At 60.8% G+C, this 57,671-nt stretch carries 56 protein-coding genes (2 of these 56 only partly in view); 4 read left to right on the top strand and 52 right to left on the bottom strand.

The window, feature by feature from the left end; translation table 11 throughout:
- Positions 1–123, bottom strand: the 5' end (the start) of a protein-coding gene (locus QNJ86_RS00770; protein ID WP_283830655.1) for a hypothetical protein. 183 nt of this gene lie to the left of the window's left edge; 123 of the gene's 306 nt are visible here — the first part of the coding sequence; it begins with the start codon at positions 121–123; the stop codon falls past the left edge of the window.
- Positions 124–236: 113 nt separating this feature from the next.
- On the opposite strand from QNJ86_RS00770, the gene lexA reads away from it, so the two are divergent.
- Positions 237–875 (top strand): transcriptional repressor LexA, encoded by a 639-nt coding sequence (gene lexA / locus QNJ86_RS00765; RefSeq protein WP_283830654.1) that lies wholly within the window; start codon positions 237–239, stop codon positions 873–875.
- Positions 876–949: 74 nt separating this feature from the next.
- Here lexA and hflX read toward each other — a convergent pair whose 3' ends face one another.
- From hflX to QNJ86_RS00660, 21 genes are all read right to left on the bottom strand, one after another.
- Positions 950–2,263, bottom strand: coding sequence for a GTPase HflX (hflX, locus tag QNJ86_RS00760; RefSeq protein ID WP_283830653.1), 1,314 nt, complete (start codon positions 2,261–2,263; stop codon positions 950–952).
- Positions 2,264–2,433: 170 nt separating this feature from the next.
- A complete protein-coding gene (miaA, locus tag QNJ86_RS00755; RefSeq protein ID WP_283830652.1) occupies positions 2,434–3,396 on the bottom strand; it encodes a tRNA (adenosine(37)-N6)-dimethylallyltransferase MiaA in 963 nt (320 codons plus the stop codon).
- Positions 3,386–4,750, bottom strand: a complete 1,365-nt coding sequence (gene miaB / locus QNJ86_RS00750; protein ID WP_283830651.1) for a tRNA (N6-isopentenyl adenosine(37)-C2)-methylthiotransferase MiaB — start codon at positions 4,748–4,750, stop codon at positions 3,386–3,388. Before miaB ends, miaA begins: the two co-directional genes overlap by 11 nt.
- An 8-nt stretch (positions 4,751–4,758) precedes the next feature.
- The gene (locus QNJ86_RS00745) at positions 4,759–5,115 is read right to left on the bottom strand and encodes a stage V sporulation protein S (RefSeq protein ID WP_283830650.1); all 357 of its coding nucleotides are present in this window, start codon (positions 5,113–5,115) and stop codon (positions 4,759–4,761) included.
- A 172-nt stretch (positions 5,116–5,287) separates the two neighbouring features.
- Entirely contained in the window at positions 5,288–6,376 is a 1,089-nt protein-coding gene (locus QNJ86_RS00740) for an ATP-binding protein (protein WP_283830649.1), read from the bottom strand.
- 3 nt (positions 6,377–6,379) lie between these two features.
- Positions 6,380–7,912, bottom strand: coding sequence for a ribonuclease Y (rny, locus tag QNJ86_RS00735; protein ID WP_283830648.1), 1,533 nt, complete (start codon positions 7,910–7,912; stop codon positions 6,380–6,382).
- Between the two features lie 256 nt (positions 7,913–8,168).
- The gene (locus tag QNJ86_RS00730; RefSeq protein WP_283830647.1) at positions 8,169–9,086 is read right to left on the bottom strand and encodes a hypothetical protein; all 918 of its coding nucleotides are present in this window, start codon (positions 9,084–9,086) and stop codon (positions 8,169–8,171) included.
- Positions 9,087–9,287: 201 nt separating this feature from the next.
- The gene (locus QNJ86_RS00725) at positions 9,288–10,001 is read right to left on the bottom strand and encodes a regulatory protein RecX (RefSeq protein WP_283830646.1); all 714 of its coding nucleotides are present in this window, start codon (positions 9,999–10,001) and stop codon (positions 9,288–9,290) included.
- Position 10,002: 1 nt separating this feature from the next.
- Positions 10,003–11,061 carry a recombinase RecA gene (gene recA, locus QNJ86_RS00720; RefSeq protein WP_283830645.1) on the bottom strand — a complete coding sequence of 353 codons (1,059 nt, stop codon included), beginning with the start codon at positions 11,059–11,061 and terminating at the stop codon, positions 10,003–10,005.
- A gap of 294 nt (positions 11,062–11,355) precedes the next feature.
- Complete coding sequence (pgsA, locus tag QNJ86_RS00715) at positions 11,356–12,582, bottom strand: CDP-diacylglycerol--glycerol-3-phosphate 3-phosphatidyltransferase (protein ID WP_283830644.1); 1,227 nt, start codon at positions 12,580–12,582, stop codon at positions 11,356–11,358.
- A gap of 8 nt (positions 12,583–12,590) precedes the next feature.
- Entirely contained in the window at positions 12,591–13,916 is a 1,326-nt protein-coding gene (rimO, locus tag QNJ86_RS00710) for a 30S ribosomal protein S12 methylthiotransferase RimO (protein ID WP_283830643.1), read from the bottom strand.
- 11 nt (positions 13,917–13,927) lie between these two features.
- A complete protein-coding gene (locus tag QNJ86_RS00705) occupies positions 13,928–14,425 on the bottom strand; it encodes a YajQ family cyclic di-GMP-binding protein (protein WP_283830642.1) in 498 nt (165 codons plus the stop codon).
- 215 nt (positions 14,426–14,640) lie between these two features.
- Complete coding sequence (locus tag QNJ86_RS00700; RefSeq protein ID WP_283830641.1) at positions 14,641–15,822, bottom strand: helix-turn-helix domain-containing protein; 1,182 nt, start codon at positions 15,820–15,822, stop codon at positions 14,641–14,643.
- 4 nt (positions 15,823–15,826) lie between these two features.
- A complete protein-coding gene (locus QNJ86_RS00695) occupies positions 15,827–18,412 on the bottom strand; it encodes an FtsK/SpoIIIE family DNA translocase (RefSeq protein ID WP_283830640.1) in 2,586 nt (861 codons plus the stop codon).
- 139 nt (positions 18,413–18,551) lie between these two features.
- Complete coding sequence (locus tag QNJ86_RS00690) at positions 18,552–20,471, bottom strand: ribonuclease J (RefSeq protein ID WP_283830639.1); 1,920 nt, start codon at positions 20,469–20,471, stop codon at positions 18,552–18,554.
- Positions 20,472–20,773: 302 nt separating this feature from the next.
- Positions 20,774–21,670, bottom strand: a complete 897-nt coding sequence (gene dapA, locus QNJ86_RS00685) for a 4-hydroxy-tetrahydrodipicolinate synthase (protein WP_283830638.1) — start codon at positions 21,668–21,670, stop codon at positions 20,774–20,776.
- 112 nt (positions 21,671–21,782) lie between these two features.
- Positions 21,783–22,556: a 4-hydroxy-tetrahydrodipicolinate reductase gene (gene dapB / locus QNJ86_RS00680; protein WP_283830637.1), complete on the bottom strand. Its 774-nt coding sequence runs from the start codon at positions 22,554–22,556 to the stop codon at positions 21,783–21,785.
- 157 nt (positions 22,557–22,713) lie between these two features.
- Positions 22,714–24,957, bottom strand: coding sequence for a polyribonucleotide nucleotidyltransferase (locus QNJ86_RS00675; RefSeq protein WP_283830636.1), 2,244 nt, complete (start codon positions 24,955–24,957; stop codon positions 22,714–22,716).
- 195 nt (positions 24,958–25,152) lie between these two features.
- Positions 25,153–25,440: a 30S ribosomal protein S15 gene (gene rpsO / locus QNJ86_RS00670; protein WP_283830635.1), complete on the bottom strand. Its 288-nt coding sequence runs from the start codon at positions 25,438–25,440 to the stop codon at positions 25,153–25,155.
- A gap of 242 nt (positions 25,441–25,682) precedes the next feature.
- Positions 25,683–26,858 carry a sensor histidine kinase gene (locus QNJ86_RS00665; protein WP_283830634.1) on the bottom strand — a complete coding sequence of 392 codons (1,176 nt, stop codon included), beginning with the start codon at positions 26,856–26,858 and terminating at the stop codon, positions 25,683–25,685.
- A gap of 67 nt (positions 26,859–26,925) precedes the next feature.
- Complete coding sequence (locus tag QNJ86_RS00660) at positions 26,926–27,624, bottom strand: response regulator transcription factor (protein ID WP_283830633.1); 699 nt, start codon at positions 27,622–27,624, stop codon at positions 26,926–26,928.
- A gap of 195 nt (positions 27,625–27,819) precedes the next feature.
- Here QNJ86_RS00660 and QNJ86_RS00655 point away from each other — a divergent pair, with 195 nt between their 5' ends.
- Positions 27,820–28,611, top strand: coding sequence for a C39 family peptidase (locus QNJ86_RS00655; protein ID WP_283830632.1), 792 nt, complete (start codon positions 27,820–27,822; stop codon positions 28,609–28,611).
- Here QNJ86_RS00655 and QNJ86_RS00650 read toward each other — a convergent pair.
- The 17 genes from QNJ86_RS00650 to lepA all read right to left on the bottom strand — a co-directional run bounded on the left by QNJ86_RS00650 (position 28,596) and on the right by lepA (position 44,081).
- Positions 28,596–28,844 carry a TIGR03905 family TSCPD domain-containing protein gene (locus tag QNJ86_RS00650; RefSeq protein ID WP_283830631.1) on the bottom strand — a complete coding sequence of 83 codons (249 nt, stop codon included), beginning with the start codon at positions 28,842–28,844 and terminating at the stop codon, positions 28,596–28,598. The two genes, QNJ86_RS00655 and QNJ86_RS00650, sit on opposite strands and share 16 nt — an antisense overlap.
- A gap of 99 nt (positions 28,845–28,943) precedes the next feature.
- The gene (recO, locus tag QNJ86_RS00645) at positions 28,944–29,714 is read right to left on the bottom strand and encodes a DNA repair protein RecO (RefSeq protein WP_283830630.1); all 771 of its coding nucleotides are present in this window, start codon (positions 29,712–29,714) and stop codon (positions 28,944–28,946) included.
- Positions 29,715–29,719: 5 nt separating this feature from the next.
- Positions 29,720–31,225, bottom strand: coding sequence for a PASTA domain-containing protein (locus tag QNJ86_RS00640; protein WP_283830629.1), 1,506 nt, complete (start codon positions 31,223–31,225; stop codon positions 29,720–29,722).
- A 150-nt stretch (positions 31,226–31,375) separates the two neighbouring features.
- Positions 31,376–32,290 carry a GTPase Era gene (era, locus tag QNJ86_RS00635; RefSeq protein WP_283830628.1) on the bottom strand — a complete coding sequence of 305 codons (915 nt, stop codon included), beginning with the start codon at positions 32,288–32,290 and terminating at the stop codon, positions 31,376–31,378.
- 69 nt (positions 32,291–32,359) lie between these two features.
- Positions 32,360–32,842 carry a diacylglycerol kinase family protein gene (locus QNJ86_RS00630; RefSeq protein ID WP_283830627.1) on the bottom strand — a complete coding sequence of 161 codons (483 nt, stop codon included), beginning with the start codon at positions 32,840–32,842 and terminating at the stop codon, positions 32,360–32,362.
- Between the two features lie 17 nt (positions 32,843–32,859).
- Positions 32,860–33,321: an rRNA maturation RNase YbeY gene (gene ybeY / locus QNJ86_RS00625; RefSeq protein WP_283830626.1), complete on the bottom strand. Its 462-nt coding sequence runs from the start codon at positions 33,319–33,321 to the stop codon at positions 32,860–32,862.
- A gap of 3 nt (positions 33,322–33,324) precedes the next feature.
- Entirely contained in the window at positions 33,325–34,281 is a 957-nt protein-coding gene (locus tag QNJ86_RS00620; protein ID WP_283830625.1) for a PhoH family protein, read from the bottom strand.
- 145 nt (positions 34,282–34,426) lie between these two features.
- On the bottom strand, positions 34,427–35,722 hold the full coding sequence (locus QNJ86_RS00615; RefSeq protein ID WP_283830624.1) for a MiaB/RimO family radical SAM methylthiotransferase: 1,296 nt from the start codon (positions 35,720–35,722) through the stop codon (positions 34,427–34,429).
- Complete coding sequence (locus QNJ86_RS00610; RefSeq protein ID WP_283830623.1) at positions 35,719–36,534, bottom strand: RsmE family RNA methyltransferase; 816 nt, start codon at positions 36,532–36,534, stop codon at positions 35,719–35,721. The genes QNJ86_RS00615 and QNJ86_RS00610 overlap by 4 nt, the downstream gene beginning before the upstream one ends.
- Before the next feature lie 12 nt (positions 36,535–36,546).
- On the bottom strand, positions 36,547–37,686 hold the full coding sequence (dnaJ, locus tag QNJ86_RS00605; RefSeq protein WP_283830622.1) for a molecular chaperone DnaJ: 1,140 nt from the start codon (positions 37,684–37,686) through the stop codon (positions 36,547–36,549).
- Positions 37,687–37,742: 56 nt separating this feature from the next.
- Positions 37,743–38,756 (bottom strand): heat-inducible transcriptional repressor HrcA, encoded by a 1,014-nt coding sequence (gene hrcA, locus QNJ86_RS00600; RefSeq protein WP_283830621.1) that lies wholly within the window; start codon positions 38,754–38,756, stop codon positions 37,743–37,745.
- 185 nt (positions 38,757–38,941) lie between these two features.
- Positions 38,942–40,054, bottom strand: coding sequence for a radical SAM family heme chaperone HemW (gene hemW, locus QNJ86_RS00595; RefSeq protein ID WP_283830620.1), 1,113 nt, complete (start codon positions 40,052–40,054; stop codon positions 38,942–38,944).
- Positions 40,055–40,305: 251 nt separating this feature from the next.
- Positions 40,306–41,289 (bottom strand): tRNA dihydrouridine synthase DusB, encoded by a 984-nt coding sequence (gene dusB / locus QNJ86_RS00590; RefSeq protein WP_283830901.1) that lies wholly within the window; start codon positions 41,287–41,289, stop codon positions 40,306–40,308.
- An 8-nt stretch (positions 41,290–41,297) separates the two neighbouring features.
- Entirely contained in the window at positions 41,298–41,816 is a 519-nt protein-coding gene (locus tag QNJ86_RS00585) for a nitroreductase family protein (protein ID WP_283830619.1), read from the bottom strand.
- A 31-nt stretch (positions 41,817–41,847) separates the two neighbouring features.
- The gene (locus tag QNJ86_RS00580; protein WP_283830618.1) at positions 41,848–42,048 is read right to left on the bottom strand and encodes a hypothetical protein; all 201 of its coding nucleotides are present in this window, start codon (positions 42,046–42,048) and stop codon (positions 41,848–41,850) included.
- Between the two features lie 4 nt (positions 42,049–42,052).
- Positions 42,053–42,277, bottom strand: coding sequence for a hypothetical protein (locus QNJ86_RS00575; RefSeq protein ID WP_283830617.1), 225 nt, complete (start codon positions 42,275–42,277; stop codon positions 42,053–42,055).
- Position 42,278: 1 nt separating this feature from the next.
- Positions 42,279–44,081 carry a translation elongation factor 4 gene (gene lepA / locus QNJ86_RS00570; RefSeq protein WP_283830616.1) on the bottom strand — a complete coding sequence of 601 codons (1,803 nt, stop codon included), beginning with the start codon at positions 44,079–44,081 and terminating at the stop codon, positions 42,279–42,281.
- 488 nt (positions 44,082–44,569) lie between these two features.
- Here lepA and rpsT point away from each other — a divergent pair, with 488 nt between their 5' ends.
- Positions 44,570–45,082, top strand: a complete 513-nt coding sequence (gene rpsT / locus QNJ86_RS00565; protein ID WP_283830615.1) for a 30S ribosomal protein S20 — start codon at positions 44,570–44,572, stop codon at positions 45,080–45,082.
- Positions 45,083–45,191: 109 nt separating this feature from the next.
- On the opposite strand, the gene holA is transcribed toward rpsT, so the two are convergent.
- The 11 genes from holA to QNJ86_RS00510 all read right to left on the bottom strand — a co-directional run bounded on the left by holA (position 45,192) and on the right by QNJ86_RS00510 (position 55,558).
- On the bottom strand, positions 45,192–46,169 hold the full coding sequence (gene holA / locus QNJ86_RS00560; protein ID WP_283830614.1) for a DNA polymerase III subunit delta: 978 nt from the start codon (positions 46,167–46,169) through the stop codon (positions 45,192–45,194).
- A gap of 9 nt (positions 46,170–46,178) precedes the next feature.
- Entirely contained in the window at positions 46,179–48,515 is a 2,337-nt protein-coding gene (locus QNJ86_RS00555; protein ID WP_283830613.1) for a DNA internalization-related competence protein ComEC/Rec2, read from the bottom strand.
- A gap of 5 nt (positions 48,516–48,520) precedes the next feature.
- The gene (locus QNJ86_RS00550; RefSeq protein WP_283830612.1) at positions 48,521–49,177 is read right to left on the bottom strand and encodes a ComEA family DNA-binding protein; all 657 of its coding nucleotides are present in this window, start codon (positions 49,175–49,177) and stop codon (positions 48,521–48,523) included.
- Between the two features lie 215 nt (positions 49,178–49,392).
- On the bottom strand, positions 49,393–50,619 hold the full coding sequence (gene thiI / locus QNJ86_RS00545; RefSeq protein ID WP_283830611.1) for a tRNA uracil 4-sulfurtransferase ThiI: 1,227 nt from the start codon (positions 50,617–50,619) through the stop codon (positions 49,393–49,395).
- Between the two features lie 235 nt (positions 50,620–50,854).
- A complete protein-coding gene (locus QNJ86_RS00540) occupies positions 50,855–51,115 on the bottom strand; it encodes a DNA-directed RNA polymerase subunit omega (protein WP_283830610.1) in 261 nt (86 codons plus the stop codon).
- Positions 51,116–51,122: 7 nt separating this feature from the next.
- The gene (gene gmk / locus QNJ86_RS00535; protein WP_283830609.1) at positions 51,123–51,695 is read right to left on the bottom strand and encodes a guanylate kinase; all 573 of its coding nucleotides are present in this window, start codon (positions 51,693–51,695) and stop codon (positions 51,123–51,125) included.
- 8 nt (positions 51,696–51,703) lie between these two features.
- Positions 51,704–52,012: an integration host factor, actinobacterial type gene (gene mihF, locus QNJ86_RS00530; protein WP_283830608.1), complete on the bottom strand. Its 309-nt coding sequence runs from the start codon at positions 52,010–52,012 to the stop codon at positions 51,704–51,706.
- Between the two features lie 207 nt (positions 52,013–52,219).
- Complete coding sequence (gene pyrF, locus QNJ86_RS00525) at positions 52,220–52,945, bottom strand: orotidine-5'-phosphate decarboxylase (protein WP_283830607.1); 726 nt, start codon at positions 52,943–52,945, stop codon at positions 52,220–52,222.
- Complete coding sequence (locus tag QNJ86_RS00520; RefSeq protein ID WP_283830606.1) at positions 52,939–53,847, bottom strand: dihydroorotate dehydrogenase; 909 nt, start codon at positions 53,845–53,847, stop codon at positions 52,939–52,941. Before QNJ86_RS00520 ends, pyrF begins: the two co-directional genes overlap by 7 nt.
- A gap of 162 nt (positions 53,848–54,009) precedes the next feature.
- The gene (locus tag QNJ86_RS00515) at positions 54,010–54,870 is read right to left on the bottom strand and encodes a dihydroorotate dehydrogenase electron transfer subunit (RefSeq protein ID WP_283830605.1); all 861 of its coding nucleotides are present in this window, start codon (positions 54,868–54,870) and stop codon (positions 54,010–54,012) included.
- A gap of 178 nt (positions 54,871–55,048) precedes the next feature.
- Positions 55,049–55,558, bottom strand: coding sequence for a helix-turn-helix domain-containing protein (locus QNJ86_RS00510; RefSeq protein WP_283830604.1), 510 nt, complete (start codon positions 55,556–55,558; stop codon positions 55,049–55,051).
- Between the two features lie 135 nt (positions 55,559–55,693).
- Between QNJ86_RS00510 and QNJ86_RS00505 the strand changes: the two genes are divergently transcribed.
- Positions 55,694–56,638, top strand: coding sequence for a hypothetical protein (locus QNJ86_RS00505; RefSeq protein WP_283830603.1), 945 nt, complete (start codon positions 55,694–55,696; stop codon positions 56,636–56,638).
- Between the two features lie 307 nt (positions 56,639–56,945).
- Here QNJ86_RS00505 and QNJ86_RS00500 read toward each other — a convergent pair whose 3' ends face one another.
- Positions 56,946–57,536, bottom strand: coding sequence for a DUF2812 domain-containing protein (locus QNJ86_RS00500; RefSeq protein WP_283830602.1), 591 nt, complete (start codon positions 57,534–57,536; stop codon positions 56,946–56,948).
- On the bottom strand, positions 57,533–57,671 hold the 3' portion of the coding sequence (locus tag QNJ86_RS00495) for a PadR family transcriptional regulator (protein WP_283830601.1). The gene runs 179 nt beyond the window's last position; only the last 139 of its 318 coding nucleotides appear in the window; its start codon lies off the right edge, out of view; it ends in the stop codon at positions 57,533–57,535. The genes QNJ86_RS00500 and QNJ86_RS00495 overlap by 4 nt, the downstream gene beginning before the upstream one ends.

Raw genomic sequence — 57,671 nt, 5'->3', positions numbered from 1 at the left:
GGAAGTGTACTGCCTCACCTGTCCCGGGAACTCTATGATAGTAGCAGCTTGAGACACCGCGTCGAGCTGCGGGAGCAGGGCTGACGTGCCATCAATCGGACACCGCGTTTCAAAATTCTTCATCTTTCTGCCTCCTAGCTCTTGCGTAGAACCTTTGTTCGCATATATAATAGGACGAACAAAAGTTCATGTCAATACAAATTTAAAACATTTGTTCGCCGAGGAAAGGACAGAGCATGGCCGGTAAAGTGACGAAGCGGCAGCAGGCAGTGCTCGACTGCATCGAGGAATGCATTCGAGAAAAGGGCTACGGCCCCACGGTACGTGAGGTCTGCCAAAGTTTGGGTCTTTCCTCCCCCTCCACGGTTCATGTGCACCTGAAGGCGCTTGAAGACAAGGGGCTCATCAAGCGTGACCCGCTCAAGTCGCGCTCCATTGCACTCACTTACCCTCTTGATGCTGCGGAGGGCGCATCGAACGTGATCCAGCCAACCTTTGGCAAGGTGGTGAACGTGCCGCTCGTTGGTAATGTGGCTGCAGGTTCACCCATCCTCGCTGAAGAAAACATCACCGACACCCTTACGCTGCCCACCGACATCGTTGGCGATGCCCCGTCCTTCCTTCTGTCGGTGCGCGGCGAGTCCATGATTGAGGCCGGCATTAACGACGGTGACTACGTGGTGGTGAAAGAGCAGCCTGTGGCGAACAATGGCGACATCGTTGTAGCCATCATCGACGACGGTGCCACCGTGAAGCGCTTCTACAAGGAAAGCGACCATATTCGTTTGCAGCCTGAGAATTCAACGATGGATCCCATCATTACGACCGATTGTTCCATTGCAGGTAAAGTGGTCGCCGTGTTTCGGAGGCTGTAACTCCTGACTTTGAAGAGCACTACCGCCCCTTAGAGTTACTCTAAGGGGCGGTAGTAGGTACGTATTCAGGGGATTTACGCTTCTATCGAAAACGGGCGAAACAGGCCGGCATAGGATGGCGCCGCCAGCATAACGAGATGGGTTCCGTCCTCGCGATGTTCCTCGCTCACAATATGGCAGCGTTCATGCGCAAGCGATACCAGGTCTCCCCTGCTGTAAGGCAGAACAATATCCAAGTGCGCATCGCGCACCGAAGCGACACGGGCAATGCGGGCGACCAGTTCGTCAATCCCCTGCCCTGTCTCCGCAGATACAAGCACCGCCTGCGGGTGTCGCGACCTGAGCGCCGCTTGTTCCTCTTCATCCAGCAGGTCACACTTGTTGAATACCTCAACCCTGTCGACATCATGCGCGCCAATCTGGCCGAGCACATCCTCAACCGCTTCAATTTGTGCTTCGCGCTCGTCTGAGGAAGCATCCACCACGTGCAGCACCAGGTCTGCACCCGTGATCTCGTCAAGTGTGGATTTGAATGCCTCCACCAGCGTCGTCGGCAATTTCTGAATGAAGCCAACCGTGTCGGTAACGGTGATCTCGCGACCTTCCGGCAGTTCAAACTTGCGCGTGGTGGAGTCGAGCGTGGCAAACAGCTGGTCATAGCTGAGCACGCCAGCACCGGTCAACCGGTTAAGCAGGCTTGATTTGCCTGCGTTCGTGTAGCCCGCCAAGGCCACCTTAAACATGCCGCTGGCGTAGCGACTCTCGCGCTGAATTTTACGTACGTCGGCAAGATGCGCCAGCTCGCGTTTGATGGAGGTAATGCGTTTGCGCACCATACGACGGTCCACCTCAAGCTGGCTTTCGCCTTCACCGAAGCGGGAGCCCACGCCGCCACCCATGCGGTTCGAGGCCAGGTGAGCCCACATGCCACGCAAGCGCGGCAGCAGATACTCATTTTGGGCGAGCCGCACCTGCAAGCGACCCTCTTTACTGGTGGCATGCAAGGCAAAAATATCCAAAATGAGCGCCGTACGGTCGATGACCTTAACGTCGCGTCCCACTACTTTTTCCAAGTTAGCCTGCTGGGACGGCGTGAGTTCATCGTCGAATACCACCAGGTCGGCGGCATGTGCGCGAGCTAATTCGGCCACTTCTTCGGCTTTGCCGGTACCAACAAAGGTCTTCGGGTTGGGAGAATCAAGCTTTTGCGAGGTCACCGCCACCACGTCGGCCCCCGCTGTATCGACAAGGCGCTCAAGCTCGGCAAGCGACGAAGCCAACGGCCACGACGTTCCGGGGCGCTCCACGCCCACCAGGACGGCGCGCTCGCGGCGCTGTTCAGAAACGGAAGTCATTCCCCGCACAATAACGGATTCAAATTCGGACATGGGGCTATCCTTTCCCATAGTAAGTGAACGTTCGATATGAGAAACGATTAGCGTGGCTGCATACATGCTCCTGTCCGATTATCAATATATCACCTGTGCTCAGGCATTTCCTATGATAGCACAGCCGCCCTGTACGGCGTAAACCACCAGGAAACGAAAGTCCCTGAATATCAAGCAGCGCCCTGCGCCTTTATTAGGGCAAGTGCTTCCTCAGCAAGTGAATCGGCCACACCTTCAGTAGCATCAATCCAGTGGATGCGCTTATCCTTGCGAAACCACGTGCGCTGACGCTTCGCATAGCGATGGGTAGCCACTTTGATGCGCTCGATAGCCTCTTCGAGTGAGCACTTCCCTTCAAATGCTTCAACAATTTCCTTATACCCAATGGCTTGAGGCGCCGTCACCCCTTCATGGAAGCCCTGCGCAAGCAGCCCGCGCACCTCATCAACGAGCCCCGCCTCAACCATGGCATCCACCCGCGCATCAATGCGCGCACGTAAGACATCCGGTTCAACAGCCAAGCCCACGAACACCGCAGGCACCACTTGAGGAATCGACGCCAGCTTTGCACGCTGCTTTGCGTACGTTGTCCCGTCTTCCAAAAGCTCAAAGGCACGCACCACCCGCTTCACATCCGCAGGGGGAATGAGCGCCGCGCTGGCCGCATCGCGCTCATCAAGCAGCCGCCACAGCGCCTCCGCGCCCTCAACTTCGGCAATACGCATATAGTGCTCACGCACGGGATTGTTCACCTGCTCACCCTTGGGAAAGTCGTAGCCATCAAGCGCGGCGCGCACGTAGAAACCGGTGCCACCACAGAGCACCGCACGATGGCCACGCGCGTCAATGTCGCGAAAGCACGTGCGCGCAAACGTCTGGAAAAGAGCGGCTGAAAACGGCTCGCCAGGATCCACCAGATCAAAGCCATGATGTGGCACTAGGCGCTCAGAGACAGGCAGCTTACCGGTGCCAATATCCATCCCGCGATATATTTGCATGGAGTCCGCGCTTACCACTTCGCCATTGAGAACACCTGCCAGCTTTTGCGCAAGGTCCGTTTTGCCGGACGCAGTCGGGCCAACCACGCACACCACTGGCGCGTGTAAGGCGAGCACTTCAGACTCAGCGACCATCCACAACCTCACCAGCCAGATACCACGTCTTGGCCTCATCAACGCGCACACGAACGATACTGCCCGTCAGCTCATCAGCCGTTGCGCCTGCGGGCAGCGGCGCGTGCACTGTTTGATTTTTCGGACTCTTACCGGCCAAAAGGCCTGCATCGCGCTTTGACGCGCCTTCCACCAACACGTCCACTACCGAACCAAGGTCGGCCTGGTTGGCCTCAAAGGCCCGCGCCTGCACGAGATCCACCAGCCGGTCGAAGCGCTCCTGAATGACTTCGCGCGGCGTGGCGTCCTCCATCGTGGCCGCCGGCGTCCCTTCGCGCTTGGAGTAGATGAACGTGAACACCTGATGGTAGCCCACTTCATCCACTAGGCGAAACGTATCTTCAAAGTCCTTCGCCGTCTCACCGGGGAAGCCAACAATGATATCGGTTGAGAGTGCAATAGTTGGGCACGTCTCGCGCACCTTTCGCACCAGACCAAGGTAGTGTTCCCGCGTGTAACGGCGATTCATGGCGGCGAGTACCGCATCGGAGCCCGACTGTACCGGCAGATGCAGGGCGGGCATGAGCGAACGCAGTGTGGCGAACTTACCAATCACCTCGTCAGTGAGGTCCTTGGGGTGGCTCGTTGCGAAGCGCAGCCGCTCCACACCCGTGGCATCCAGCGCGTCGAGTACCTGCGCGAACCGCGGAGCGCCGTACAAATCGCGGCCGTAGGAGTTCACGTTCTGTCCCAGCAACGTGATTTCCTTCACGCCGGACGCGACATAGCGCTCGGCCTCGGCCACAATATCCTCCAGCGGGCGCGACTTCTCGCGGCCGCGCACATACGGCACGATGCAGTACGAGCAAAAGTTGTTGCAGCCAATGGTGATGGGAAGCCACGCAGCCCATTCATTCTCGCGCGCGGTGGGTAATTCCGTGGGGAACGACGAGGATGCGTCAAGCACTTCCACCTGATGCCCGCCCTCTTCTATCGCCGCCTGCAACAGGCGCGGAAGTGAACCGAGGTTATGGGTGCCAAATACCACGTCGAGGTGCGGCAATTCCTCCGCCAATTTCTCGCCGTCGCGCTGGCCGATGCACCCGCCCACGGCCACGATGCGCTTCGAAAGCGGGGTACCCGCGCGCAGCGGCACGTTCTTCAAGGATGCCACCTGGCCATACAGGCGCGTATCAGCAGCTTCGCGCACACAGCACGTCATAAACACAACGATGTCGGCGTCCTCGATAGCCTCCACCGGCAGGGCGCCTAAGCCTTCCAGCATGCCGGCAACGCGTTCTGAGTCATGCTTGTTCATCTGGCATCCGAACGTGCGAACACAGAACGCAAGGTTCGTAAAGGGGGTATGATTCATGAGTGTCCTCAGAGTGCGGGATCGGTTACAGCCGGGTGCGATTCGGCCTCTTGGAGGGCAGCAGCAACACCACGGGTATAGCGGGGTTCAACCGCAAAGCGGATGGCTGTGCGGTATTCACCGTCAATAACAATGTCGGCGAACGAGGGAATGCAGGAAATTTCAATGCCAACGGGAGAAAGGAACCCGCGCGAAATGGCAATAGCCTTGACCGCTTGGTTCACCGCTCCGGCGCCCACGGCCTGTATCTCCACGCTCACGCCGTCCTTCACCATACCAGCAATAGCGCCAGCCACGGAAGCAGGTGAAGACTTCGATGAAACCTTTAGGCAACCATCCATTGGCTTGTGCTCAGGTGAGACCATGCATATCCTTCGTCGAGTAGTCCGATTCCTTGTGCGTTTCCAACCGATCGATATGCTTCGTGGCGCCACGGCGCGACTTTTCGATCACCCGTTATTCTAACCATTAAAGGTAGGGTGCGCAAGGCGGATACTCCCTGCTCGGCAAGGCTGTGCTAAAGGCGGCGGTAAGCTGTTAGGAAAGTTTGGTCACCGAGATGGCAATAGTGATGCGGTCTTTACCCACCCGAACCTCAGGGTGCACAGTGGGCTCCAGATAGTAGCGCCGCGCAAGATCTTGGTAGGCCGCCGCCACGCGTGCGGAAAAATCTTCCACGTCGTCAGGTGCTATCTTGAGGCCGCGCGCGTCGGACGAGGTGCGGGAGCGCGGCACAGGCGCGACGTGAGGGTGTTCAGATTCGAGGCCTTCAATACGAATGCGCTCAAGTAGAGGACGGACGGGCGCAATCTCACCATCGAGAACGCGGCGCGCCGATCGTTCCGACAATTCAAGGCCCAGCCCGCCAGCGATAGCCGCAAGTTCGGCCGGGTCGGCGGCGAGTGCGCAGCGTTTGCATACGGGTGTCTCTTCCACGTCAGCAAACGCACGGGCCGCAGCCGTCAGCGACGAGAGGCCAAAGGCATACAACGTGGCCACGATGTCGGTGGGAGAGCCCAGGTAGACCGTACAGTCACGGCGATGCTCAAGCGCGAATTCGCACACCGTGCGCAGAATGTTTTTGGGGCCGCGCACCGACACCGTACCTTCCGCCGTGCGCTCAAACGTAGGGAAACTTGACTGGTCGGTTTTCTCACCGAGCTGCGATAGATCGGTCTCCACAACGAAGGCCGCTCCCTCCCCCACGTCAGATGCTGCAATACGGGCGGAGGTGGCGTTCACAGCGATGGAATAGAGCGCCATACCGCGGCCGTGCACACCCCATTTGTCGATGTGAACGGAGTCAAGCTTCGAGGTGACGCGTGGCTCAAAGATACGCTCATGCAACGCGGGCGGAACACCGTCGCCATCATCTACCATGATGATGCGCCGTCGCGTGCCTTCGCGCGAAACCGCAGTAAAGATACTACTCGCGTGAGCATCGCGCGCGTTGCGCAGCATTTCAATGACCACGTCTTCGGTGGAGCGGATGTCGTGCGCGGCCTGGCGGCGCTCGGCCTCGGCACTCCTTAAACGGACGAAGCCATCCCCAAGGTCAGCTTCGACCCGGAGATGGCTGTCGCCACAGACACTGCCGACGAAGGCTTCTAACGCGTCGTCGGACATGAGTTACTTCGCGATGCCGACCGCGCGGCTCTCACGGATAACCACGACCTTCACCTGGCCGGGGTACTGCATCTCGTTTTCGATGCGATGCGCAATGTCGTGGGCGAGCACCGTTGTGGCAGCCTCGTCGACCACCTCAGGCTCTACCATAACACGCACCTCGCGACCAGCCTGAATGGCGTACGTACGCTCCACGCCCTTGTAGGAGTTCGCAATTTCTTCCAGCTTCTCGAGGCGCTTGATGTAGGCATCGAGCGTTTCCTTGCGGGCGCCGGGACGCGCCGCAGATACCGCGTCTGCCGCTTGCACGAGCACGGCCAACACGCTGGAGGGCTCCACGTCATTGTGGTGCGCCTCAATGGCGTGAACGATGTCGGCCTTCTCACCGAAACGACGCGCAAGATCGGCGCCGATAACGGCGTGGCTGCCCTCAACCTCGTGGTCAACAGCCTTGCCCAGGTCGTGCAGAAGACCCGCGCGCTTGGCTGGGATGGGATCGAGGCCCAACTCCGCCGCCATAACACCCGAGAGGTAAGCCACCTCAAGGGAGTGGTTCAATACATTTTGGCCGTAGGAGGTGCGGTAACGCAGACGACCCAGCGTACGCACCAACTCAGGGTGAAGGTCGTGAATGCCGGTGTCGAAAGCGGCCTGTTCGCCCGCCTCCTGCACGCGCTGGTTCACAAATGCCTCAGCCTTGCCAAACATTTCTTCGATGCGTGCCGGATGAATACGTCCGTCAGCAACAAGGTTTTCCATAGTCACGCGGCCAATCTCGCGGCGCACCGGGTCGAAGCACGAAATGGTCACGCACTCCGGGGTGTCGTCGATGATGAGATTCGTGCCGGTGAGTTGCTCAAACGAGCGAATGTTGCGACCCTCGCGGCCAATAATGCGGCCCTTGAGGTCATCCGAGGGAATATGAATAGTGCTCACCGTGTTTTCGGCCGAGTGGTCAGCAGCCACACGCTGAATAGCCAGACTCAAGATGGAACGAGCCTTTTTGTCAGCCTCAGCCTTCGTGCGAGCCTCCGAGTCGCGGATGATGGCGGCAGACTCGTGCACGACTTGATCGCGCAAGGTGTCGAGCAACTCCGCCTTCGCCTCTTCCGGTGTCATGCCAGCGACGCGCTCCAAGCGCCGATCCACTTCACGAGCGGCCTCTTCCAGATCACGTTCGCGACGGTCAAGTTGACCCTGCACCGAAGAGATCTGATGCTCGCGCGCATCAAGTGATTCCACGCGGCGGTCGAGCGATTCCTCGCGCTGGGACACACGGTTTTCGGCGGCACGCACCTCGCGCAGCCGCTCTTTATTCTCGGCTTGTGCCTCCTGCTTGAGTTTCAGCACTTCGTCCTTAGCTTCGACAATAGCCTCACGGCGCAGCGTCTCAGCTTGTCGTTTCGCATCAGCTACCAGGCTCTCTGCCTCTTGGGCCGCGCGCTTCGTTGAAGCGTTGACCATGAAGCGAGCTGCCACGAAGCCGAGGGCGATGCCGATGACCAGGCCAACAAACAGCCAGATGAATTCGGGCATACGCTCCCCCTTTCGTTGTTCGTTTCGGTTGTTCAGTGTAGTAAAACTTTTCAGGTTCATCAAAAAAGCCGGTTCCAGGGAACCGGGCATGAGCGAAGAGCACGCAATACGGTCAATCATATGGGATTGTCTATATGAAATACCCTATCGGGTACGTATCACTCAAGCTATACCACATGATACGTCTTGTGATTGATTTGTAAAAGCCCCGACAAGAAATAATCGGAAAACGGAGCCGTAGACGGTCGGCGGCTGATCAGCGCTTCTTCGCAAGGACCAGCCCTAAGGCTACCACCAGCCCCGCAGAAAGCGCAGTTGATACCAGCATGCCGGTCCGCACAGAGCCCACAGAAAATGTCCTCAGTGCATCAAAGTTCACCGAATTGGCGGCGTGTGCGAGTGCAGTTTTTGAGGTGTGGCGACTTGCCTGCCCTGGGCTATCGGAAAGTAGATGCTGCGCGTACGGAAAGCACACCAGACGTGTCGGCTTCGGCGCAATGATATCTGCATGCCACGTTGCTGCTTCGAGATTCAGGTTGTCTAGGGGAACCTCAAGAGCACGAGCCATAGTTTCAGGAGGAAATGTGAGCGAAAACACATCGGCGTGATTGGCTGAGAGTTCCTTGCCGTATCCCACCGAAAGATTCCCTTCAATCCAAAGGCGCTCGTCAAGCGTTCGCTCCTGCGCACCCGCAAGGGAGGCGGAGAACGCCGAGTGCGCACCCTGCTCCCCCGTCATATCCACAAGTACCCGCCCATCCGCTGCCATCGTGACGACAGCGTGATGCGAGGAGGGGCCGCGCAGCGCATGAGTGCGATCGTAGCTTATGGTATCGCTGAGATAATCGACAATGATCCAGCTGAGAAGTCCTGTTCGTTCATTTTCAGCAATCAGATAGAACTCGGCACGCGCACCCCAGAACGCACTGGTATGTACCCGAAAATAACTCGCACAGGCAAGAGGTACAGGGGTATCCCCCTCAAACACGCGCGCCCGCGCGAGCCGAAACCCGGTGGGCAAAAGTTCTGACGCACGCTTCTCGTCAATCACTTCTGAAAAGACGAAGAAGGCGTAGGGTTCAACGACAAAGCCCATATAAGGCGACGTACGTGACGACTGTTCGAGCACCGCACGCTGAACAGAACGCGGAAGAAGACCCGCGAACTGCTGCAAGAAATGTATTGAGCCCACCGTGACGGGGTCGATAAGCCGCTCGACACCTTTAGCAAAATTCTCAGTTTCCATGGGCCTCCCTCAGTTGCGCACACTAACCAAGGGATACGCTATCTCAAAGGCAGTACTCACGATGTCCACGTCGTCCGGTGACGCACTCCTGTCAACAAAACGATAGTGTGGGGTGATTTAGTATACCGGTTACTCTTCGAGCGATTCACTCCACAAACGGGCCGCAGTGGAAGCCACCGAAGCACCGAAGCCTTTTTGGGCGAGACGGCGGTAGGCAGCGTCACGGCGATTTTTTGCGCGTGGCGGTTTACGTTCAAGTAAGGCGAGGGCGCGCGCAACTTCATCGTCGTGCTCAACCGGGAATTCATCGGGCCAGCCGGGTACGCACGCGATATCAATTCCCAAGCCGTCCAGTTCAGCGGCTATACCCTGTGCACCGCAACCTTGCGACACACGGCTGCGCACAAGCACTTCGGCGTAACGCACATCGTCAACCAGCCCACAGGCAAGCGCTCGCACGAGCGCTTGCTCGACAGCATCAGCCGAGAAGCCTTCACGGACAAGGCGCGTGCGCAAAAGGGTGCTCGCCTGCTCGCGCATCGCCGCAAGCCGCTCTATCTTGCGAAACGCCCGCTCGGCTTCCTCGGCAACATCAACCGAGCAAGAAGCGTCACCCTCATCAAGCGCATCACATTCCGCACTGCCGCGCACGTTGCCCTTCACACGCACCGAAGAGGCACTGCGCGACACCACGCCGACGCGGGTGGGACGCTCCCCTTCCTGGCTTGACGCCCCACCATAGCAACGGTCGACTTCGGGCCCATCAGGCACACCGTTGCCCGCCTCAATGGCAGCAATGCGTGCGCGGAGACGGGCGCGGACTTCCTCGGCGCTTTCGGGCATGCTACTTCTTCTTCGTGGGCTTGGCCACCGGGTTCATCGCGTCCGCTTCATCTGCCGTACGCGTCACCACGGGAATCTCAAAAGCCTCACGCACCTTAAGCTCTATCTCTTCGCGCAGATCGGGGTTTTCCTTAAGCGTCTGCTTTGCCGCCTCACGGCCCTGACCGAGGCGTTCTTCGCCGTAGGTGTACCAAGCACCGCTCTTCTTGGCGACGCCGGCCTCCACTGCCATGTCGACGATGCAGCCTTCACGTGAAATACCCTCGCCGTACATGAGATCGAACTCGGCCTGACGGAAGGGCGGCGCTACCTTGTTCTTTACGACCTTGGCGCGCACGCGGTTACCCACCACCTCGCCGTCCTTTTTGATGGAGTCGATACGGCGAATGTCGATACGCACGCTTGAGAAGAACTTCAGCGCGCGACCACCGGTGGTAGTTTCCGGGTTACCGAACATAACACCAATCTTCTCACGCAGCTGGTTGATGAAGATGCACGTGGTGTTCGACTTCGAAAGAGAGCCAGCTAACTTACGAAGCGCCTGGGACATAAGGCGCGCCTGCAAACCCACCGTGGTGTCGCCGATTTCGCCCTCAATTTCAGCGCGGGGCACCAATGCAGCTACCGAGTCGACAACCACCGCATCAATAGCACCCGAACGCACCAGCATGTCGCAGATTTCAAGTGCCTGCTCACCGGTATCAGGCTGCGAAATGAGCACCTCATCAATATCAACGCCCAAACGCGCCGCGTACACGGGGTCGAGCGCATGCTCGGCGTCGATAAACGCTACAATGCCGCCCATGGCCTGCGCCTCTGCAAGAATCTGCAACGCAAGGGTGGTCTTGCCGCTCGATTCAGGGCCGTATATCTCCACGATACGACCGCGAGGCACGCCGCCAATTCCCAGCGCCGCATCGAGCGGCAACGACCCGGTAGGAATGACACCAATGTTGAGATTATGGCCATCCTCGCCAAGCTTCATAATGGAGCCTTGCCCAAACTTCGATTCAATCTGATCGGTCGTCAGTTTGAGCATCTTCGCTTTTTCGTCGTTCATGGTCCTTCTTCCCCCGACTGAGCGGCTTTTTTGTCATAATTCTATTATGCGTACATTTGTTTGTCTGTCAAGCCCTCTCTTTGAGGGGGCCAAGAAAAGCATAGCGCCGCAACCTTACCGGGGAGTCGTAAAAAGACCGTCACCGAGCCGCCAAAACCTTACCGAAAGCCGGCGCAGCAACCGTCCCCGCGTCGACAAAAATCCAACGCAGTTCAAGCGCGAATCAAGCGCACGTCCAACGCCGCGACGCACGAATACCACGCAGAACACCCAAAAAACCTGATCAGTCGAATCTTACGCGCGCTCTGCAGGTTCAAATGCCGCCAGCAGGCGCTCAAGTGCCACGCACACCGTCTGCGCACGCACCTGCGCACGGTCACCGGAAAATTCATACAACTGCGCTTCTGTCTGCGCACCGTCCGCAAAGCCGACCCACACCGTCCCCACCGGTTTGCCCGGCTCAGCGCCACCCGGCCCCGCAATGCCCGTCACCGCGATAGCCATATCGCACCCCAAATCGCGACGCGCACCTTCAGCCATGGCGCGCGCGGTCTGGGCGCTCACGGCTCCCTCACATTCAAGCGTCTGGCTCGGCACCCCCAAAAGGCCGTGCTTCACCTCATTCACGTAACTCACCACACCGCCGCGCACCACCTCGGAGCTTCCCGGCACCCCGGTCAACGCGCCCGCAATGAGGCCGCCCGTCAAGCTCTCCGCCGTGCCCACGGTCGCACCAGCCGCGCGCGCAGCAGCAATAACCTCAGCAGCAAGACCCTCCAAACCAGGGTCAGCCTCACTCACACCAACGCCCGCAGCACCATGCTCCTGCACATCCGCCACCGGCGAGGCGGAACCTCCAGCAACCTTCTTCCCACCCTTCGGCCCAAATCCAATAAGATGGCGCGCCTTCGCGATGTAATCCAGCATACTCACGATGGTTAGCACCAGCGCAACAATCATAACCGCCCAACTCAACAGCCACAGCCAGTCGGAGAACGCCGCGCCAATGCTACCCACCATGTAAGAATCCTTCACACAGAAGAGCACGATGGCAATCATCTGGAACACGGTCTTGAACTTGCCATACCAGCTGGCGGCGATAACCACCCCTTCACTAGCTGCTACCATGCGCACGCCGGAGACAATGAACTCGCGCGCAAGAATGACCAACACCACCCAGCTTGGCAGCGACCCCAGCTCCACCAGCGCCAACAGCGCCGCGGCTACCAAAATCTTGTCCGCGAGCGGGTCCATAAACTTGCCGAAGTCCGTCACTTCGCCGCGACTGCGCGCCAAGTAGCCGTCAAGCCAATCCGTACACGAAATAAGAATGAAGATGCCTGCCGCAATGAGGCTCTTTGAGTCGTCCGCCACCTGCGGCAGGCCGAACCACTGGGGCCAGGGGCTCAAGAGCGCCACCACGAAAACCGGCACGAGGCAGATGCGCACAAGCGTGACGATGTTCGCTGGCGTCCACAGCTTGTCGGTTGGGGTTGGTTCCACCTGTCCGGTTGTGCTCATGGGGCCGATCACGCACCTTCCATTTCGTACAGAAGCGTGTCCTCAATCTTCACGCGCACGATCTCTCCCACCTGTCCGCGCTCAAAATACGTCACGCCGTCCACCTCGGGCGCCTGGCACATCGCCCGCCCGTAGAGCTGGCCATCCTCTTCCGCGCCTTCTACTAGCACGTCCATCTCGCGGCCAATGCGGGCAGCCACGCGCGGCGTACACACCGCATCGGCAAGGTCGCGCAAACGCTGAGCGCGGTCGGCCTTTTCGTCGTCATCCACCTGGTTGGGCAAATCCGCGGCGCGCGTACCGTCCTCACGCGAGTAGGCGAACACGCCCACATAATCGAACAGACCTTCTTCCACGAAGTCGCACATATCCTCAAACTGCTCGTCCGTTTCACCGGGGAAGCCGGCGATAAGCGTCGTGCGCAACGTCGCGTCCGGCACGCGCGTAAGAATGCGCGCGATCAGCGCCTGGAATTCGGCGCGCGAGCCAGTACGGTTCATGGCGCGCAGGATATCCGCATCTACATGCTGCAGCGGTATGTCCAGGTAGTTGCACACATTTGCGTGCATTGCCAGCGCATCCAAATACTCGTCGGTCACACCCTCCGGCTGCAAGTACATGATGCGGAACCACGTGGTGGGAAATTCCTCAGCCAGCGCTGACACTAGCTCGGCAAGCGTCGAAGGCTCGTCAAAGTCGGTGCCCCAACGCCCCGTATCCTGGGCAATGAGCACAATCTCGCGCATACCCGCCGCCACATGAGTTGCCACCTCAGCGCGAATAGCAGCAAGCGGGAAACTGTGGTACCGCCCGCGAATGTAGGGAATGGTGCAATACGAGCAGAAGCGGTCACAGCCATCGGAAATCTTCACGTAGGCGAAAGGTACAGCGGGCTCAAGCGCGCCAGCGCCGCTCACCTGCGCCTGCGCCGCGCCTTCCGCACCACCAGCAGGCCCAATGGCATCAGTCAGCACCGCCACAATGTCCTCTTCGCCCGCGCACGGCACGAAGGCACGCGCCTCGGGAAGTTCCGCCTCCAAGTCGGCCCCGTAGCGCGCGGGCATGCAGCCCGCCACCACGAGAGCCGCCTCCCCCGCCGCGACGCGCGGCAGATCGGCAGCCTCCAGTACGGCCTCTATGCTTTCCTCGGTGGCCGCCTGAATGAACGAGCAGGTGTTGACCACCACGGCATCAGCGCACGCGGGATCCTCCACCACCGCGTAGCCCGCCTCCTGCACGCGAGCACGCATGTGGGCCGTGTCCACCTCGTTTTTCGCGCAGCCAAGCGTTACAAACGCCACCGCTTGGGGCGCAATGGGCACCTCGTGTTTCATTCCCACAGGCCTTAGCGGTAGTTGACGTATTGAAGCGGCTGGCCGTAATCCTGGCCCTTCAAAAAGGCGATGACCTCCTGCAACGTATCGCGCGAAGCCGAGCTCACGCGCAGCTTGTCGCCTTCAATCTGCACCTTCACCTTAAGCTTGGTGCCCTTGATGTCCTTGTTGATGCGGCTCGCCGTGTCCTTGTCGATGCCCTCCACAATACTTGCGGTCTGGCGCACGCTCTGACCAGCGGCAGCCTGCGGGTCACCCCACTTCACGGCGGCCAAATCAATGCCGCGCTTGATGAGTTTCGTCGCAATCACATCAATAACCTGCTTGGCCACGAACTCGGCAGGCGCCGCCACGGTGATGGTTTTGCCCGCTTTGTCAAGCGAAATCTCCGCGCCCGAGTCCTTCAGGTCGTAGCGCTGCACAAGCTCCTTTTTGGCCTGCTGAAACGCGTTGTCAACCTCCTGCATGTCAACGGTGGACACAACGTCGAAGCTTGATTCCTTCGCCATGACTTGCCTTCCTTTCCCCGCGTGCGCACCTGGTCTGGCGCACGATCCGTGTTTTTGTTTCCGCCAAGCATACCTTATTTTGCCCGCTCGGAGGCGCGATTGCAGGTGAGTTCCACAGAGCGCGAAGGGAACGGCACGCGCTGCGCTCCCACAACACAGAAGCACCCGGGATAGCCCGGGTGCGTTTATGATGTGGTTACCAGAGAGGACACGTGTTACGCATCAGCATCGCCGTTGTCGCCCGCGTCGGCTGCTCCACCGGAACTACCGCCATCCTCAGGATTACTTGCTGCGTTCGCACCTGCGTTTGTTGCCGCGCCACCCGTGTTCGAGCCCGTGGAAGCGGTCGGATGATCCTTCTTCCACTGGTCGAGAATGGCAGCGAAGTCAACGGTGTACGTGTACACACCAGGCTGACTGGATTCAGTGGGCTCAACAGCCTCGCCATCAACCGAGATTTTAACTCCATCGGGATTTGAAGTCACAAACAGCAGCGTACCTGCTTCCGTCACATCAAAACTCGCCTTCGCAGGTCCGTTAATCGTTTCCGCTACGCTCGCAGATTCGCTTCCGTTCTCGTATATCTCGATATAGGAAGAATTATCCGAGGGAATCTCATACTCAAACACTGCCTTCGTCGGTGCCGTCGGCGCGGGCGGGGTCACGGGTTGCTGCTGACCATCGCCACCATTTTCACCCTGCGTGGTATCGGTAATACCCGTAATAGGCATCTTGGGAACGTCTTCCTCCTGGCCGCCCCCCTTGTTGCCAAACACCAGCATCAGCACCAAAACAAGCACCACCAGAATAACCGCGCCCGCAATGATGAACGGCAACTTCGACTGCACCGGGCTCGGCGCCTTGGGCCCCGCGTAGAAATTCGTGTACTGCGCGTTCGGTAACGCCGTGTGGCGGCTCGTGTGCGTACGATCCTCCGAATACAGACGGCCCCCCGTACCACCCGACCGCCCGTAATCGGGGCGGGTGAACGACGTACGGTCGTCATAGAGCGTGCGGCCGAACGCGTTTTGTCGCGCCGGGCGTTCCTCGAACTCTTCCGGCTGCGCCTGACGCTCACGCGTGCGCTTCGTGCGGGAGGTGCCTCCCATATCAAATCCCGTCGGACGCACGTCCGAGCGGGCGCGTCCCACCTGATAGGCGTACGCTTCGTCCAAATACATGCGCGTGATTTCGGTGGGGTTCAACCCCAAAAGACGCGCGTAGGCGTTCACCATGTTGCGCGTGTAGCCGCGCGGCGGCATGCGCGCGAAGTCGTCCTCTTCGATAGCGCGCAAAATATCAGGCCTGATGCGCAGGCGACGCGCCGCCGTGGACAGGTCGTAACCCTTACGCTCGCGGGCTTCTCGCAAAACCGTTCCGAATGTCACCTGTGCCACGTCGTCACTCCTCGTATGAGTCCTGCGCCTCGAACGCCTTTAACGTTTCCAACTCCATGGCGTCAACGAGCACCTCGCGGGGCTTGCTGCCGTTCGGCGGCCCCACGACGCCCTTTTCTTCAAGCATGTCCATTATACGCCCAGCGCGAGAATAACCAACTTTCAAGCGCCTTTGTATGTTCGATGTTGATCCCAAGCCGCTCGACACCACAATTTCGGCGGCTTCCCATACAAGCGGATCGTCCGACGCACACGAGCCACCGCTGCCGTCAGGCTGCGACGCGCCCAGTGTAATGAGGTTCGTGCTGAGAATCTCCGAGTGATACTCCGGCTCGCCCTGCTCTTTCAGCATGGACACCACGGCGTTGATCTCGTCTTCCGACACGTAGCAGCCCTGGATACGCTGGGGCTTGGCGTACTCGGGCTTGCTCAGCAGCAAGTCGCCCAAACCAATGAGGCGCTCGGCGCCCGGTGTGTCCAAAATAACGCGCGAGTCGATGCCGCTGGCTACGTTGAAGGCAATGCGGTTCGTGATGTTTGCCTTGATGAGGCCCGTGACCACGTTCGTGGACGGACGCTGCGTGGCCACAATGAGGTGAATGCCCGCCGCGCGCGCCAGCTGCGCGATGCGGCTGATGGAGAACTCCACTTCCTTGCCCACGTTCATCATGAGGTCCGCCAACTCGTCGATGATGATAACGATGTAGGGAATCTCTTCGCCCAGCTCACGCGCGGGTGGCTCTTCGCCGGCCTCTTCGGCTTTGCGCACGGCCTCTTCTTCGGCCTGCACCTTGGCGTTGTACTGGCCGATGTTGCGGGCACCCACCTTGCTGAACACCTTCAGGCGCCGCTCCATCTCGGCCACGCCCCACGACAGCGCACTCGCCGCCTCGCGCGCCTCGGTGACCACGGGCACATAGAGGTGCGGAATGCCGTTATAGGGCGTAAATTCTACGCGCTTGGGGTCAATCATGATGAAACGCACCTCGGCGGGCGTGGCGCGCATGAGAATGGACATGATCATGGCGTTGATAGCCACCGATTTACCCGAGCCGGTGGTACCACCAATGAGCAGGTGCGGCATCTTGGCCAAATCGGACACGATGGAGCCACCCTCCACGTCCTTACCCACAGCAATCATAAGCGGGCCGTCGGGCGCGTCTTTCAGCACGTCACCCAGAAGCACGCTTTGCCGCGTGCGGTTCGGCACCTCAATACCCACGTAGTTCGTGCCGGGGATGGGGGCAAAAATGCGCACGCCGGGCGCGGCCAGGGCAAGTGCAATGTCCTGCTCAAGCGCCGTCACGCGGCTCACGCGCACGCCGGCGGGCAAGTCCACCTTATACAGCGTCACCGTGGGACCAGCCACCCAGCCCACCACCTCGGCCATAATGGAGAAACTCTCAAGCGTTTCTTGGAGGCAGGCCGCCGTTTCAGAAAGCTCTTCATCAGCGGCTTTGTCGCGCTTGGAGGAAGTGCTCGTGGCCAGAATGTCGTAGGGTGGCAGTTGGAAGCCATCCGCTGGGCGCGGCGTTGCCAGCGGCACCGTGGAAGCTACCGACGTCTGCGTGGCCTTTTCGGCCGCCTGATCTGCGCTTTTGTCCGCCACGTCAGCCTCGGCGCGCGCGCGACCCAGCTTGCGCGTGAGCGGCAGTTCTTCCGAGTCGGGCACCGAATCGGGGATGCGGCGGCTGCCGGAAATCTGCGCGTCAAGCGGCGCGGAAGCACGCCGTGGTTTCTTCTTGCGCCCGTCAAGCACCTGCGTCTCGGCAGCCTCATCGGCCCCGTTCGCGCGATCTTTCTTGCCACCCAAACGCGGAAGCACGTTGGTGGCCTGCGCTTCGCCAGCCACCAGCGGCACGAACCCGCCTGCACCCTCAGCGCGCTGCACGCGGGCATACGCGGGAGCACCCAGCACCCCGTCGCCCTCTTCGTGCTGAGCCCGCTTTTCCTGCAAACGTTCCACGAGCTTGCTCAGCGAAAAGCCAATCACCATCAAGCCGGCAATGATGACGCCCGCCATAATAATACAAGAAATAACCTGGCCAAACAGCGTGAAGCCCACCCAGGCAATACCCGCGCCGATATAACCCCCGCGTGCTGCCAGCTGATCGGGGTCAAAAAGCGCCGCCGGCGGCCCCTCTTCACCAGGCGCAACCGGCGTAAACAGAGCCAGCAGCACCAGCACCGCCACCAAAATCATGAGCAGCCCCACCGACACGCGCGCAGGTACGCGTTCACGCCCTGCGCGAATGAGGAAGCTTGCCCCCACCACAATGAGGAAGAAGGGAAGCAGATAGGCACCCAGCCCCAAGGTGAGGTGCAGCGCGGTGGACACCAGGGAGGTGACCAGGGCATTCGTTGGCATAACGGCCGCTACAAACAGCACGACACCCGCCACCGCGAACGCGACACCTGCAATGTCGCGGCGAGCGCGGTCGTCAATGAGGCGGTCGTCGTCAGCGGCGCGCGCGGGCTTGGACGCTCCGTTTTTGCGCGCGCTCTTTTCGGCCGGAGAGGCCGCCTTGCTCTTCGACTTCGCGGATGAAGATGCCTTCGACTTGTTCGATGGTGATGATTGTCGGGCCACGGCCCAGCTCCTTTTGCTGCGTTTACGGTGCGTTTCAGTGAGTCTGCGTTTTATGGGGTACACGTTCGCCCTGCCTGCGGTTTCGCACCACAACAAGGGCGACCGCACGCGCCGGATGAGCGCATGCGGTCATTATAGCCTAAACTTCCAGCAAGTTCACGATGGCCATCGGGCGCTGCTTGGTACGCTCCCACAGAAGGGACAAAAGCGCATCGCGCCCCGCCTTCTTGAGTTCGCGCATGCCGCCGCCTTTGCCCAACTGACGCTTGAGGGCGTTCTTCACCGTGGACGATGCCTCGCGCGTGAGGTAGTCATCGTCGCCGCCCGTGATGCCGTGCATTTCCACCTGCACCTCGCCCACCACGTCCTTGCGCTTGAAAGACACCGCTGCAGCCACCGCCGCGAAGCCCTGCGACCCGAGTGCGCTGCGCTCGTCGAGCACGTCTTGCGAGGTGTCGCCCACTGAGAGGCCATCCACGAACACAATGCCGGACTGCACCACTTCGCCACGGTGTACACCGCGCGCCGTGAGTTCCAGCGACTCGCCGTTTTCGCAGATGAAAATGTTGTCGTGAGGCACACCCGTGGCCTCGGCCAGGCTGGCATGGGCGCGCAGGTGCGTGGCCTCGCCGTGCACCGGCATGAAGGCCTTGGGCTGCACAATGGACAGCACCAGCTTCAACTCTTCGGCACCCGCGTGGCCCGACACGTGCACGCGCGCACGCTTCTTGTCGTACACATCCGCGCCAATCTTCGCCAGGCAGTTCACCACGCGCGTCACAGCCTTCTCGTTGCCGGGAACAGGCGTGGCCGAAATGATAACGGTGTCGCCCTCGTCCAAGTCGATGGTTTTGTGCTCACCGTTCGCGATGCGGGCAAGCGCTGAGAGCGGCTCGCCCTGGCTGCCCGTGCACATGATAACCACCTGCTCAGGCGGAATACCCTTGAGGTCATACGCGTCCACGATGTCCTCGTCAGAGATGTTGAGGTAACCCAAACGGCGCGCGATGTCGGTGTTCTGAATCATCGAGCGGCCCGTCACCACCACCTTGCGGCCGTTAGCTACCGCCGCGTCGCAAATCTGCTGCATGCGGTGAATGTGGCTGGCGAACGACGCAATGATAACGCGGCCCTTCGCCTGTGAAATGATTTTGGCCAGCTCCTTGCCCACCTCAGCCTCGCTCGGCGTGAAGTTGGGGTTCTGGGCGTTGGTGGAATCGCTCATCATAAGGTCGACGCCCACCTTGGAAAACTTCGCGAGCGCCCCAAAGTCGGTGGTCACGCCGTCGATGGGCGTCTGGTCAAGCTTGAAGTCGCCCGTATGCAGCACGTTTCCGGCCGGGCTCTGGAAAAACACGCCCACCGCACCCGGAATGGAATGGTTCACCGCGAAGAATTCAGCCGTGAAACACCCCAGTTTAATCTGGTCGCCCGGCTTGATTTCCACCAGCTTGGCGTTCTTGATTTTATGCTCGGCGAACTTGCCTTCAATGAGGCCCAGTGTGAGCTTCGTGGCGTAGATAGGCACCTGGCGGTCGAGGTCCTTCAGCAGGTACGGCAGCGTACCCGTGTGGTCCTCGTGGCCGTGCGTGATGATGATGCCGCGCAGCTTGTCGGCGTTCTCAAGCACGTACGTATAGTCGGGCAAAATAAGGTCGACACCCGGATGATTGTCGTCGGGAAACATGAGCCCGCAGTCATCGAGGATCATGTCGCCCTTGCACTCAAACGCTGTCATGTTCTTGCCGATGGCATCCAAGCCACCCAAAGGAATAATCTTCAGCGTGGCGTTCGGATCTTTCTTTGGCGAGGCGAAGTTACGGCGCGCGTTCTGCTCACCCTGCCCGCGCCGACCGCCGCCCTGCGCGCCCGCCTTGGTAAGCTGGGGGCGCTTGTGCTCAAGTTGCACATGCTTGTAGGAGCGCGTCTTCTTTTCGGAGGCGTTAGCAGCGTTCGGCCCGCTCTTCGCGCCACCGTTGCCGCTGCGGCTGTTCGCCGCGCGCCCCTGCTCCTTGGCACGGCTTCCGCCGCGCTCGGAGCGCTGATTGTTTTGTTCCATGTGTATCTTCCGGTCTTTCTCGTCGTGCGCAGCGGACGCGTAAAGACGAAGAGCCGGGACTCCCGGCTTCGCCTGCGCCGCTCTCGCCGGCTCCCCACGTATGAGGAACACAAGCGATGGGACACACCGTAAGGGCGCGCCCGCCTGCGCGGTTTCATATCTTTCTCAGGGGGAGGTAACCAAAGTTCTTTACCTGACAGGTTTATTCTCGTTGCACGGCACGGGTAGAACCCTTGCCCTACGGAATACCTGGCAAACTTTTGTTGCAACCCCACCTTTTCCGTTATCAGGCTGAACACCACTTAGGCGCTCAGCACACCCACCTCGCGCATGATGGCAGCCAAGCGCTCGGACTGTTCGGGCGTTGCATCCACCAGCGGCAGACGCACGCCTCCCACCGGGAAGTCAAGCAGCTTGAGCGCTTCCTTCACCAGGATGGGGTTCGAGGTTTCGAACAAGCCCTTCATCAGCGGCATCAGGCGCTCGTTGGCAGCCTCGGCCGCCTCCCAATCACCCGCCGCACACAAGTCCACAATCTCTTTCATACGCGCCGGTGCCACGTTGCCGATGGTGGACACCACACCTGCGCCACCCAGCTTCATGATATCAAGCGTGGCCGAGTCGTCGCCCGAGTACACCCAAAAGCCCTCCGGCGCTCCGTCGACAATGGCTTTCACCTGATCCAGCTTGCCCGAGGCTTCCTTCACAGCCACCACGTTCGCACAGTCGTGCGCCAAGCGCAGCGTGGTTTCGGCCTCCATGTTCACCACGCAACGACCGGGGATGTTGTACAGCACGATGGGCAGCTCCACCGCATCGGCGATGGTGCGGAAGTGCTGGTACATGCCCTCTTGCGGCGGCTTGTTGTAGTACGGCACCACGCACATGAAGCCGTCAACACCCAGTTTCGCCACGTCACGCGCGAAGTTCACCGTGTCAGCCGTGCAGTTGTCACCCACGTTCGCAATGACGGGCACCTTGTCACCCACCGCCTCCACCACGGCGCGGAAGAGGTCAATCTTTTGCGGGTAGAACACCGTAGGGCTCTCCCCCGTCGTGCCGTTGATGATGAGAGAGTCGCTGCCGCCATCCACAAGGCGCACGGCAAGTGCCTGGGCCTTGTCCAGATCCAGTTCGCGGTTCTCATCGAACGGGGTGACCATGGCCGGGATCATGCGGCCAAAACGGGGCTGCGTCATGCTGACTCCTCACCGAGCCGCCATCCAAACGAAAGCGTCCGTCAGATAGCGTCGTGCTCTTAGATCGTGCGTATTAAACGTAGTATGCCATGAGCTGCACGGACGGGCGCGCTCACGCCATGAAGTTCTCCAAACCTACAATCAGGCCCGACCGCTTGCCCACACTGCGAATGCCCAACAGCACGCCGGGCATGTACGAGCCGCGCTCCCAGCTGTCGTGGCGGATGGTGAGCGTCTGACCGAACGAGCCGAAAATCACTTCCTGGCTGGCCACATAGCCCATCGAGCGCACCGCATGCACGGGCACACCCTCCACGAGCGCGCCGCGCGCACCTTCCGCGCCGGCGATTTCCGTCTCGCGACCCGGCGCCTCGCTCACGCGGCCCTCGCGCGCCTCGGCGATAATCTGCGCCGTGCGCACAGCCGTGCCGGAGGGCGCGTCCTTCTTGTTGCAGTGGTGAAACTCGATGACCTCCGCCTCGGGGAAATAGGGTGCCGCCACCTTGGCGAACTCCATCATGAGCACCGCCCCCGTGGTGAAGTTCGGTGCGTAGAAGAGGCACGTGCCCTCCGGGGCGAGCGCCGCCAACTCTTCTAGCGTCTCGTTCGAAAGCCCGGTGGTGCCCACGACGCAGTCAACACCCGCGGGCAAGGCGGCGCGCAGGTTATCAGCCACAACAGAGGGCTGCGTGAAGTCGACGAGCACGTCAAACGTAGCGCCACGAAGCGCCTCGGGGACGCTGGTAAATACGGGGAAGTCGGCGTGCGTGCTGCTTGCGTGCGGGTCGATGCCACAGGCAAGTTCCAGGTCATCAGCACCGCGCACCGCGTTCACAACCGCCTGACCCATGCGCCCGGCACATCCCGAAACCGCAACCTTAATCATGAAGAAAGCCTTTCACTCTGTGATGATTTCCCTCATCCTACCATGTCAGGTGCCCGCACCCAACGAAACGTTATCCCGATGGCACCGAGCGCCCGGCGGACGCACAAAAGTACTCCCGGTAAGCGGAAGGGCCGCTCGCGCGGCCCTTCGAGAGTTCCTAGCCTTCGTGACGGCGACGCGGGGTGCGCCCGCCGCTGCCGTTACCGTTGCCGTTGCGATTGCTGCGACCGGGGCGATTGTCCTTGTCGCCGTGGCCGTGATCGTCGCGGCGCGGGCGGTCGGAGCGCTCGCGGCTGGGAGCGGAGCCCTCGGGGGCGTCCGGCTTCTCCAGGCGATCGAGCGAAATCTTGCCCGAATTCGGGTCCACTTCAAGCACCTCAACCTTCACGGTGTCGCCGAGGTTGAGTACGTCTTCCACCTTGCCCACGCGGCCGTTGGCCATGCGCGAGATGTGCAGCAGGCCGTCTTTGCCCGGCGTCAGCTTCACGAACGCGCCGAAGTCTTTGATACCCACAACTTCGCCGTCGAACACCTCGCCCACCTCGGGCTCCTTCACAATGCCGAGGATCATGGCCTTGGCAGCCTCGCCAGCCGGGCCCTCCACGGCGGCAATGTGAATGGTGCCGTCTTCCTCGATGTTGATCTGTGCGCCGGTTTCGTCCTGAATGCCGCGGACCACCTTGCCACCGCTACCGATGACGTCGCGAATCTTGTCCACGGGAATGTGGATGGTTTCGATGCGCGGAGCGGTTTCGCGCAGATCAGCGCGCGGCGCGGCAATCTCGGCCAGCATGGCGTCAAGGATGTAGGCGCGGCCTTCACTTGCCTGTTTGAGCGCGCGGGCCAGAATATCCACGGACAGGCCGCGAGCCTTGTTGTCCATCTGCAGTGCCGTGATGCCCTTTTCCGTGCCGCACACCTTGAAGTCCATGTCGCCGAGGAAGTCCTCAATACCCTGGATGTCAGAGAGAATGACCACGTCATCGCCCTCTTTAATAAGACCCATGGCAATGCCGGACACGGGCGCCTTAATGGGCACACCAGCATCCATCAGCGCAAGCGTGCTTCCGCAGGTGGAAGCCATCGACGACGAGCCGTTGGACTCCAACACCTCGGACACCACGCGAATGGCGTAGGGGAATTCGTCTTCGTTGGGAATCACCGGCATGAGCGCACGCTCGGCCAGGGCACCGTGGCCCACTTCGCGGCGCTTCGGGGCACCCATGCGGCCCGTCTCGCCCGTGCAGTACGGCGGGAAGTTGTACTGGTGCATGTAGCGCTTGCCCTCGGCGGGATCGATGGTGTCGAGGCGCTGCCACTCGTTCAGCATGCCAAGCGTCACCACGGAGAGCACCTGGGTCTGACCGCGCTGGAACAGGCCCGAACCGTGCACGCGGGGCAGATACCCCGGCACGATGTGCAGCGGGCGAATCTCGTCGGGACGGCGGCCGTCGACGCGCTCGCCGGTGGCGATAACCATGGCGCGCATGGCCTTCTTCTCAAGTTTCTTCAGCTCAGCGGCAATGTCGCTCTTCCAGGCGGCGCGCTCTTCGTCTGAGAACTGCTCCTCCTTGATGCGGGCCTTGAGCTCTTCCACCTTCGCCATACGCGCCTGCTTGTCGGCGTCGTGCAAGGCAGCGCTCATCTCGTCCATGAACGGAGCCACGCGCTCGGCGATGGCCGGGTCGGCCACGTGAACAGGCCATTCCACCGGCTGAATGTTCGCACGGTCGAGGAAGCGCTGCTGCGCGTCGCAGAAGGCGGCGATAGCCTCCTGGCCAAATGTCATGGCAGCAAGCATGTCTTCTTCGGAGATTTCGTCGGCGCCAGCTTCCACCATGGAGATGTAGTCAGCCGTACCGGCAATGGTCAGCTCCAGGTCAGAGTGCTCGGACTCTTCGAAGGTCGGGTTCACAATGAACTCGCCCGTTTCAATGTCGCGGCCGATGCGCACACAGGCAGCCGGGCCGTCAAACGGAGCGGCGCCCAGCATAAGTGCCGCGCTGGCACCCATGACGCAGATGGTGTCGGGCGGATTCACGCTGTCAACCACCAGCGTCGTGCACACGATGTGCACCTCACGCTTGAAGCCGTCAACGAAACCGGGACGGATGGGGCGGTCGACCATGCGGGCCGTGAGCGTGCCCTTGTCGGACGGACGGGCTTCGCGCTTCAGGTAGCCGCCAGGAATGCGGCCAACGGCGTACATCTTCTCGATGAAGTCCACCGTAAGCGGGAAGAAGTCGTAGTCCTTCTCCTCCTTCGAGATAACCGCGGTCACGAGCACGCTCGTGTCGCCCTGCGTCACGAGCACGGCGCCGGTGGCCTGCTTGGCCAGCTCGCCCGTCTCGAGACGGTACTCTTTTCCGTACAGCTCGAAGGATTCGACGATTTTTTCCATGTTTCAGCTTTCTTTCTCTTCTACCTTGGACGCCCTCGTGCGGCCAAGCTTCTTTGACGGTGCCACCCTGTGCGGCCCGCCGCGAGCAGAAACGCCCTTGCGCTTCCGACCGCCGTGGCGCTCCCTCTTCGCCGCGCAACGCGCGAGAAGGTGCGAAACGCCTATACAAAAGCCCGCCGAAGCGGGCTCTCGTTGCTAGATGGTGTCGCGGATGCCGAGCTTCTTGATGAGCGTACGGTACTCTTCGACGTCGCGGGCCTTGATGTACTTCAGAAGACCGCGGCGCTTACCGAGGAGCATCATGAGGCCACGGCGGGAGTGGTTGTCCTTCTTGTGGACCTTCAGGTGCTCGGTGAGGTTGCGGATGCGCTCCGAAAGGATTGCCACCTGCACCTCCGGGCTACCCGAATCGCCCTCGCCCTTGCCGTACTCTTTGATGAGTTCCGCAGTGCGCTCTTTGCTGATGCTGAGCTTGCTTGCCATAGCTTTTCCACCTTTCCTGGCAGCGCCGTCACCGGGCCGCCTGTCGCGCAGCCCTTATCCGGCGGCGCAGAACCGATGCGCTCCCCTCTGGGTGGGCATACGGTGGACGTATGCGGACCAAGCGGGAAGTGCCTGCGTTATCGCAGCTTGTCTATTGTAGGCGAAGGCCGAAGGCGCAACAAGCACGCACCTGATAGCGCCACAGGTTGCCCACAAAAAGGAGGTGCTTGTCGGCGTGGATTTTACGCGCGGGTGCTGGGCGCCGTGGCAATGCTCGGGCCTTGGGGAATCCAGATGGTGAACGAGGTGATGCCGGCGTCGCTCGTGGCGTAGATGTCGCCGCCGTGGGCGCGCGCAATTTCGCGGGCGATGGCCAGCCCAAGCCCCGCTCCCCCTTCCGAGGTGCGCGCGGCATCGGCGCGGAAGAACTTCTCGAAGATGCGCTCCAAGTGTTCCGGCGAGAGTTCGCGGCCGTGGTCGGTCACGGTGAGCTCCCACCACACAAAGCCATCGGGCGCACACACCAGGCCCGTGCGCACACGCACCTCGGTGCCCGCATCGGCGTAGGCGACGGCGTTTTTCAGCACGTTGTTCAGCACGCGCGCCACACGGCTTGCATCGGCGAACACAGAGAGCTCGGCCGGGCCGTCGAACGTGAGCTCAAGGGAGCGCCCTTCCGCCAGCGGGTAGAACTCTTCCATCACCTGGTTCACAAACAGCACGCCATCGAAGCGCGAGCGCTCAATGGGAATGGACGTAAGGTTATAGCGCGTGATTTCGAAGAACTCTTCGAGCAGCTCCTCCAGGCGGTAGGCCTTGTCAAGCGTGATGCCCGTGTAGCGGGCGCGCACGTCAAGCGGCAGGTCGGGGGATTCAGCCAGAAGCGTCAGATAGCCCACGATGGAGGTGAGCGGCGTCTTGATGTCGTGGGCGAGATACACCACCAGTTCATTTTTGCGCTCTTCGGCCGCATGTGCCGCCCGCTCGCTGCGCTCACTTTCCTCCTTCACAGCATTGAGGTAGGCTTCCGTGGGTGCCAGTTCGCGCGGCAGCGACACGGGGCCTTCGCGCTTGGACAGGACGTTTGCCACCGAGTCGAGCAAGTCGTCGAAGTAGCCAAGCGCCCGGTTGATGCCCGAGCGCACCAGCAGCACAATGCCCGCAACGAACCCGGCAGCAACGCACAGCAAGAACAGATTCGCAATGGCCGAATGGACGGAGTAACGCTGCCCCACCAGGTTAAATACGAGGTTCGAGAGCGGGGTGCCCAATATGAACATGAATCCCGTAAACAACAGTGCGTAGGCAACCGCAAACAGCACCACGTTTGCCAGCGTGCGGCGCAGAATACTGTTCGAGAGCCTTCTGGTTTGCTCCTTGCGCGCCTGCGCGAGCATGCCCTGTTCCTGAACGGCCATGGCGGCCTCCCTTTCCTTGTGCGCGTCGCCTCATGCGCCTGATAAAGCGCCGTGTGGCGCACCATAGTTACCCCAGTTTGTAGCCGACGCCCCACACCGTTTCGATCAGTTCCTGCGACGAGTCGATGGCCGCCAGCTTTTTGCGTAGATGGCGGATGTGCACCATCACCGTGTTGTTGCTCTGGGCGTTTGCTTCCTCGCCCCACACTGCTTCAAATAAGTCGCGCGATGCCACGGGCCGTCCCTTCGCACGCAGCAGACACCCGAGAATGGCGAACTCTTTCGGCGTGAGGGAAAGCGGCTCGCCGTGCAGGGTTGCCTGGTAGGCGTTCTCGTCCACGGCGATGCCGCGCGCTTCCAGCACGTTTACGTCCTCGCCAGCAGACGCAGCGGCGGCGCTCGTACGCCGCAGCCGCGCACGCACGCGGGCCACCAGTTCGCGCGGCTTGAAGGGCTTCACCACGTAGTCGTCGGCCCCCAGCTCAAAGCCCACCACCTTATCAACTTCCTCGTCTTTCGCGGTGAGGAAGATGATGGGCACCGAGCTGGTGCGTCTGATTTCGCGACAGCACGCAAACCCGTCCATGCCCGGCATCATGATGTCAAGTACCACCAGGTCAAACGGATCATGCGCGGTCGCAGTCAACAGGTCGGGCGCCGCATAGAACGCGCGCGCCTCGAAGCCGCCTTGGGAAAGAAGCTGCACCACCAAATCGGCGATGGCCGCCTCGTCGTCGCACACCGCTATGCGCTTTGTGTCCCCCATGCGCTTCTTCCTTCCCGCGCCCCGCAGCGCGTTTGCCTTCTCTCTGGGAACCATTGTATCGGCCGCGCCCCCAGGTCGCGCAAATATTCAGGAATTCTTAAAGGTTTCGTAGCCGTTTCTTCCGAGACAGCGCGTCACTGCGTGCGGATACTTGAAAACGAACCGTCAGAAGGGTTGATACGGAAAGGGAGCGTTATGACCTATTCGAACGTATACGGACACGACGAGTATAACCGCGCACCGCACACCAGGCATGCAAACCCGCGCGCTGCCGCCTACCCCGCAGCGGCGCGGCCACGTGCTGCGACTTTTCAGCGCCACCCCGGTGCCGCCTCCACTCGTCGGCGCTTTGGCCTGGGGTCGGCTTTGTTTGCCCTCGTGTTGGTGGTGGCCTTGGCGGCAACGGCGTGGTTCACGTTGCCCTCACTTGCCGCCTCTTCCGCCCCAGGAGCAGAAAGCGACACACCCCAGAGTACGCCGCGCGAAAACTGGCGCGCCGGCGAGGTACCCAAGCTCTACCAGCGTGATGCCACCTGGGCCAACGCGTCGTATGCCGAAGGCTCCTTTGGCGACACGGGCTGCGGGCCCACCTGTCTTACCATGGTGTACGTGGCGCTCACCGGGCACACCGATATGACACCCGCCGATATGGGCGCGCTTTCCGAACGCCTTGGGTGTGCGTCTGCCGATGGTACCGCGTGGGCATTCATGACGGAAGGCGCGGCCGAAAAGGGACTGTTAGCCGAAGAACTTCCCGCTGATGAGGCCAGTGTTCGCCAGGCTTTGGTGTCCGGCTCGCCGGTCATTTGCAGTGTCGGGCCTGGCGACTTCACCAGCACCGGTCACTTTATCGTACTTACGGGAGTTGACGAGCGCGGCCGGCTGATCATTCGCGACCCCAATAGCCCCGAGCGCACGGCGCAGGCCTGGGATTTTGACACCGTACTGCGCCAGTGCAGAAACCTCTGGGCCTACACGGCGGCCTGAGCAGCACGCAGGCCGCGCACCAGCTGGTCGGCGCACGACGTGGAGCGACGCCCACACGTGTTACCTTCCAGCAGCGCGGCCACCTCGTCCACCGATTTGCCCTGAACAAGCTTGGAAACAGCTTTCAAGTTACCATCACAACCACCAACAAAGTCGATATGCTGAATGGTGTCGCCGTCAAGTTCAATATGAATAGCGCGCGAGCACACGCCACGCGGAGTGTAGGTATACATCGTCTTCTCCTTGTTCATAATGAGTGAACCTTATTATCCCACAACAGCCGTAAAAGATATCCTGGGTAAACAACTTTTATATGCGCCCGTCCGGCGGGCCTAGAACAAACCCGACGTAAACAGGAAGGTGAGCGACTTCAGGGGAGCACCCACGTGTTCGCGAATCCATTCCTGACAGAAGCGCAGCACGGCGAACGATGCCGACGGGTCCACCTTAAGAGCCACCACTTCGTCGAACGTGGAACCGAGAAGCGCGCGGCACCAGGCCACGGTTCCAGCCGAGATGCCCACCGCCTCAACCGAGGCGCGGCACGACGGACACACGATGCCACCCTCGCGATACGACACAAACACCAGCTCATCGGGCCGCCCCAGCGCAACCTCCGCTCCACACCCCACACAGGTTGAAAGGCTGGGACGCAGGCCACAGAACGCAAGCGCCTTCAACAGACACGCCGCACACAGGGCGGGCGCCTGGGAAGGCTCAGCCGCATCAAGGCGCGTGAGGGCCGCTTCGGTAAGCGCGAACAGGCGCGGCGTTTCGAGGCCCGCCTGCGTCATGCGATCGAGCAGCTCCGCAATGGGCGCGGCGCAGGCGGCGTGTTCCAGGTCGCGGCGCAAGCGCTCGTGGCTGGCTACAATGCGCGCCTCTTTCACGATATCCAGGTTGCGGCCTTCGGAACACAAGAGGTCAACGACTGAATACAGTTCCAGCCGCGCAGCGAAGGGGCTTGCGGGCTTACGGGCACCTTTGGCCACGGCGCGCAGCTGCGAGCCGTCTTCTGCCAACAGCGTCACAATGAGGTCGCTTTCCCCCAGCTTGGTTTTGCGCAGCACGAGGGCGCGCGTCGTGTACGTCGCGCTGGCCACAACCGCTACGAGATGCTGACGATGTTGTTGGCGTCATCCCAGGTGATGGTGCCACTCTTCTGCTTGGCTGAGCCGCGCACCGTCTCGCCGTCCAGCGTGGTCACCGCCGTGCCCGTGATGGTGAACGCCGTCTGGTTGTAGGCGGGGTAACTCACGTCATCCACCGAGATAATCTCGTAGGTGGTGCCGCCGATGGAAATAGTGCCCGCACTTGCGAGGTAATCACGCGCCGCCGCAACCAGCACGCTCGCACGCGACTTCGCCACGTTCACCGTCACCGTTGAGCCCGGTTCAAGCTTCGTGCCGGGCGCTGGATCGGTTTTGACCACCGTGCCTTCGGGCACCTCTTCGGTGTAGTAGGTAACCACCGAGGGAACATAGGTAGCCGCCTCAAGCGCCGCAACCGCCGCGTCGGCCGTTTGCCCAGCCACGTCAGGAACCAAAAAGGGTATCGCCACGGTTACCGTCACTGTTGTCGACCCCTTAGCCTTAGTGCCTGCGTCGGGGCTGATAGCCAGCACGCTTCCTTCCGGCTCAGCCGACATTTCTTCCACGAAGGCGACATGCTCAAAGCCCTCTTCGTTCAGCAGCTTGGCTGCCTGGTCTTTCGTCTTGGTTACCACATCGGGAATGGTGCGGGCCACGGCAACGTGGATAACCACCTCAGAACCCTTTTCTGCACGCGCACCAGCTGAGGGATCCATGAGCAGAACGAGGCCTTCGGTTTCATCCGACTTCACCTGCGATGCGCTCACCGTGAAGCCCTTGCCTTCCAGGCGGAAGGTGGCGTCGGCCTGAGTCATGCCGGTCACGTCGGGCAGCATTTTTCCGCCCCAGAGTTCCATCTGATACGTGATGCCCGCCGCTGCGGCAGCAAGCACCACCACAATGCCCAGCGCGATAACAACCGCGCGACCGCGGCCGTGCTTTTTCTCGTTCGCGTCGGGAGCACGGAATTCCTTTTGCTTGGGCGCTGCAGCGCCTTCGACGCGCGGCATTTCCATGGTGCCACCCGAGCGCCACGTTTGCGGCGGCACATAGCCGGAGTCCACGAGGCACTCATCGAGCCCGGACAGGTCGGCCGTCACATCGGCCGGCTGAGGTGCGGGAACAGGACGTGGCTCAGGTTCGTCGTCCACGTCGCTGAAATCGAACGCGTTGCCGTCTTCGTCGACGTCAACACCCTTCACACCAATAACCGGCAGGCTCGCGCGATCAAGGGGGCCAGACCCCTGGGACCGACCAGGCGCGGGCGAAGCCACAGGCTCTTCATCGCCGAAAACATCCCCGTCGGCCGCTTCATCAGCGAAGCCGTTTTCGGTGGCGCTGGGAAGATCACTTACCGCCGGCACGTCCACTTCTGGGACTTCGGCCTCCAGGACTTGCCGGTCACGCGGCTCTTCATCGGCCGCCGCCGCAACCGAGGCAATGCGCCCGGTCAGCGGAAAGCCGCACTCGTTGCAGAATTTTGCGCCTTCTTTATTATCTGAATGGCAGTTCGGACAGATCATGCTCCACGACTCCCTCAAAATGACATCTTCGCAGCTATTGTAACGGAAAAGCGCGCCGGTGGGCGGCGCGCTCATCGTGATAACAATACCTGCAGAACTACGAAGGAGGTTCCCTGCGTGCGAATGCTGAAACAGTGTGCCGCGCGGTTGCTATTCCCCGTAGCCGAAGCGACGAATCTGGTTGGCGTCGCGTCGCCAGTTCTTCTTCACCTTCACGGAGAGATCCAGAAACACGCGCGTGCCCAGCAGCTGCTCTAAATCGGCGCGCGCCTCGATGCCAATCTGCTTGATGGCGGCGCCTCGCTTGCCAATGATGATGCCCTTTTGACTGTCGCGCTCCACGTACACCACGGCAAAGATGCGATGGAGGTCTTTCTTCTTGTCGTACTCCATTTCCTCCACGCGCACGCCGATGGCGTGAGGCACCTCGTCGCGGAAGGTGCGAAGAATCTTTTCGCGAATGAATTCGGATACCACCACGTCAATGGGCTGATCGGTTTCCATGTCGGCGGGGAACCACGCAGGGCCTTCCGGCAAGAGGTACACCACCTCTTCCACGAAGGCGTCCACGTTTTTGCCCGTCTCCGACGACAGCGCCACCATGGCGTCCCACGTGCCTAAACGCTCTACGGCGTCGCGCTGGGCGGCAATCTGTTCGGGCGTGGCAAGGTCGGTCTTCGACAGCACGCATACCTTTTTGGAGCGCGTGTGCGAAAGCTGCTCGGCCACCCATTCGTCGCCGCGGCCGACGGGCTTGGAGGCATCAACCACAAACGCCAGCACATCCACGTCTTCAAGCGCCTTGAGCGCGGAGGTGTTCAGTTCCTCACCGAGGGCGTCGTGGGGCTTATGCAGCCCCGGCGTGTCCACGATGACCAGCTGAAACCCCGGGCGCGTGAGCACCGCGCGGAACCGGTGGCGCGTCGTTTGCACGGTGTTAGACGTGATAGCAATCTTTTTGCCCATGATGGCGTTCAAGAGCGTCGACTTGCCCGCGTTCGGCCGTCCCACCAGCGTAACGAAGCCCGACTTAAAGCTCTCAGGCGCGTGTGCGTCAAATTCCATGCGTGTGCTTACCTTTCCCCTTTTACGTGAAAGCAGTCCCCCGGACTACCTTATTGCGAAACGTTGTGATTACCCGAACAGCAGCAGCCAGGCGCGCGGGCCGTACACCACCACGGCCACCACCACGGACACGAGGGCGAAAATGAGCACTGCCCCGGCCGCACAGTCCTTCGCGCGGCGCGCCAATTCATGGTAGTCCGGCGACACGAGGTCCACCACCGACTCGATGGCCGTGTTCACGCACTCGGCCGCAAACACCGCCGCAATGCAGAGGATGACCGCCGCCCACGATGCGCCGTCAATGCCTAACGCCAAGCCCAGCGCCACCGCCACCACGGCTATGACCAGGTGAATCTTCATATTGCGCTGCGTGCGTACCACATAGGCAATGCCGTCAAACGCACACTTGAAAGCGCGAATCAGCGAAAAGCGCGCCCGCGCTTCCTTCGCTTGCTCGTTGCGGACGAATCCCGCCGGAGCCTCTGGCTGCGTGTCAGAGCCGCCGCCCGCCGCTGAGCGCTCTTCGTCGTCCATAGCGTTCGACGCATCCATGAAAGCCCCCTTCGGCGTTAGCGCTTCGACCACGCCTCAAGGATGTCGGCCTCGCGCTTCTCCATGACTTCGGCCTCGTCGTCGGCGATGTGGTCGTAGCCGCAGAGGTGCAGCAGGCCGTGCACCAAAAGCAGGCTGATTTCCTCTTCGAACGTGGTGCCAAACTCGCGCGTCTGACGGCTGGCCACGTCGGGCGCAATGATGACATCACCCAGCTCAAAGATGGGGTCTTCCGCTAGTGTCATCGCGGACAGGTCGTCGTCCACGCCATCGCATTCAAACGACAGCACGTCGGTGGGGCCTTCCTTGTGGCGATACTTTTCGTTGAGTTCGGCGATAGCCTCGTCCGTCACGAAGCTGATGGACACCTCGGTGTTGAACGGCTTATCTTCGCGTGTGAGCACAAACTGCGCCAGCTCGTGCAGCGGCAGCTTCTCCAGCTCGTCTTTGCGATAATCGTAGTTGATCTGAATATCCATGTCTCAAGCCTTCCTGCTTGCCTCGTCGTAGGCGGCAACGATGGCCGCCACCAGCGAGTGGCGCACCACGTCTTTGCCGGTGAAGTCACAAAACGCGATGTCATCGATGCCTTCCAGCACGCTGCGCACGCCTTTGAGGCCCGAGATGCCACGCGGCAAGTCAAGCTGCGTCACGTCGCCCGTGATGACCATTTTCGAGCCGAAGCCCAGGCGCGTAAGGAACATTTTCATCTGCTCGGGCGTGGTGTTTTGCGCCTCGTCAAGGATGATGAAACTGTCGTTGAGTGTACGGCCGCGCATGAACGCGAGCGGGGCAATTTCGATGACGCCGTTTTCGATGAGCTGCGTGGCGCGTTCCATGTCGGTCATGTCGAAGAGCGCGTCGTAGAGCGGGCGAATGTAAGGATCCACCTTTTCGGTGAGGGTGCCCGGCAGAAATCCCAGGCTCTCCCCCGCCTCCACCACGGGGCGCGTGAGAATGATGCGGCCAACTTCCTTGCGCTTGAGCGCAGCCACGGCCATGGCCATGGCGAGGTAGGTTTTGCCGGTACCTGCAGGCCCGATGCCAAAGGTGATGGTGTTGGTGCGAATGGCGTCCACATAGCGCTTCTGACCGGCCGTTTTGGGGCGGATGGCGCGCCCGCGATACGTGAGCAGAATGTCCTCGCGCAGCGCGGTGGGCGAAAACTCCGCCGTGTGCAAAAGGTCGATGGCGTGGCGCACGTAGTCAACCGTAGGCGTTTCGCCGTTTTCCGCCAGCTTAATAAGGTCACTGAACAGCGCGGTGAGCGACTGCACCTCAAGCGGGTCGCCTTCAAGCACAATGGTGTCACCACGCACGGTGATGCGCGCCGCGAAGGCGTCTTGCACAAGATGGAGCAACTCGTCGGCCTGTCCCACCACGAGCGCCATATTCACGCTGGTAGGAGCCGTGAGAGTAATTTGCGTCTGGTCTGTCATACGGTCATTGTACCACGGGGTCTCATGCCGCAGGCCGATGTCACCGAACCGACAAGGGAAAATAGTGCACGTGCACAAATAGTGAAGCTTTGCGTGGCGGTTTCCAGTGCGTGGCGCTGGCGCGTTCGCCTGCCAGAGCTGCTTCTTAGTGGCATGCGCTTGGTAGGTCGAGACATATCAGGCCGCCGGGAAGCGCGTCGGCGGGTGCAGGAATCTCATAGTAGCTTTCGGTCATGGCGGTTTGGTTTTCTTCTACGAGGGCGAACTCTTGGGTGCCAGCGCGGCGCGCGTAGTCGGCAGCGCGGAGGTCATCACTGAGGGTGCGGAGGGTGGCGGCGCGGGTGGCTTTGACCTCGGGTTTCACCTGATCGGCGCGGACGGCAGCCGGAGTGCCTTCGCGACGCGAGTAGGGAAAGACGTGGATTTTGGAAAAGGCGCAGGCGCGCGCGAGGGCGAGCGATTCCTGGAAGTCTTCCTCGGTTTCGCCCGGAAAGCCTACGATGATGTCGGTGGAGAGCGCGAGTTCAGGCACACGGGCGCGCAGCTTATCAACAAGGGCGCGATACGTCTCGGCATCATAGGGACGCGCCATTTCGCGCAGCACCTTGGAGCTGCCAGATTGCAGCGGCAGGTGCAGATGACGGCACACGCGGCCCTCGGCTTCGGCCAACAGGTCAATAAGCGCGTCGTCCACATCGCGCGGTTCAATGCTGGAGATGCGGAAGCGCACGGGCGGCTCGCCGGTTTTATGCAGGTGTGCGGTTACGGCGAGAAGCCGACGCAGCAAGGCGGCGAGGCGTGTTGCTGCGGGGTCGCGTCGGCTCGTGCCTCCGTCACGGTAGGAGCCCAGGTTGATGCCGGTAAGGACAATCTCCTTCACGCCGGCCTCTGCGTAGGCAACGCATTCGCGCACCACTTCATCGGCGAGGCGACTGGTCGCACGGCCACGCGCTACGTGCACAATGCAGTAGGTACACGCATTGTCGCACCCATCCTGCACCTTCACGCCGACGCGCGTGCGGAAGCCCTCGCCCAGGCGCAGCAGCGGCGCGGAGTGATGCTCCGCACCTTCTGCGGACAGAGCAGCTTCCTCTTCTTCGAGCGATGTGTCCGACAATAACGCGAGTTCAGCGACGCGTTCGTACAGTGTTGCCTTCCCCACGGTTTCCACACGTGTGTCAAGTCCCTCGTAGAAGGCGGCGTCGATCGCGGCGGCACAGCCGGTGACGAGCACGCGAGCGTGATCGTTCGCACGAAGGGCGTGGCGCACGGCCTTGCGGGTTTTCTTTTCGGCCTCACCGGTGACCGTGCAGGTGTTTACCACAATGAGGTCGGCGTCTTCTTCGCGCGTTTCGGTTCCGTGGGCAGCCAAGAGGGCCGCCGCATCGTCGGACTCTACGCGATTTACCTTGCACCCCAGGTTAACAACACAGAAGTTCATCGTGCAAACTCCACCTGTGCGGCCCCGCGAGCCAAACGCCGCAGTTCATGCAGCACGAGCGCAGGCGCAACCACGCCAGCAGTTTCAGTACGCAGAATGGAAGGGCCCAGCGTGGCGAGCGCCGCGTGCGCGTTGCAGGTCATAAGCGCGTCGACTTCAGCGTGCGTGAGACCCCCCTCGGGACCCACCACCACTGCCACGCACGCCTCATCAGGTGCGACGTCCGCAGTGGCAAGGGCACCAGCAAGCGCCTCGTCCAAATACGCTGTCCCAGGAGCTTCTTCCCAACACACGAGCACCGCCGTCGCGTCTGCAAGAGAAGCACTCGCATCCTTAATCGCTGCCGGTTCAGTTACCTCGGGCACGAACCGACGCCCCGACTGCATGGCCGCACTCTTTGCGATGGCACGCCAGCGCTCGGTTTTCGCCGCCGTCTTCTTCGCATCAAGCTTGACGATGGAGCGCTCGCACACCAAGGGCACAAAGGTCGTTACGCCCAACTCCGTCGCGTGGCGTATGACCTCGTCCATCTTGTCGCCCTTGGCGAGGCCTTGCACGAGCACTACCTGCGGCTCCGTTTCAGCCGCACCGAATCGCTGCGCGATACGCACGAGCGGCTCAGCGTCATCAAACGAAACGATTTCGCATTCGAAATAGTCACGAGCCGCATCAACCACCGCCACATGCTCGCCCACAGCAAGCCTCAGCACCCGCGCATGCTTCGCGTCATCCCGCGAAAGCCGCAAAGAAAACGCCTCAGCCCCCTCATCAGCAAGCACCTGTTCCTCAAGGTAAAAATGCGGCAGCGACATACCGTTCCTAACTTAATTAAAAGCGTCGCGAAGTTTTTGCAAAGGCGTGCGGGCGTCGGAGACGTCCTCGCCGAGTTCTTCAGCCAACTGCTCCAACAGTTCGCGCTGCTTTTTCGTGAGTTTCTTGGGAACCACTACGTTCACGTGTACGAACAAGTCGCCGCGCGCGTCGCTACGGAATTTCGGCATGCCGTAGTCCTTGACGCGCACCACCTGCTCGTTTTGGCAGCCCTCGGGGATGCGCACCTGCACCTTTTCGTCTTCAAAGATGCCGTCAATTTCAATTTCTGCACCAAGCGCCGCTTGCACGATGGACACGTTCGCCCGCGCGTGCAGATGGTCGCCGTCGCGCTCAAAGAACTCGTGAGGCTGAATGCGCACCGTGACAATGAGGTCGCCGGGAGCGGCGCCCTGCATGCCGGCTTCACCGAAGCCCGACAAGCGCAGTTGCTGCGAGTCGCGAATGCCCACAGGCACTTCCACGGTCACACGCTGGCGGTCGGGTACACGACCCTGACCCTCACACTCAGGACAGGGGTTCTCCACCGAGCGGCCCGTGCCGCCGCAGGTTTTGCACGTGGTAGCCGTTTGCATGTCGCCCAAGAACGTATGCTGCACGGTGACCACACGGCCCTGGCCGTTGCAGTCGGGGCAGGTGATTTCGCGGCCATCTTCGCCCAGGCCCGAACCATCACAGTCGGGGCACGGCGCCAGACGATCGTAAACAATTTCCTTCTTCGCACCAGAAGCCACTTCTTCCAGCGTAACACGCAGGCCCACGCCCATATCGCGGCCTTCACGACGCTGCTGCTGACGCCCGCCGGCCGCGCCGCCAAAGAACGAGCTGAAGATGTCGCCCATGCCAAAGCCGCCGCCGAACAGATCTTCAAAGTCCACGTAGCCGCCGCCCCCGTAGGGGTTGCCGCCGCCCGCCGCGCCAGGAATGGTGCCGAAACGGTCGTACTGCGCGCGCTTCGCCGGATCGCTCAGCACGTCGTACGCCTCATTCAGTTCCTTGAACTGGTCTTCGGCGTCGGGCGCCTTGTTCACATCGGGGTGAAGCTCGCGCGCTCGACGACGAAACGCCTTTTTGATCTCGTCCTCAGTGGCGTTCTTGGAAACACCCAGAACCTCGTACAGATCCTTGGCCATTGCTTTTCCGCGTACCTTTCCTCACGGGCGGCGCATCCCTCGCGCGCTACCCAACCTTATACGTCCTGAAGCGCCGCACTCGCAATGCGTACTGCGCGCAGCACCTTCGAATAATCCATGCGCGTGGGACCCACGACCGCCACAACCCCAGCTGACGCACCGCGCCCGTAGCGACTTGCCACCACCGACACGCCCGCAAGCTCCGCCGCCTCGTTTTCGCTGCCGATGCGCACGCAAGGAATGCCACCGGTTTGTCGCGCCACGTCGTCGAGCACATGCAGCAACACCGTATCGTCCTCAAGCACCTGCATGACAGGAAGCAGCGCCTGCGACTGGCTGAACTCGGGTTTTGTGAGCAGTGAACTCACGCCCAGCCGATGCGCGCGCGACAACTCGCTTTCCTGTAAGCACGACAACACTTCGTCAAGCGCCATGCGCACGAGCGGATCGCGAAACGCCTCAACCATGCCCTGGCCGAGGCCGTCTTCAATCTGCTGGAGCGACTTGCCGGTAAACACTTCGCTGAGAAACGCCTGCACACGGGCGAGGTCATCCGCGCCCACTTCTTCGGCGAACTCCATTTGGCGGTTGAATACCTGCCCGTCTTCCGTCACCAGCACCACCAGCGCGCGGTACGGATTGAGCGAGATGAGCGACAACTGTTTAATGTGGAGCTTCAACACCGACGGTGCCAGCACGATAGACAGGCAATCCGTCAGGCGCGTAAGCGCAGATGAGGTTTGCTCAAGAAGGGCATCAAGTTCGCTTGCGCTACGACGCAGTTCTTCAACAACAGGAAGATAGCGCTCATCATCGCCCGAGAAATCCGCATCAAGCAGATTGTCCACAAACGCGCGATACCCGTGATCGGTTGGAATACGCCCCGCCGAGGTGTGCGGCTGGGTGATGTAGCCCCCATCCTCAAGCACGGACAGTTCGTTGCGCACCGTAGCCGGACTCACGCCCAGGTGGTAGCGCTCCGTAAGCGTGCGCGAGCCCACCGGCAGAGCGCGCGCAACATATTCTTCTATGAGCGCAGCAAGCACTCGCTGCCTGCGATCTGATAGCACGCTTCCCCACCTTCCTCTCTCGCCTTGCATCTCTCTTCACATCCGTTCTCCGAACGGCACCAACGCATCATTTTAGCAGCCGATGCAAGAGAGTGCTAAGAAAAACGGGAAATATGAATACAGTTTCCTCACCGCCACGAGTTCTCCCTTGCTTTTTGCTGGCGCACCAGCGTTACATGCTTTGTTTAAGGGGCGAGGTCGAAGAGTTCGCCGTAGAGGGTGTTGCCGCAGAGCCAGCCTTGTTCGGTGGGGCGCCAGCGGCCGTCTTTGTGCACGACAAAGCCTTCGCCCGCAAGGCGCTCAAGTGTGGCAGGCGCTTCGGGTAGAAGTGCAGCGGCGCGTTCCACCTGGTCATCGGAGATACCACGGGTCATACGCATGCCAAGCATAAGGTCCTCGGCCGCCATCTGACGCGCGTCGAGGTCGTCAGTGACCTGGCCATCTTTCACGCGCATGCGGCGCTCGGCGTTCTGCGTCATCGTGGCGGCCGAGCGACCAAGACCGAGGTACGGCACACCCGTCCAGTACGCACTATTATGGCGACTTTGGAAACCAGGGCGCGCGTAGCTGGCCACTTCGTAGCGCTCGAAACCCGCTTCGGTGAGCACACGAGCGGCGAGCTCCATATGCGCCGCCTCCACGTCATCGTCGGGCTCTTCCATCTCACCCGCCAATACCGCAAGGTCAAAGGGTGTGTGCGGCTCAATAGTAAGCGGATACACACTCACATGCGCCACCCCAAGCGCCACGGCTTCGCGCACACTTGCTTCGAAGCTTTCCACACTCTGACCAGGGATGCCACACATAAGATCCACGCTCACGTTCTCAAAGCGCGTCTGCGCCGCCGCAATGGCCCGCCGCGCGTCATCGGCCGAATGCGCACGCCCGAGCACCGCCAACACCTCATCATCGAAACTCTGCACGCCAAGCGACAACCGATTCACGCCAAGCGCCCACACGTCGCGCACCATACGCTCGGTGAGACTCTCTGGATTCGCCTCCATGGTACACTCCACCTCAGGCGTGAGGTGCATCGAAAGCGACAAGGTATACAGCAGCATCGACAACCGCGAAAGCCCAACATGCGACGGCGTGCCACCTCCCAGATACACCGTCTCAAGGGCGCCCAACTCCCCCTCCTTCGCCTTACGGCGAATCTGGAGCGAAAGGTCCTCCACATACGCATCAATCTCCGGCGAATCCCCCGCCACCGCCGAGGTCGCAAAGTCGCAGTAAGCACACCTCTTCACACAAAACGGCAGATGCAAATAAAGCGCCCTATAAGGATCATGCGGCATACTAAATCCCTTTCAACTAACCCAAATGTCAGGGACGGAACCCTCCCCCCTCTCTCAAGGGCTTCCGGGAGCCGTTCCACCTGGTTGATATTACGCCCGTACGTCGCTCATTTCGACCAGTAATGACGAGCACCAGAATAGCGGAAACGTAGCGCCGAGCGGGCGATTGCGCTCACCAAGCGAGTTCCGCACGAGCCGAACAGCCCAGTGGGCTGTTCGTGCGAGCCCAGGACTGTCCGAGCGACTGAACGTTATCGCCCACTCGGCGCGGACGAACCCACATATTCCAGTAACTCGTCAAACACCGCGTCGAAATCTTCCACCGACACGCAGGCATTGATTTTGCCGCGGGCTGCGGCGGCTCCCGGGAGCCCGGCCATATACCACATGGCGTGTTTACGCATGCGCACAATGTTTTTGCCTTCGCGCTGAGCGAGCAAGCGCGCGTGACGACGCGCCATCGCGATGCGCTCTTCAACCGTTGGAAGCGGTGGCTCCATCTCACCGGCCAGCGCGGCTTTGGCCTGGGCGAACACCCAGGGGTTGCCCTCGGCTCCGCGCGCAATCATTACGGCATCGCACCCCGTGCGCTCTACCATGGCCACGGCATCCGCGCCGCAACGCACGTCTCCATTGCCAACTACCGGCACGCTCACCGCTTCCTTCACCCGCGCGATGACGCCCCAATCGGCCGACCCGCGATACAACTGCTCGGCGAAACGCCCATGCACCGCCACCGCGCACGCGCCAGCCTCTTCCATACGCTGCGCGAACGCGGGCGCCGATTCCTCACCCTCGGCCCAGCCGCGACGAAACTTCACCGTCACCGGATGCGCCACTGCTGCACGCACCGCGCGCACGATGGCAGCCGCCAGTTCGGGCTCCTTCATGAGCGCCGAGCCATCGCCCTTGGACACAATCTTACGCGCAGGACACCCCATATTTATGTCGAGGTAGGCAAGCGAGTCGCCCATCTCATCTTCGATCCAAGCCGCCTGCGCAGCCATCGTGTCCGGCTCATGCCCGAACAGCTGCACCGCCACCTGATCTTCGCCTTCCGCCAGGTGCAGCAAATGACGCGTCTTCTCGTTCGCGTACGAAAGCCCCTTCGCCGACACCATCTCGGTGTAGGTGAGATCGGCCCCCTGCTCGCGACAGAGCGTCCGAAACGCCTCGTCACTCACCCCCGCCATCGGCGCAAGCAGCAGATTATGAGATTGGAAAAAGTCGAACATGCCGCCCGTTACACCCACACAATTTCGCTTTTGCGGTCCTTGGGAGCTGTTTCGGCAGCGGCATAGCCGAGGGCGCAGATGCCGTGGACCTCATAGTCGGCGGGCACGCCAAGGGCGTCAAGTTCGGCGCGCACGTCGGGTTCGTTGCAGATGCCCTGCAGTTGGTTGATCCACACACTGCCAATTCCCAAACTATGAGCGGCCAAGAACATGGTTTGCAGCGCACAGCCATCGTCCTCACGGCCAAAGGCAGCGCCTTTCTTGTGCGCCACGATGATGGCCGCTTGCGGGCGATACATGTCATAAGCCTCGTTCACCAGCACCGCGCCCATGACCTCGGCCAACTGCGCAATGCGGGCGGCATCTTCCATCACCACAAACGTCCACTCCTGACGATTCATGGCGGAAGGTGCCCACTGACCGCAGGTAACAATGGTCTCCAGGTCCTCGTGCGGCACGGGGCGCTCTTCGAACTTGCGGATAGAGCGTCGGCTCATAATGTTTTCAATCACCGGGTTAGTCTTCATGCCTTGCTCCCTTCATCCGTGCGCTCATCAGCTACGATGCCAAAACGTTGAGCATGTTCACCAACGTAAGCACAATGAGCACAACCACCGCCGCCACTACGAGCAAACAGCCACACCCCAGCGCCAATTTCATGCCACCTGACGTGGTAGCCTGTTCCTCAGCCCGCGCCGCCTTCTTCTCATCAAACGGATCGTCAAGCCAATCAAACTCGTCTTTACTCTTCCGCGCCATATATCTACTTCCCTATGGTTACAGCCAAAACAACTATCAATACCACCACAATAAATACCAATACAGCCGCCACTCCGCGGCCCATACTCTTGCGATCTTTCAAACTAAGCGTCTCCGGATCCTGCGGAAACGAACTCAACAGTTCAACATGCCCTCGGCACAATGTCACAATAAGAGTAATAAACGCCGCAGCAATCAGCGCTCCAACAATGGCGACCGGGGCATCCATATCAGTCGTCTACTTTCAGGATGGCCATGAAGGCTTCTTGGGGGACTTCTACGTTGCCGATGTTCTTCATGCGTTTCTTGCCGGCCTTTTGCTTTTCCAACAGCTTGCGCTTGCGACTGATGTCGCCGCCGTAGCACTTCGCCAGCACGTCTTTGCGCTTCGCTTTCACCGTTTCGCGCGCGAGCACGCGGCCTCCGATGGCGGCTTGGATGGGCACCTCAAACATCTGACGAGGGATAATGGAGCGCAGCTTCTCAGTGAGTATGCGTCCACGCTCATACGCCTTGTCCTTGTGGATGATGAACGACAGCGCGTCCACCGGCTTGCCCGACAGCAGAATATCCAGCTTCACCAGCTTGCTGGGTTTGTAGCCGTCGAAGTCGTAGTCGAGGCTGGCGTAGCCCTTCGTGTTGGACTTCAGCTTGTCGAAGTAGTCCATGATGAGCTCCGACAGCGGAATTTCCCAGATCATCTCCACCGTTGTGGGCGACAGGTAGTTCATGGTGATGAACGTGCCACGTCGCGCGGTGGTGAGTTCCATCACCGCACCCACGTAGTCAGGCGGAATGAGGATTTTCGCCTTGAGGTAGGGTTCTTCGATGCGTTCGATCTCACCAGGATCGGGCATTTCCTGCGGGCTGTGCAGCGAAATCATTTCGCCACCTTGGCGATACACGTGGTACTCCACCGAGGGCGCCGTGGCCAAAAGGTCCAGGCCGAACTCGCGCTCAAGGCGCTCCTTGATAACTTCCATGTGCAGAAGCCCCAAAAAGCCTACGCGGAAGCCGAAGCCCAGCGCGTGCGACTTTTCCGGCTCCCAAGCAAGCGCCGGGTCGTTGAGCGAAAGCTTCTCCAGCGCCTCCTTCAGCGGCTCGTACTGGTCGCCGTCGATGGGGAATAAGCCGGTGAACACCATGGGCTTGGCCTCGCGATAGCCCGGCAGCGGCTCGTCTACCCCGCCGCGAACGGCCGTGATAGTGTCGCCCACCTTCACCTGGCGCACGTCCTTCAAGCCCGTGACCAGGTAACCTACCTCACCCACAGAAAGCGTCGGCAGCGGCGTCTCGGCAGGGCGGCGCGCGCCTACCTCTTCCACCAGCACTTCGGTGCCCGTAGCCATCATAAGTACGCGGTCGCCCTTCTTCATGGAGCCGTCCACCACGCGCACGAGCGCCACCACGCCGCGGTACGGGTCGAAATACGAGTCGAAGATGAGCGCGCGCAAAGGCGCGTCGGCGTCACCCATTGGCGAGGGGATGTTGTACACGATGGCTTCCAGCAGATCATGCACGCCCACGCCGGTTTTGCCGGAAGCGAGCACCGCGTCATCAGCGGGAATGGCGAGGCCTTCCTCAATTTCTTCGCGCACGCGGTCGGGCTCGGCCGCCGGCAGGTCAATCTTGTTGATGAGCGGGATAATTTCCAAGTTCGCATTCATGGCCATCATGGCGTTGGCCACCGTCTGCGCCTCGACGCCCTGGGTGGCATCCACCACCAGCACGGCCCCTTCACACGCGGCAAGCGAGCGGCTTACCTCGTAGGTAAAGTCCACGTGACCCGGCGTGTCAATGAGGTTGAACTGGTACGTCTGTCCGTCGTCGGCCGTGTAATCCACGCGCACAGCCTGGCTCTTAATGGTGATGCCGCGCTCGCGCTCGATGTCCATGCTGTCCAGCAGCTGTTCCTGCATGTCGCGGTGCGCCACGGTACCCGTGAGCTCAAGGACGCGGTCAGAGAGCGTCGACTTGCCGTGGTCGATGTGTGCAATAATAGAGAAGTTGCGAATGTGGTTCGGGTCGGTCATGTCCTGTCTTTCACGTTGCACGCGCCCCGCACGCGGGGTCACGAAAAGGGAAACGAAAGGGTCATTTTACCTCATTCGCTCCAACAGCTTAACGACAGCTGTCCAAGCGCTCGATGAATCCACGCGAGTACGCTGTGTGCGTGCCTCAAAAATACGTGGTTTCGGCAAATTCTCGTGAAATTGGGCGAATCCTTTGGTATTCTATCGCATTGTGTATACAGCGATACGTGCGCGCGATGCTTTCCATCGCCGAATCCGCAGACGTGGCTGCGCTTTAGGATTCGTTTCGCTGGTGACCCGATTGGTCAGGAAACAGAGAAATCCCGCCTGTTTCACACGCAGTACGCCGCTTCTTGAAGTGGCCCGATCCTTTGCGGATCACGTGCGTGGCAATCGGCACCGGTGTGCTTAAGGGGCATGCGCCCGCAGCGCTGTATACGGTACGATTGACCGCAATAAAGCACGATCCATTGGAGGAAAGAACACACATGGCGAACATCAAGAGCCAAAAGAAGCGCATCATCACCAACGAGAAAGCCCGCATGCGCAATCGCGCGGTGAAGAGCGAGCTCAAGACTGCTATCCGTCGCGTCAAGGACGCTGTGGCTGCCGGCAACGGCGCCGAGGCGTACGCCGCCGCACTGGCCGCGTGCCGTCTGCTTGACAAGGCCGCTTCGAAGGGCGTCATCCACAAGAACCAAGCCGCTAACCGCAAGAGCGGTGTCATGCTGCTGGTGAAGGATGTCGTGACCGACGCCGACCGCGCCGCATACGTGAAGCCGGAGAAAAAGGAGCAGAAGACCGGCTCCAAGAAGGCTGCTGCGAAGGCTGCGCGCAAGGAAGCTCTGGCCGCCGCTTCCGCCGAGAAGGCGAAGCGTCGCGAGAAGACGCTGAAGGACGAGGCTGCCGCTGCAAAGCGCAAGGCGAAGGAGGCCGAAGAGGCTGCCAAGGCTGAGGCTGAGGCCGCTGCCGCCGAAGGTGCCGAAGAGGCTGCCGAATAGGTTTGATGCTTTTGGGATTGCTCCCGCGATCCATTCGCATATCAAGGTGAAGAAACCCCCGATACTTCGGGGGTTTCTTCGTGTGTGGGAGTGGGAGTGATGAGAGTTACTAGGAGCGCGTGGTTACCAGCAACACCCAGTCGAGGAAGGCGGCGTTGGGGTCGGTGCCACTTTTCATGGCGCGCTCGGTGTCGCGTGAGGATATGAGCGCTTGGCGCAGTTCGGCCGCCGTGAAGCCGCGGGCCCAGGTGGCGTGGTTCTTGCAACGCCAATCGGGAAGCTTGAGGGCGGCGGCAACGCCGCGTGGGTTGCCACGCTCTGCCAAGGAGCGCGCGCAAACCAGCTCGCGCAGGCGGGTGGTGCACATTGCAAGCAGCGCATGCGGCGACACTGAGTCCATGCGGCCCAGGTAGAGCAAACATTTGCGCGTATCGCGTGCGGCGAAGGCATCCACGAACTCCCAGGGTTTCACCTCAGCCGTGCGGCTGACCAAGCCCATGATCTCGTGTTCGTTCACCGCATCGGAACCGCGGTGCGCGAGCGCAATCTTCTTGAGTTCGTTGTCCAGGTGCACCGTATCTTCGCCCACGAGGTCAACGAGCACGTTTGCCGCACCTTCGGTCAGGGTGACGCCATGGCCGACCGCCAGAGCGCGCACGGTTTTGGGCAACTCATAGCGCTTGAGGGGGGCGCAGTCGATGACCGCCGTTTTGCCCAGCTTAGCAACCGCTTTGTAAAGGCGGGTGTTCTTGGCCAGCTTTTCGGCCACCAGCGCGAGCACGGTGGTTTCGTTCGGCGCTTCCAAATAGGTGACCAGCGCTTCTGCATCGGCCTTCTTGAGTTTGTCAGCCCCACGCACCTCCACGAGACGCACAGGGCTTGCGAACGGCACGGTATTACAGGCGGCCACGATGTCGCCGCCGAGGGCCGTTTCGCCATTAAATTCGTCTGAGTTAAACGACAGATCGCCCAGCTTAGCAAGGCGCACGCGCAGGCGCTTCATGACGGTGTCGCGCTTGAGCGCGTCTTCTCCCACAATGAGATAGACGGGCAACAGCGGCGCTTCTTGTTTCGTGTTTTGAGGCATGGCTGTATTTTACCGCAGCGTTTCCACGCGAATGCCGTCGGGTTGCAATATGCATGAAACGTCCCCCTCTTCGTCGGTACGTAGGATCTGAGCGCCCACTTCTTGGAGGGTTTCAAGCGTGACGGGTGCTGGGTGTCCGTAGCGGTTGCCTGCTCCGGCACTCACCAGTGCGAGACGTGGGGTTAACGCTTGGGCAAGCTCAGGCGTGAGGGCGTTTTTCGAGCCGTGATGGCCCACTTTGAGGACATCTACGTGGCCGACCGAGCCTTTGTCGACCATCTCTTGCAGCTGGTCGTGTTCGGCATCTCCGGTGAAGAGCGTGGTCCAATCGGTCACACCATCTGCGTCAACGTCGGCGCGCGCGAGCAGACACACGCTGTCGGCATTGCCCCCTTCATCTTGGAAGTGCTCGGGCCACACCACGTCGAGGTTGAAAGCACCGGCGCGAATCTTATCTCCCGCCGTGAGTCCTTCGACGTTGCCCTCCCCCACCAGGGCCTCGGCCGACGTACGCAAACTGGCGCAGGCTGCACAGCCGCATGAAAGCGCGTCGCGGGCGAGCAGGACGCTGTCCACCTGGACAACCCCCTTGAGCGATTCAAGGGAGCCGCAGTGGTCATCGTCACCGTGGGTGATCACCAGGGCATCGAGGTGCAGCACGCCGTGCCGCGCGAGCGCTTCGCGTAAGAGATTGTCTTTGTTGCCGGTGTCAACCAACACCGCCGCCGGCCCACTCCGGATAAGGAAGGCGTCACCCTGGCCGACATCGAGCATGACAATTTCGTTGCCAGCCGTACGGGGAATAATGATAACAACCAGGGCGAAGACCGCCACAAGCACGCCTGCCAACACCCCAACCACCCGCGCGCGTGCCTGCGGCCAAACAACCCAGAGCGCCACCATGCCAACCACAGTCAGGGCAAACGCCACACCGAGCGGGAGATTCACAGGAATGCTGGCGTAAGGCACCTCCGCAACCAGACGCACGAGGGCACAGAGGGCTTCAGCTCCCCCTTCGGCAGGAACCAAAAGAAAAGGCGCCGCACCTGGCACAAGCGCGCCCGCAAGAGCGGCCGCCAGCCCAAGACCACACACAGGCGCAAACAGAGGCGCGGTAACAACATTTGCAAGCGGCGAGATGAGTGACAGCTGCGAGAAGAGCGCCACCGCTAGGGGCTGCGCCACCACGCTTGATGCCACCGTGAGGGCAAGCGCGTCGGTGGCAAAGCGCGGCAGGCGCGGCACACAGCGCCTGATCCAGGCCGAAGCGAGGGGTACAAACAGCACAATGCCCAGCGTGGAGAGTGCTGAGAGCGCAAACGAAACCGATAGCGCCGTGGCGGGGTTGAGCACCACCGCGCCCACCATACACGCGCCGAGTGCACTGGCGCTGGCTGAACGTCGCCGCGCGAAGAATGATCCCAGTCCGCACAACGTCATGAGGGCAGCGCGCACGGCAGACACCGGCGCCGCCGACAGCGCGAGAAAGCACAGGATGAACGCCACCTGTGCGGCAATGGAAAATACACGAGGCGCACGCAAAGCACGCAGCACTGCGGCGGCAAGCGAACACACGATGACCAGGTGAGCGCCGGACACCGCCACCAAATGCGCCAACCCTGCCACCTTAAAGGCCTGATTGATATCCGTTTCGTTCAAGGCCGCACGCGACCCGCACACGAGCGCTTGCAGTACAGCAGCGCCCTCACTTCCCTGCGCTGAAAGCACGTCAAGCGCGCGCGAGCGCAGGGAGGTGAGGGCGCCAAGGGCATCCGTTCGTTCAAGGGGACGGACGTCGCGCGCGCGGGCCTCGGCCGCCACGCCGGTGCGCCAGCAGTAGTCGGCACTCTTCTCCGAAGGAGGCGCCAGCGACACAGCAGCCTCGAACACTTCCCCATAGCGCGGAGCGTAGGAGTCCTTTTCGAAGCTCAGGCGCACGTCCACCGCGCGCCCGTCGGGCAGACGGGCGCGCGCCGTTCCCTGCGAGCCATACAAACCCGGCGTGGCATCCTCAAGCGCTTCAAAACGCAGTATAGTTGCTGGCTGAGCTGCGACATCATGCTGGACTGTATGGAGAGCGGCCGCTCCTGCGCACCCGCAGGCGGCACCGGCGAGCGCACCGGTGAGCACACACCAGATAAGCGCACCGCGAAAGCGCCAAAGAAATGCCATAGCACCGCACGCCGCCGCACAGAAAGCGACGCCCTCCATGACACACACCGCCATATCCTGCACCCGCCCCACCGCAAACATGGCGGCGCAAGCAGCCCATAACCCCAGGCCAACGGCCAGCAAGGGCGGAATACTAGGGCGAATGGGATCCTCTGCGTGAGAGTGTTCGTCCACAACACTCACCCCACACTAATCTTGTCAGCCAAGTTGGCGAACTTTTTGTCACCAATGCCCGACACGCGCTTGAGATCTTCGATGCTTTTGAAGGGGCCGTTCGCTTCGCGGTCGGCAACAATTTTGTCGGCGGTGGAGGCACCGACGCCAGGTAACGTATCGAGTTCGGCAGCTGTGGCCCGGTTGATGTTGATTTTGCCACCCACCGCTGCACTAGGTGTAGAAGCTTGGGGCGCGGGTTCCCCCTCTGGTGAAGGAGGCGCTTCAACAGGTACGATAATCTGCTCGCCGTCTTCCACCTTGCGAGCAAGGTTCAAGCCGTCACGCAGCGCACCCTCGGCGAAACCTCCCGCTGCGTCCACCGCATCCTGCACACGCGCGCCCTCTGGGATGTCGTAGACCCCTGGGGTTATCACTGCCCCACCAACGTGCACGCGCACAAGTGTGGGCGCAGGCATATTTTCAGGGGAAGATTCCTCCTGATCAGCGGACGGTGTGCGCTCGACGGCGAATCCGTCGGCCGTCGCCGCACCCAGAAGCGCGCCACCCGCGCACACGACCACCACCAGCACGACCGCCGTCAACCCCACCAGTACTGGGAGCCGCGCCCCCGACAGATGCAGCTTCGCGCGCCACGACTCCGCGCTTTCCTGAAACGACATGAGGCCCTCCTCGGATCGCTCTCACCTTCTTTTACGATCCGATCGTAGCGCCGCAACCTTGCCGCTGGGCCGTCAGTCTACCGTCAAAAAGCCGCACAAATCTGGCACATTCCCAACGCCAGCACCGTCACCTACACGCCAAAAAGCCGGCGCGAACCAAGCGCATTCCCAACGCATTTACAACGCCGCTGGTCAGAAGCTTATAAGAGGGCCTTCTACCCCTGGGCGTTTTCTCGGCGTTTGCGGGGTTTGTAGGAGGGGCAGGCGTAGTCGCGTGGTTCGGCGGCATCAGCAATTTCAGCAACCCACGTCTCAATCGGTAGTGCCGACTCGGCCTCAAGCACCACTGAAACCTTCCCGTGCGTCTCGGGCGCGCGGGGCATGAACAGCGTGCAGCAATCGGGCGCATCCTGCGACGATATCTCAAAGGTGCCCAGCCGCTCCGCCTCGGCGATAATTTCCAGCTTGTCAGTACCAATGAGCGGGCGAAACACCGGCAACTTCACCGCTTCATCCGTGCAGCGGATGTTGTCGAGCGTTTGCGATGCCACCTGCCCCAGACTCTCGCCCGTCACGAGCGCGCCAGCTCCTTCGCGGCGCGCCAGTTCCTCGGCCACCTTAAACATGAGACGGCGATACATAATAACGCGCAGTTCAGGCGGTACGGTCAACGCAATTTCGCGCTGATAGTCGCCGAACGGCACCGTATACACGCGCCCGATGCAACCCGTGCGCTCCAGCACGCGTGCGATATCATCCACCAGATACTCGCTCGCATCCGAAGTCTGCGGCCGCCCCGAGAAATGCACGCCAATGCACACGGCCCCGCGACGCGCAAGCTTCCATGTGGCCACCGGCGAGTCGATACCACTCGACAGCAAGCACACCACCTTACCCGAGCTACCCACCGGAAGCCCACCCACACCCGGCACCGAGCGCGCGTACACGTACGCCGCGTTCTGTACCACCTCGACACCCACCGTGACGTCAGGGTTCTTCATTTTCACCTGCTTGTCGGGACAAGCCTCACAAAGCGCCCCGCCGATAATCTGGTTCATCTCCATGGAGTTCGTGGCGAAGTCGGTGTGATTGCGCCGCGCGGCCACCTTAAACGTGGCGAAGTCGCCAGCCTCCGCAAGGGCCACTACCGCCGCCTCGGCCATCTCGTCCAAGTCGCGCTCACACTTAAAGCCACTCGATACGCGCGCCACGCCCGGCACCTTGCTCACGATATCCGACGCCTCAACTGCCGTATCCCAACTGGTTCCCTCGCGCAGAAACACGCAGATGCGCCCCGAAATGCGATGGATCGTTACCACAGGGAAGTCCGCCAGCAGCGCCTCGAGGTTCTTCAAAAGCCGCATTTCGAACGAAGCGCGGTTGTGGCCCTTGAGACCAATTTCATGGTAGTGCACAAGGATGATACGTTGGAATTCAGTCATGAAGAAACTCCCCGGTCAAATCAATGCGCGCGAGGCGCAAAAACAAACCCATAGGTTGAAAAAAAGCACAGGTTGGCGTAGTGCGTCAGCGAGAACGGCCCCGGTGCCGAAGATTGCCCCGCCGCGCGGCCGAGCGTGCTTTCGCACGTGAGGGCAAGCGCACAAGGGGCAAGATTCGGTGCCGGGGCCGTTCGCAGCGTCAAACAGTTCCGGCGGTCGACAGACCGCCGGAACCCTAGTGATTCTTGATATCGATAGAAGACGGATCGTACGACACTTCGCCACGAGCGATCTCGTTGAACGCAAGCGACAGCGGCTTCTTGTCGGCAGCACGCGCAATTTCCACCGCGGTCTGCAGCTGAATAGCGCGGTCGCGCTGGCCACGCATCATGTCGTTAATGTCATGCGCGCGCTTTGAAGCAAGAGCGCACAGCAAAAAACGGTCGTTGTCGGTCTTACCCAAGAGAACGTCGATCTTCGGTTCGATGATGCTCATATAGTATCTAACCTCGTGCTTCCTCGGCTTGTTCAGTGACGTAGCGCACCAGAGCTTCGGTGGCTTCATCCAAATTGTCGTTTACCAGCCGCATATCATACTCCATTTTGCGCGAAAGCTCCACTTCGGCCGCGCGCAAGCGCTCCGCAATCACCTCGTCGCTCTCGGTGCCCCGCCCGCGCAGGCGCTCTTCAAGCACCTGAAGCGAGGGAGGCTCAATGAACACGAGGTGTGCCGAAGGCATCTTTTCACGCACCTGAAAAGCGCCCTGCACATCAATTTCCAGGATAACCTGCTGACCGGCAGCCATGTGCTCTTCAACCGTCGCACGCGGCGTGCCGTAGCGGTTACCCGCGTACACGGCCCATTCCAGAAGTCCGTCTTCGTCCACAAGACGCTGAAACTCCTCGTCAGTAGCGAATTGATAGTGAACGCCATCCACTTCCCCCTCGCGGGGTGCGCGCGTGGTAACGGACACCGACACCCAGGCGTCGGGCACCGCACGCAACAGACGGGCCACCAGCGTGCCTTTACCGGCACCTGATGGCCCTGAGATGACGAACAGGTTCCCGCGTCGCATGCGGGGAATTAGCCCAGACGCTCCAGCAGCGCGGACTGCTGGCGCTCGCCCAAACCGCGCAGACGGCGGCTTTCGGCAATCTGCAGTTCCTTCATAATTTTCTCGGCCTTAGCCTTGCCGTAGCCAGGCATGGTCTCGATGAGCGTGGACACCTTCATGCGGCCCACGACCGGATCGTTCTTCATTTCGAGAACCTTTTTCAGCGTAAGCTTGCCGGATTTCAGCTCATCGCGGACCTCGGCGCGCCTAATGCGGGCCGCCTTTGCCTTCTCCAGTGCCGCCTGACGCTCTTCCGGGCTGAGTTGAGGAATAGCCATCGTGCATCTCTCCTTCTTGTTCAAAAGCGATTTCGTGATACTATCACGCAATCATCCATCTTGCCTTGTCAATCGCCGTAATTCCAAAAAATTCCAGCTTGATGCCACACATTGTAGGAGTGGCCCGCGCCAAAAACCCCGTTTCGTCGCCTATTTGTTACACAGTGGCATAGCTAAGCGGTGAGCGGGGGAAACGCCATAAACGCCTTACAACTCGGCCACAATGGCCTCGAAGGCCGCCGCCGGGTCGGCCGTCTGCGTGATGGGACGTCCCACCACAATATGCGACGCACCATTGGCGAACGCTTCGGCCGGAGTGGCTACGCGGCTCTGGTCGCCCTTCGCTGCGCCCGCCGGGCGCACGCCCGGGGTGACAATGTAGGCATCGGGGCCCAAAATCTCGCGCAGGCGCGCCGCCTCCTGCGGTGAGGCCACCACGCCGGAGATGCCGGCGCGCTTGGCCTGTTCGGCAAGCACCACCACCTGGTCAGCCATGGCACGGGAGACGCCCGTTTCGGCAAGCGCCGCATCGTTCATGCTGGTGAGCACCGTGATGCCGAGAGTAGCGGGCACCTCGTAGCCGTATTCGGCCGCCGCACGTTCGGCGCCCTTCTGAGCCGCCGCCATCATGTCAACGCCGCCCACCGTGTGCATGGTAAGCATGTCCGCCCCACTGCCGGCAGCCGCATAGGCCGCGCCCTCCACCTGGTGCGGAATGTCGTGGAACTTAAGGTCAAGGAACACCTTGAAACCGCGTTCCTTGAGCGCGTACACGATGGCCGGGCCGTTCGCGTAGAAAAGGGTCATGCCCACTTTCATCCAGGTGGCCTTGCCCTGCAACTGGTCGGCGAGGTCGAACGCTTCCTCGATGCCACAGTCGAGCGCAACAATCACACGCTCCTTTGCGGGAATCTGCTCGAACGAACTTACCATTCCAACGCTCCTATCAGCTCGTTGACATCTGCAACATGGTGTCGTTCGCAATACTGCGCTATTCCGTCGATGATTTCAACCGTGGCGAACGGATTCACGAAATTCGCGGTACCAACGGCCACCGCTGTGGCTCCCGCCAGCATAAACTCCACCGCGTCGGTTGCCGTTGCGATGCCGCCCATGCCGAGAAGCGGCACCTGCACCGCCTTGTGGCATTCCCATACCATGCGCAGCGCCACGGGCTTCACGGCAGGACCCGAAAGGCCCCCCACCCCGCGTGCGAGCTGTGGGCGACGGCGCTCCGCGTCGATGGCCATGCCCATGAGCGTATTGATAAGTGAGAGCGCATCGGCACCGGCGGCTTCGGCTGCGCGGGCGATCTCGGTGATGTCGGTGACGTTGGGCGTAAGCTTCACGATGAGCGGCCGCTTCGTGGCGGCACGGCAGCGAGAAACCACTTCCTCCACGCTGGTGGTGCATGTGCCGATGGTCATGCCGCCGGCGTCCACGTTCGGACACGAGATGTTCACCTCGTAGGCGTCCACCGGAGCCTCTTCAAGCGCCTCGATGACCTGCACGTATTCATCGTAGCTGTGGCCGGATACGTTCACGATAACCGTAGCTTCGCGCTCGGCAAGCCAAGGCAAGTCGTACTCTTTCAGGTGCGCCACGCCGGGGTTCTGCAAGCCGATGGAGTTCAGCATGCCACTGGGCGTTTCCGCAATGCGAGGGCTCGCGTTGCCTTCCCACCCGTGCAGCGACACGCCCTTCGTGGTGACCGCACCAAGGCTCGCTACGTCAACAAAGTCCCCATACTCCCGCCCCGCCGCAAACGTCCCCGAAGCCACGGTGACCGGGTTCTTCATCCCCAACCCACCAAGATTCACCGCCATGTTCACCATAGTAGGAGCAGGGCACCGAGGCGACCCCCCCACCAAGCGAGTTTCGCACGAGCCGAAAGCCCCAGTGGGGCTTTCGTGCGAGCCCAGGACTGTCTGAGCGACTGGGGGGGTCGCCTCGGCGCCCGTCCCAGCATGTTGAGAAGCGTTGAAGCTATCGCCCATTTACCAGATCACCTTCTTCGCGTCGAACACCGGCCCATCCACACAGGCGCGCTGCTTGCCATCCACCGTGTCTACCACGCACGAGAGGCACGCGCCAATGCCGCAGGCCATACGGCGCTCCAGTGACACCTCGCACGTGACATCGGCCTCCGCAGCCATCGCGGCCACAATCTTCATGAGGGGTTCCGGGCCGCAAACGGCCAGATAGTCGTAAGGCTCACCTGCCGCCTGAGCCTCGGCAAGGGCCTCTTCTACCAGCGACGTGCAGAAGCCCTCGCGGCCAAAGCTGCCGTCGTCAGTGGCGCAACGAGGCGCATTATCGCAGGTAGGAGCAGCAGCTAGAAGCGCCTCGTAGCGCGCACGACATGAAAGTGCGTCCTCGGTCTGCGCGCCTAGCACCACATCCGTGCGTACGCCCGCATTCACCAGCTGCTCGGCCAGCATAAACAGCGGAGCCGCACCCACACCGCCCCCCACAAGAAGCGCGCGACGCGCATCTGCGGGCGGATGCCACGCGCGCCCCACCGGCCCCATGAGCTCAACCGCCTCAAGGTTTGCACATTCGGCCGTCGAAAGACCTGCCGGGCATGCGGCCACATCAGGCTCAAGCAAGCGCATATGCCCACTGCCGAAGCCCACCACCTGGTAAAGTATCTCAAGCGTGCGGGCCGAGCGATCGCACGAATACACCGAGAACGGTCGACGCAGGATGTGCGCCTCCATCCCCGGAATTTTCATATGCACGAACTGCCCCGGTGCAAGCGTTGTCGCAATGGTTGGCGACAAGAGGCGCATGACGTACAGGTTCGGGCCGACACACGTATTCTCCAGAATGCGCGCCCGTTCGTTGACAAGAGCCACGAAGAGTCCTTTCTCACCCCGCGGCCGCACAAAGCGGCTCAATCGTCGTTTGGGCGAGATTGTACCATTCATCCGTCACTTAGGCCCCCGACGTGCCGAAATGCACGGGAAGCGCACGCGGACGGCGCACCCCCATGAGTCGCGTGGCCTACCTTCGCCTGCAACCCACTGTGCGGTGTTAGCTGTTCTTTCGGGACAAGAAAAGGCCAACGAGTGCCCCTATAAAGACAAGCGGAGCAAGCCTCACGAACAGCCATTCGAAGACGTGGAAGCCTGCTCCGAAAACGGCTGTTTCGGGATCGCCGTAATCCCAACCCAGATAAGGACTCGGCACCGTTATTAGTGCTGCAAAAATGAGTACGATAACCGCGCACAAAGAAATAAGCAGACCGCGGACTATTTTTTGTCTCGTCGCCTTCCTTCGCGCAAGCTGAAGGTTGATAACTTCCAGTTTTTCGGAAAAAGCTTTTACCTCATCAACTTCCGGTTCGATTACTTGTTCTCCCAGCAAGGTGCTGACCGGCGCGTCAAGCGCTTCTGACAGAGAAATCAGCAGATCAGAGTCGGGTACAGACAGCCCCTTCTCCCATTTGGAGATCGTTTGTCGCACCACGTGCACCTTGATGGCAAGTTCTTCCTGCGAAAGCCCTTTAGCTTTCCTGAGCGCCTTAATGTTTTCGCTGAGCATGGGTAACCTCCTTTTTTGGCGTTACCACAAGTGTGTAAAAAACAGTCCGTTGCCTCAAGCAACGCATAGTAACATGCAACATGTGCGGAAGATAACCTTTGGAACGTGCGGCGAACGATGAAGGAGTACGCAAAGATGGAACAGGTTGAGGAACTTATGGAGCGGTTGCGCTCGGCCGACAACAACGAGGCGTACGCGGCGTTCAAGCAGCTGCGCGAAGCGAGCTCGACTGGGCCGGAAGTTGCCGCGCACCTTGGCGAGTTCGTGGCCATGCTTGAGGCTGAGAGTTCTTACGCGCGCACCCGTGGCTTCCTCCTGCTTGTGGCAAACGCGCGCCACGACGCCGAAGGGTGCATCGATGCCGCGTTCGACCGCATGGCCACCTGCCTGCACGACCCCAAGCCCACGGTGGCGCGCCAGTGCGTGCAAGCCCTGCCCGAGTTGGCCGCCGCAAAGCCTGCACTCGCTGGCCGCATCGTCGCCGAGCTCGAACGCGTCAACCCCGGTGCCTATCGCGACAGCATGCAGCCTCTCATCGCTGCCGATGTGTCAGCCGCCCTTGCAGCGATTCGCGGCTTACAGCATGAGTGCGGTCGAATTAGGGTAGAGACAGTGGAACAATTCAGGCTTGCCCGGTATGTCGTGATTAGTCAGAATCCTGAACATGATGCTATGGATTATATGGAGCGCTGGGCGAAAAACAGCGGGCTGCTTGACTACCCCGATTATACCCCAAGGAAAATTGGCTGGGATTTCCCCTTCGTCTCCGAAGAGCAGAAAGAAAGATTTGGCCTGCATGGATACGTAGCGGCGTACATCGTCCCTGATGATTTTGTTCCTTCCTGCGAGGGGGCGGAGCTGACTGTTCAGGAGACCGACCAGTACGCCGTGATTACTATTACGGACCCCTTCTCTGCGCCTTGGGAGAAGATCCCTCGCGCTTATGGGGAACTCTACGAATACGCGAACGCCCATACTATGGTGGCTCAAAGTTACGAGAACCGCATCTGCATGGAGGAAGTCTATGTTAAAGAGAGTGTTACCTATATGGACGTCTACGTTTCTGTTGATGCGCACTAGAATCATTTCCAAGGGATGCTAAAGAGGCAGAAGAGAGAATATGGCACGATTACGCGTGGGTGCTCGACATACGCGAGCAGTGCGCGGCGGCTGGAACCCATTTTGAATTCCGGCAATGCGGAACCCACTTTATTAAGGATGGAAGAACCTACACCCTGCGCACCCGCGATCTGTGCAGCCAGGCGCGGAAGGCGGGTATCAACCTCTAGCATTTGCTTGCGGCGGTTCGTGACTTGCTGGAGGGTCAGACAACCCTTTGACCCTCCTGCTCACGAAGGTTTGCAGAACCGGTTGAGTGAAGGAGACCTCACTCGCGGATGGCGCGCTCCTTCTTGAGACGGCCGATCTGGCGCGCAATGCGGATGACCTGCACAGCCAGCACCACTGCTATCACCAGCAGGATTGCGGCAATGCCAAGGAAAAGCGGGTCGCCCGCCGAGAGCACCGGACCCATCACCTGCTTGAAGTTTGGGGTGTTGACATGAGCGAACGCTACCAACTGAAATACGACTGCGAGCAATTCCACCCCAAGCAACACGAGCAGCAGCGTGCGGATGCGTCGCAGGTGCGTGATACGCGAATCCAAGTCAGAGAACAGGTCGAAAGGACCATCTTCTGCGCGGCGGCGGAAGTAGACCCAGCGACCACACGCGGCCACCTGCTCAATACCGGCGTCCTCCATAAAGCGCAGGTAGCGCTCACTTTCCGCCGTGCTCGGCAGGGTGTTGAGCAATTCAAGTTTGTAGCAGTACTCCCCCGGTGTTCCCTGCTCGAACACGTAGCGTACGCCGGTGGTGTCGACGAGGTTCCACCCGAGGGCCGCCATGTCGTTCAGCCAACGTTCTTCCTTTTCGAACCCCCATGCCCAGAACACCTTGTGGACGACTTTCCTGTTCATCGCGACCATCCTTCCACAACGCGTTCCCCGTTTTCCAGAAGCTCGCGCAAGCGGGCGAGCTCGGCCTCCACAACGCTGCGACCTGCGGCGGTGATGCGGTACTCGCGCTTGCGCCCGCCGCCTGATGCGGGCACT

Origin of the sequence: Gordonibacter faecis (genome assembly GCF_030077735.1) — a bacterium.
Lineage (GTDB): Bacteria > Actinomycetota > Coriobacteriia > Coriobacteriales > Eggerthellaceae > Gordonibacter > Gordonibacter faecis.
Note: the sequence above shows the minus strand (reverse complement) of the source record. Positions and strands in the feature narration are given on the sequence as shown.

Coding starts and splice junctions, on each gene's coding strand:
- QNJ86_RS00740 (WP_283830649.1), bottom strand. CDS start 6,376: ATGTCCGACGACGCGTTAGAAGCCTTCGTCGGCAGTGTCTGTGGCGAC.
- QNJ86_RS00650 (WP_283830631.1), bottom strand. CDS start 28,844: ATGTATACCTACACTCCGCGTGGCGTGTGCTCGCGCGCTATTCATATT.
- pyrF (WP_283830607.1), bottom strand. CDS start 52,945: ATGGTAAGTTCGTTCGAGCAGATTCCCGCAAAGGAGCGTGTGATTGTT.
- rpsT (WP_283830615.1), top strand. CDS start 44,570: ATGGCGAACATCAAGAGCCAAAAGAAGCGCATCATCACCAACGAGAAA.
- QNJ86_RS00690 (WP_283830639.1), bottom strand. CDS start 20,471: ATGGAACAAAACAATCAGCGCTCCGAGCGCGGCGGAAGCCGTGCCAAG.
- QNJ86_RS00580 (WP_283830618.1), bottom strand. CDS start 42,048: ATGGCGCGGAAGAGTAAAGACGAGTTTGATTGGCTTGACGATCCGTTT.
- era (WP_283830628.1), bottom strand. CDS start 32,290: ATGGAATTTGACGCACACGCGCCTGAGAGCTTTAAGTCGGGCTTCGTT.
- QNJ86_RS00705 (WP_283830642.1), bottom strand. CDS start 14,425: ATGGCGAAGGAATCAAGCTTCGACGTTGTGTCCACCGTTGACATGCAG.
- dusB (WP_283830901.1), bottom strand. CDS start 41,289: ATGTTCGACTTTTTCCAATCTCATAATCTGCTGCTTGCGCCGATGGCG.
- QNJ86_RS00615 (WP_283830624.1), bottom strand. CDS start 35,722: ATGAACTTCTGTGTTGTTAACCTGGGGTGCAAGGTAAATCGCGTAGAG.
- miaB (WP_283830651.1), bottom strand. CDS start 4,750: ATGAATCATACCCCCTTTACGAACCTTGCGTTCTGTGTTCGCACGTTC.
- QNJ86_RS00510 (WP_283830604.1), bottom strand. CDS start 55,558: ATGCTCAGCGAAAACATTAAGGCGCTCAGGAAAGCTAAAGGGCTTTCG.
- thiI (WP_283830611.1), bottom strand. CDS start 50,619: ATGACTGAATTCCAACGTATCATCCTTGTGCACTACCATGAAATTGGT.
- rny (WP_283830648.1), bottom strand. CDS start 7,912: ATGCCCGAATTCATCTGGCTGTTTGTTGGCCTGGTCATCGGCATCGCC.
- QNJ86_RS00550 (WP_283830612.1), bottom strand. CDS start 49,177: ATGTCGTTTCAGGAAAGCGCGGAGTCGTGGCGCGCGAAGCTGCATCTG.
- QNJ86_RS00665 (WP_283830634.1), bottom strand. CDS start 26,858: ATGGCCGTTCAGGAACAGGGCATGCTCGCGCAGGCGCGCAAGGAGCAA.
- QNJ86_RS00640 (WP_283830629.1), bottom strand. CDS start 31,225: ATGATCTGTCCGAACTGCCATTCAGATAATAAAGAAGGCGCAAAATTC.
- hemW (WP_283830620.1), bottom strand. CDS start 40,054: ATGCCGCATGATCCTTATAGGGCGCTTTATTTGCATCTGCCGTTTTGT.
- QNJ86_RS00725 (WP_283830646.1), bottom strand. CDS start 10,001: ATGCCCGAAAGCGCCGAGGAAGTCCGCGCCCGTCTCCGCGCACGCATT.
- dapA (WP_283830638.1), bottom strand. CDS start 21,670: ATGACGCAGCCCCGTTTTGGCCGCATGATCCCGGCCATGGTCACCCCG.
- QNJ86_RS00655 (WP_283830632.1), top strand. CDS start 27,820: ATGACCTATTCGAACGTATACGGACACGACGAGTATAACCGCGCACCG.
- QNJ86_RS00500 (WP_283830602.1), bottom strand. CDS start 57,536: ATGAACAGGAAAGTCGTCCACAAGGTGTTCTGGGCATGGGGGTTCGAA.
- QNJ86_RS00630 (WP_283830627.1), bottom strand. CDS start 32,842: ATGGATGCGTCGAACGCTATGGACGACGAAGAGCGCTCAGCGGCGGGC.
- QNJ86_RS00585 (WP_283830619.1), bottom strand. CDS start 41,816: ATGAAGACTAACCCGGTGATTGAAAACATTATGAGCCGACGCTCTATC.
- ybeY (WP_283830626.1), bottom strand. CDS start 33,321: ATGGATATTCAGATCAACTACGATTATCGCAAAGACGAGCTGGAGAAG.
- QNJ86_RS00575 (WP_283830617.1), bottom strand. CDS start 42,277: ATGGATGCCCCGGTCGCCATTGTTGGAGCGCTGATTGCTGCGGCGTTT.
- gmk (WP_283830609.1), bottom strand. CDS start 51,695: ATGCGACGCGGGAACCTGTTCGTCATCTCAGGGCCATCAGGTGCCGGT.
- QNJ86_RS00505 (WP_283830603.1), top strand. CDS start 55,694: ATGGAACAGGTTGAGGAACTTATGGAGCGGTTGCGCTCGGCCGACAAC.
- lepA (WP_283830616.1), bottom strand. CDS start 44,081: ATGACCGACCCGAACCACATTCGCAACTTCTCTATTATTGCACACATC.
- mihF (WP_283830608.1), bottom strand. CDS start 52,012: ATGGCTATTCCTCAACTCAGCCCGGAAGAGCGTCAGGCGGCACTGGAG.
- lexA (WP_283830654.1), top strand. CDS start 237: ATGGCCGGTAAAGTGACGAAGCGGCAGCAGGCAGTGCTCGACTGCATC.
- hflX (WP_283830653.1), bottom strand. CDS start 2,263: ATGTCCGAATTTGAATCCGTTATTGTGCGGGGAATGACTTCCGTTTCT.
- QNJ86_RS00520 (WP_283830606.1), bottom strand. CDS start 53,847: ATGGTGAACATGGCGGTGAATCTTGGTGGGTTGGGGATGAAGAACCCG.
- dnaJ (WP_283830622.1), bottom strand. CDS start 37,686: ATGGCCAAGGATCTGTACGAGGTTCTGGGTGTTTCCAAGAACGCCACT.
- QNJ86_RS00540 (WP_283830610.1), bottom strand. CDS start 51,115: ATGAGCATCATCGAACCGAAGATCGACGTTCTCTTGGGTAAGACCGAC.
- miaA (WP_283830652.1), bottom strand. CDS start 3,396: ATGGTCGCTGAGTCTGAAGTGCTCGCCTTACACGCGCCAGTGGTGTGC.
- rpsO (WP_283830635.1), bottom strand. CDS start 25,440: ATGGCAAGCAAGCTCAGCATCAGCAAAGAGCGCACTGCGGAACTCATC.
- rimO (WP_283830643.1), bottom strand. CDS start 13,916: ATGAAACACGAGGTGCCCATTGCGCCCCAAGCGGTGGCGTTTGTAACG.
- QNJ86_RS00745 (WP_283830650.1), bottom strand. CDS start 5,115: ATGGTCTCACCTGAGCACAAGCCAATGGATGGTTGCCTAAAGGTTTCA.
- QNJ86_RS00660 (WP_283830633.1), bottom strand. CDS start 27,624: ATGGGGGACACAAAGCGCATAGCGGTGTGCGACGACGAGGCGGCCATC.
- QNJ86_RS00675 (WP_283830636.1), bottom strand. CDS start 24,957: ATGGAAAAAATCGTCGAATCCTTCGAGCTGTACGGAAAAGAGTACCGT.
- pgsA (WP_283830644.1), bottom strand. CDS start 12,582: ATGAGCACAACCGGACAGGTGGAACCAACCCCAACCGACAAGCTGTGG.
- holA (WP_283830614.1), bottom strand. CDS start 46,169: ATGCCTCAAAACACGAAACAAGAAGCGCCGCTGTTGCCCGTCTATCTC.
- QNJ86_RS00610 (WP_283830623.1), bottom strand. CDS start 36,534: ATGTCGCTGCCGCATTTTTACCTTGAGGAACAGGTGCTTGCTGATGAG.
- dapB (WP_283830637.1), bottom strand. CDS start 22,556: ATGATTAAGGTTGCGGTTTCGGGATGTGCCGGGCGCATGGGTCAGGCG.
- QNJ86_RS00620 (WP_283830625.1), bottom strand. CDS start 34,281: ATGACAGACCAGACGCAAATTACTCTCACGGCTCCTACCAGCGTGAAT.
- recA (WP_283830645.1), bottom strand. CDS start 11,061: ATGAACGACGAAAAAGCGAAGATGCTCAAACTGACGACCGATCAGATT.